This window comes from bacterium (assembly GCA_021159335.1).
Lineage (GTDB): Bacteria > UBP14 > UBA6098 > B30-G16 > B30-G16 > JAGGRZ01.
The window spans coordinates 1-57,671 of the sequence record JAGGRZ010000085.1 but is presented as its reverse complement, the minus strand read 5'-3'; the positions used below and the strand labels follow the sequence as shown (position 1 = coordinate 57,671).

At 45.3% G+C, this 57,671-nt stretch carries 45 protein-coding genes and 2 tRNA genes (1 of these 47 running past the window's edge); 28 read left to right on the top strand and 19 right to left on the bottom strand.

The features are described 5' to 3' along the window. Positions 1-164, bottom strand: the 5' portion of a protein-coding gene (dnaN, locus tag J7J62_05190; GenBank protein ID MCD6124547.1) for a DNA polymerase III subunit beta. Its footprint begins 952 nt before the window's first position; 164 of the gene's 1,116 nt are visible here — the first part of the coding sequence; it begins with the start codon at positions 162-164; the stop codon falls past the left edge of the window. Between the two features lie 188 nt (positions 165-352). Between dnaN and J7J62_05185 the strand changes: the two genes are divergently transcribed. From J7J62_05185 to J7J62_05175, 3 genes are all read left to right on the top strand, one after another. Continuing rightward, a complete protein-coding gene (locus J7J62_05185; protein ID MCD6124546.1) occupies positions 353-1,279 on the top strand; it encodes a T9SS type A sorting domain-containing protein in 927 nt (308 codons plus the stop codon). Between the two features lie 83 nt (positions 1,280-1,362). Further along, positions 1,363-2,298: a hypothetical protein gene (locus tag J7J62_05180; GenBank protein MCD6124545.1), complete on the top strand. Its 936-nt coding sequence runs from the start codon at positions 1,363-1,365 to the stop codon at positions 2,296-2,298. A 120-nt stretch (positions 2,299-2,418) separates the two neighbouring features. Further along, the gene (locus tag J7J62_05175; protein MCD6124544.1) at positions 2,419-3,285 is read left to right on the top strand and encodes a peptidyl-prolyl cis-trans isomerase; all 867 of its coding nucleotides are present in this window, start codon (positions 2,419-2,421) and stop codon (positions 3,283-3,285) included. A 202-nt stretch (positions 3,286-3,487) separates the two neighbouring features. Here J7J62_05175 and J7J62_05170 read toward each other — a convergent pair whose 3' ends face one another. From J7J62_05170 to J7J62_05130, 9 genes are all read right to left on the bottom strand, one after another. Further along, positions 3,488-4,597: an inositol-3-phosphate synthase gene (locus tag J7J62_05170; protein MCD6124543.1), complete on the bottom strand. Its 1,110-nt coding sequence runs from the start codon at positions 4,595-4,597 to the stop codon at positions 3,488-3,490. Between the two features lie 10 nt (positions 4,598-4,607). Further along, the gene (locus tag J7J62_05165; GenBank protein MCD6124542.1) at positions 4,608-5,123 is read right to left on the bottom strand and encodes a CDP-alcohol phosphatidyltransferase family protein; all 516 of its coding nucleotides are present in this window, start codon (positions 5,121-5,123) and stop codon (positions 4,608-4,610) included. 83 nt (positions 5,124-5,206) lie between these two features. Beyond that, positions 5,207-5,668 carry a small multi-drug export protein gene (locus tag J7J62_05160; GenBank protein MCD6124541.1) on the bottom strand — a complete coding sequence of 154 codons (462 nt, stop codon included), beginning with the start codon at positions 5,666-5,668 and terminating at the stop codon, positions 5,207-5,209. A 244-nt stretch (positions 5,669-5,912) separates the two neighbouring features. After that, complete coding sequence (gene hypB / locus J7J62_05155; GenBank protein MCD6124540.1) at positions 5,913-6,620, bottom strand: hydrogenase nickel incorporation protein HypB; 708 nt, start codon at positions 6,618-6,620, stop codon at positions 5,913-5,915. Positions 6,621-6,683: 63 nt separating this feature from the next. After that, entirely contained in the window at positions 6,684-7,094 is a 411-nt protein-coding gene (gene tsaA, locus J7J62_05150; GenBank protein MCD6124539.1) for a tRNA (N6-threonylcarbamoyladenosine(37)-N6)-methyltransferase TrmO, read from the bottom strand. After that, positions 7,091-8,728 (bottom strand): T9SS type A sorting domain-containing protein, encoded by a 1,638-nt coding sequence (locus tag J7J62_05145; protein ID MCD6124538.1) that lies wholly within the window; start codon positions 8,726-8,728, stop codon positions 7,091-7,093. Before J7J62_05145 ends, tsaA begins: the two co-directional genes overlap by 4 nt. Before the next feature lie 19 nt (positions 8,729-8,747). Next, positions 8,748-10,526 carry a TIGR03790 family protein gene (locus tag J7J62_05140; protein ID MCD6124537.1) on the bottom strand — a complete coding sequence of 593 codons (1,779 nt, stop codon included), beginning with the start codon at positions 10,524-10,526 and terminating at the stop codon, positions 8,748-8,750. A gap of 36 nt (positions 10,527-10,562) precedes the next feature. Then, positions 10,563-11,357, bottom strand: a complete 795-nt coding sequence (locus J7J62_05135; protein MCD6124536.1) for a tetratricopeptide repeat protein — start codon at positions 11,355-11,357, stop codon at positions 10,563-10,565. After that, positions 11,329-12,621: a tetratricopeptide repeat protein gene (locus J7J62_05130; GenBank protein ID MCD6124535.1), complete on the bottom strand. Its 1,293-nt coding sequence runs from the start codon at positions 12,619-12,621 to the stop codon at positions 11,329-11,331. The genes J7J62_05135 and J7J62_05130 overlap by 29 nt, the downstream gene beginning before the upstream one ends. 222 nt (positions 12,622-12,843) lie before the next feature. On the opposite strand from J7J62_05130, the gene J7J62_05125 reads away from it, so the two are divergent. After that, a complete protein-coding gene (locus tag J7J62_05125) occupies positions 12,844-15,960 on the top strand; it encodes an efflux RND transporter permease subunit (GenBank protein MCD6124534.1) in 3,117 nt (1,038 codons plus the stop codon). Positions 15,961-15,990: 30 nt separating this feature from the next. Here the strand turns inward: J7J62_05125 and J7J62_05120 are convergent, their stop codons facing one another. The 4 genes from J7J62_05120 to J7J62_05105 form a co-directional block, all read right to left on the bottom strand. Further along, the gene (locus J7J62_05120) at positions 15,991-17,322 is read right to left on the bottom strand and encodes an LptF/LptG family permease (protein MCD6124533.1); all 1,332 of its coding nucleotides are present in this window, start codon (positions 17,320-17,322) and stop codon (positions 15,991-15,993) included. Next, on the bottom strand, positions 17,319-18,428 hold the full coding sequence (locus J7J62_05115) for a DUF362 domain-containing protein (GenBank protein ID MCD6124532.1): 1,110 nt from the start codon (positions 18,426-18,428) through the stop codon (positions 17,319-17,321). Before J7J62_05115 ends, J7J62_05120 begins: the two co-directional genes overlap by 4 nt. Positions 18,429-18,431: 3 nt before the next feature. After that, positions 18,432-20,342: a methionine--tRNA ligase gene (gene metG, locus J7J62_05110; protein MCD6124531.1), complete on the bottom strand. Its 1,911-nt coding sequence runs from the start codon at positions 20,340-20,342 to the stop codon at positions 18,432-18,434. Positions 20,343-20,420: 78 nt separating this feature from the next. After that, positions 20,421-21,146 (bottom strand): class I SAM-dependent methyltransferase, encoded by a 726-nt coding sequence (locus tag J7J62_05105; protein MCD6124530.1) that lies wholly within the window; start codon positions 21,144-21,146, stop codon positions 20,421-20,423. A 102-nt stretch (positions 21,147-21,248) separates the two neighbouring features. Between J7J62_05105 and J7J62_05100 the strand changes: the two genes are divergently transcribed. From J7J62_05100 to J7J62_05010, 19 genes are all read left to right on the top strand, one after another. Next, entirely contained in the window at positions 21,249-22,304 is a 1,056-nt protein-coding gene (locus tag J7J62_05100) for an RnfABCDGE type electron transport complex subunit D (GenBank protein MCD6124529.1), read from the top strand. Beyond that, positions 22,301-22,912 (top strand): RnfABCDGE type electron transport complex subunit G, encoded by a 612-nt coding sequence (locus J7J62_05095; GenBank protein MCD6124528.1) that lies wholly within the window; start codon positions 22,301-22,303, stop codon positions 22,910-22,912. The genes J7J62_05100 and J7J62_05095 overlap by 4 nt, the downstream gene beginning before the upstream one ends. Before the next feature lie 23 nt (positions 22,913-22,935). After that, the gene (locus J7J62_05090) at positions 22,936-23,547 is read left to right on the top strand and encodes an electron transport complex subunit E (protein MCD6124527.1); all 612 of its coding nucleotides are present in this window, start codon (positions 22,936-22,938) and stop codon (positions 23,545-23,547) included. 8 nt (positions 23,548-23,555) lie between these two features. Then, complete coding sequence (locus tag J7J62_05085) at positions 23,556-23,930, top strand: HEPN domain-containing protein (protein MCD6124526.1); 375 nt, start codon at positions 23,556-23,558, stop codon at positions 23,928-23,930. Continuing rightward, the gene (locus J7J62_05080) at positions 23,930-24,580 is read left to right on the top strand and encodes an electron transport complex protein RnfA (GenBank protein MCD6124525.1); all 651 of its coding nucleotides are present in this window, start codon (positions 23,930-23,932) and stop codon (positions 24,578-24,580) included. The genes J7J62_05085 and J7J62_05080 overlap by 1 nt, the downstream gene beginning before the upstream one ends. 59 nt (positions 24,581-24,639) lie before the next feature. Beyond that, positions 24,640-25,581 (top strand): Fe-S cluster domain-containing protein, encoded by a 942-nt coding sequence (locus J7J62_05075; GenBank protein ID MCD6124524.1) that lies wholly within the window; start codon positions 24,640-24,642, stop codon positions 25,579-25,581. A gap of 94 nt (positions 25,582-25,675) precedes the next feature. After that, the gene (locus tag J7J62_05070) at positions 25,676-26,305 is read left to right on the top strand and encodes a dephospho-CoA kinase (GenBank protein MCD6124523.1); all 630 of its coding nucleotides are present in this window, start codon (positions 25,676-25,678) and stop codon (positions 26,303-26,305) included. 140 nt (positions 26,306-26,445) lie between these two features. Next, the gene (amrB, locus tag J7J62_05065; GenBank protein ID MCD6124522.1) at positions 26,446-27,864 is read left to right on the top strand and encodes an AmmeMemoRadiSam system protein B; all 1,419 of its coding nucleotides are present in this window, start codon (positions 26,446-26,448) and stop codon (positions 27,862-27,864) included. Positions 27,865-27,908: 44 nt separating this feature from the next. Further along, the gene (locus tag J7J62_05060; protein ID MCD6124521.1) at positions 27,909-29,051 is read left to right on the top strand and encodes a M23 family metallopeptidase; all 1,143 of its coding nucleotides are present in this window, start codon (positions 27,909-27,911) and stop codon (positions 29,049-29,051) included. An 87-nt stretch (positions 29,052-29,138) separates the two neighbouring features. Beyond that, entirely contained in the window at positions 29,139-32,594 is a 3,456-nt protein-coding gene (locus tag J7J62_05055) for a T9SS type A sorting domain-containing protein (protein ID MCD6124520.1), read from the top strand. Between the two features lie 39 nt (positions 32,595-32,633). Beyond that, a complete protein-coding gene (locus tag J7J62_05050) occupies positions 32,634-37,229 on the top strand; it encodes a hypothetical protein (GenBank protein MCD6124519.1) in 4,596 nt (1,531 codons plus the stop codon). Between the two features lie 33 nt (positions 37,230-37,262). Further along, the gene (locus J7J62_05045; GenBank protein ID MCD6124518.1) at positions 37,263-39,065 is read left to right on the top strand and encodes a PorV/PorQ family protein; all 1,803 of its coding nucleotides are present in this window, start codon (positions 37,263-37,265) and stop codon (positions 39,063-39,065) included. Between the two features lie 116 nt (positions 39,066-39,181). Continuing rightward, on the top strand, positions 39,182-40,519 hold the full coding sequence (locus J7J62_05040; protein ID MCD6124517.1) for a MotA/TolQ/ExbB proton channel family protein: 1,338 nt from the start codon (positions 39,182-39,184) through the stop codon (positions 40,517-40,519). Between the two features lie 14 nt (positions 40,520-40,533). Then, the gene (locus J7J62_05035) at positions 40,534-41,076 is read left to right on the top strand and encodes a biopolymer transporter ExbD (GenBank protein MCD6124516.1); all 543 of its coding nucleotides are present in this window, start codon (positions 40,534-40,536) and stop codon (positions 41,074-41,076) included. A 14-nt stretch (positions 41,077-41,090) separates the two neighbouring features. Further along, entirely contained in the window at positions 41,091-41,654 is a 564-nt protein-coding gene (locus J7J62_05030; GenBank protein ID MCD6124515.1) for a biopolymer transporter ExbD, read from the top strand. Continuing rightward, positions 41,651-42,199: a hypothetical protein gene (locus J7J62_05025; protein MCD6124514.1), complete on the top strand. Its 549-nt coding sequence runs from the start codon at positions 41,651-41,653 to the stop codon at positions 42,197-42,199. The genes J7J62_05030 and J7J62_05025 overlap by 4 nt, the downstream gene beginning before the upstream one ends. 81 nt (positions 42,200-42,280) lie before the next feature. Beyond that, the gene (locus J7J62_05020) at positions 42,281-45,589 is read left to right on the top strand and encodes a hypothetical protein (GenBank protein MCD6124513.1); all 3,309 of its coding nucleotides are present in this window, start codon (positions 42,281-42,283) and stop codon (positions 45,587-45,589) included. A gap of 95 nt (positions 45,590-45,684) precedes the next feature. Then, positions 45,685-46,872 carry an exonuclease SbcCD subunit D gene (locus tag J7J62_05015; protein ID MCD6124512.1) on the top strand — a complete coding sequence of 396 codons (1,188 nt, stop codon included), beginning with the start codon at positions 45,685-45,687 and terminating at the stop codon, positions 46,870-46,872. A gap of 124 nt (positions 46,873-46,996) precedes the next feature. Further along, on the top strand, positions 46,997-48,898 hold the full coding sequence (locus J7J62_05010; GenBank protein ID MCD6124511.1) for a TonB-dependent receptor: 1,902 nt from the start codon (positions 46,997-46,999) through the stop codon (positions 48,896-48,898). Between the two features lie 31 nt (positions 48,899-48,929). Here J7J62_05010 and ispH read toward each other — a convergent pair whose 3' ends face one another. Beyond that, a complete protein-coding gene (gene ispH, locus J7J62_05005) occupies positions 48,930-50,585 on the bottom strand; it encodes a 4-hydroxy-3-methylbut-2-enyl diphosphate reductase (GenBank protein ID MCD6124510.1) in 1,656 nt (551 codons plus the stop codon). Between the two features lie 113 nt (positions 50,586-50,698). Here ispH and lon point away from each other — a divergent pair, with 113 nt between their 5' ends. The 5 genes from lon (at position 50,699) to J7J62_04980 (ending at position 54,143) form a co-directional block, all read left to right on the top strand. Continuing rightward, positions 50,699-53,029: an endopeptidase La gene (gene lon / locus J7J62_05000; protein MCD6124509.1), complete on the top strand. Its 2,331-nt coding sequence runs from the start codon at positions 50,699-50,701 to the stop codon at positions 53,027-53,029. A 44-nt stretch (positions 53,030-53,073) separates the two neighbouring features. Next, positions 53,074-53,274 (top strand): hypothetical protein, encoded by a 201-nt coding sequence (locus tag J7J62_04995; protein MCD6124508.1) that lies wholly within the window; start codon positions 53,074-53,076, stop codon positions 53,272-53,274. 3 nt (positions 53,275-53,277) lie between these two features. Beyond that, positions 53,278-53,928 (top strand): signal peptidase I, encoded by a 651-nt coding sequence (lepB, locus tag J7J62_04990; GenBank protein ID MCD6124507.1) that lies wholly within the window; start codon positions 53,278-53,280, stop codon positions 53,926-53,928. Between the two features lie 60 nt (positions 53,929-53,988). Then, a tRNA-Glu gene (locus J7J62_04985) sits at positions 53,989-54,065 on the top strand. A 3-nt stretch (positions 54,066-54,068) separates the two neighbouring features. Beyond that, a tRNA-Val gene (locus tag J7J62_04980) sits at positions 54,069-54,143 on the top strand. A gap of 74 nt (positions 54,144-54,217) precedes the next feature. Here J7J62_04980 and trpS read toward each other — a convergent pair. From trpS to J7J62_04960, 4 genes are all read right to left on the bottom strand, one after another. Beyond that, complete coding sequence (gene trpS / locus J7J62_04975; GenBank protein MCD6124506.1) at positions 54,218-55,219, bottom strand: tryptophan--tRNA ligase; 1,002 nt, start codon at positions 55,217-55,219, stop codon at positions 54,218-54,220. 25 nt (positions 55,220-55,244) lie between these two features. Further along, positions 55,245-55,544 carry a YbaB/EbfC family nucleoid-associated protein gene (locus tag J7J62_04970; GenBank protein ID MCD6124505.1) on the bottom strand — a complete coding sequence of 100 codons (300 nt, stop codon included), beginning with the start codon at positions 55,542-55,544 and terminating at the stop codon, positions 55,245-55,247. 10 nt (positions 55,545-55,554) lie between these two features. Continuing rightward, on the bottom strand, positions 55,555-57,114 hold the full coding sequence (gene dnaX, locus J7J62_04965) for a DNA polymerase III subunit gamma/tau (GenBank protein ID MCD6124504.1): 1,560 nt from the start codon (positions 57,112-57,114) through the stop codon (positions 55,555-55,557). A gap of 72 nt (positions 57,115-57,186) precedes the next feature. Beyond that, positions 57,187-57,671: T9SS type A sorting domain-containing protein (locus tag J7J62_04960; GenBank protein ID MCD6124503.1), on the bottom strand; the 485-nt coding region annotated here is incomplete at its 5' end.

Genomic DNA, 57,671 nt, shown 5'->3' with positions numbered 1-57,671 from the left:
ATGAAAAGGCTTTGCTCTCTGTCCGTTCCGGTAAGCGTTAGCTTGTCCTCGCCAGTGGAAATAAGTATGTTCGCGAGGACCGGCTGGGTTGACCGTGCAGGGATTATTGAACTGACTGCTGATACCGCGTCCAATAGTTCATTGCGCGATATTAATACCTTCATTTTTTCCTCCTTTTATCATCGGATAAAGTAAATGTTTTAACGCTTTATTTCAAATAAAATCGAAATGGACGAACTTAACAAGAAAAATCAATTGAGCAATAAAGCTTATTTTTACTGCGGATTTGATGTTGACTTTGACTTAGACCTCGATAATTTGAATTTAGAGTTATAAATTCTGGAGGTGGAAAATGAGAAACAAAGCTTGCTTGGTTATAGCTTTCACTTTTTTATGGCTTTCGTTTGCTTTCGCATCACAGCTTGAGTTCAGAGCAACAGATTACTTACCGCTTGGGGTAGGCTACACATGGCACTACCTCGATTCTTCGGCAATTGGTATCGACACAGTAATTCATACTATCGTCGATGACACCACGATTCCGGGTGGGCCAGCATATGTGATTGTCTATACCTATGCGGATACCGCTGAAACATCCTTAATCCAGATTCGTTCCGATGGCATTTATAACATTACATTAGTGGGTGCTACGAAAATTTTACCCGCTACATTTCGCATTGGTGATTCATGGGCGATGTTTTCTCTCGATTCAAGCTGGGACTCAGCGGGATTCACATATCATATCCAAATGGATGTTGAGAGCCATGCTGAAACACTTGAGGATGTTACAGTTCCTGCCGGTTCTTTCAGCGATTGCATAAAGGTTATTTCCGATGGTGAAATTCATCTTCAGGTTCTTTCTGGTGGTGTGCCGTTCCTTGATACTACATTCAGAGGAAACCTTGTAGAGGTATGGTATGCCCGGCACATTGGTGTTGTTCGCTCTATAGGCCACGACATAACTGGTATGTCCCCGGACCAATTTAGAGTACTTCTCTCGCATTCCTTCGCAGAAGTGAGCGAAAGCCCGGCAAAACCGATTAACAATGACCTTATTGTGTCGCCCAATCCTTTTAATTCAGCGTGTTTCATAAGGGTTCCTGAGGGAGCCAAGATCGAGATATTCGATGTTACTGGTAAGCTTATTGAATCGCTAAAGTCCGAAAACGGTTCGGCTGTTTGGCGTCCAAAAGATGGTATTGGCAGCGGGGTTTACATCATAAGTACAGATATAGATGGAAAAGTAAGAGCGTCCGCCAGAGTGATATTCATCAAGTAATATTGTATTTTTGGGAAGCGATCGAGATTTTAGTTTAAAAATTCTTGGTAGAATAACCGTATTTAAATTAAGGGGGTGATTTTATGTTAAAATTTAGGGTTATCGTTATTCTTTTATTTTTTACTTCTTTTATGCTTGCCATAGAAAGCCAAATAATCTTCGATGCAAGGAGTTATTTCCCGCTTGGTGTAGGCTTTTATTGGAACTATATAGATTCATCAGCAGTAGTGATTGATACTACTCATACCAGCATAATTTTCGAGACGGTAGTCTCAGGATACACGACATATGTGGGAATCAAATTTTCCGAAGGTATGACGGATTCATTACTTTTTCAGATTCGTCCAGACGGTATTTATGCTATAAAACCTGAAGAATCATTAGTTCTAAAATTACTTCCAACCACATTTTCAGTAGGGGATAGCTGGTTTGTTTTCACCATGGACACATCATGGGATTCAGCTTCAATGAATTTCACACATGTTTTAAAAGTAATTGGCAGAATAAAAGGGCTAGAGGATGTTAGCGTGCCCGCCGGAATATTCAGAAATTGCGTAAGAGTGCTTGATAGTCAGTATGTTCATTTTACAGCTAGGGCTGGCGGAGTTGTGGTTTATGACACAATGTATACTGATGCGATAATGAATTTTTGGCTTGCGAGGAATGTGGGTTTGGTAAAATCGACTGACTATGACCCATCCACGGGGGATTACGAATATTCATATTTAATATCGTATTCGGTAAGCAGTGTAGAGGAAAATCGAGTTGATTTGCCCCGTTCGAACCAAGTTGTTGGAATTTCTCCGAACCCGTTTAATTCCTCATGCAGGATAAGAGCCCCGGCAGAAAGTATCGTTGGAATTTACGATGTACGGGGAAGGTGCATTGACATGATTAGATTAAAGAATGGGCAGGCTGTCTGGAATCCTGACGGCAAAAATGAAAGCGGGGTATATTTCTTCCGATTTGTTTTCCAAAATGGTCTTATTATCACGAAGAAAGCGGTATATCTGAAATGATTTTTGGGAATGAAGATTAAAGTGAAATTAAGAAATTTGGCTCTAATCTTCTAATTTGGTTTGCATATTAGCCAGCCATTCCTATTTTTGTAAGAATTATAGCTAAAAAAGGAGGTTTTGATGAGGTATTTTATTTTAGCAGCGGTTATTCTCAGCGCATTCGGGGTTTTGTTCGCGCAGGGGACGACCACGCCGAATCTCGATGAGGTTATAGCCGAGGTTAACGGTGAAAAAATAACGGTCGGAGACTTTCTGGCGGAATTCAGACGGCTCTCTGCTGATGCCAAACAAAGAGTTCTTCAGGGACCTGCTGGGCGAACTGAGGTGTTGAATTCGATTATAAGGAAAAAGCTTCTCATAGCTGAGGCTAAAAAGCTCGGTATAGATACGCTTAGTTCGGTTAAGCGCGAGGTGCAAAGATATGCGGAAGATATATACGCTCGCGTGCTTCTTAATCAGGTGGCGCGGCAGGCTGGACAGAAAGTTACCGATGAACAGGCAAAAAAGTTCTACGAGGCTAACGATTCAATCTTCGATGTGACGACTAATTATCACTTTGCGAAGTTAGTTTTTGCGGACAAAGACTTGGCTTATCAGGTTTCAAAGAAACTTAAAGATGGAAGCATAAGCTGGGACGATGCCGTCAAGAAATATCCAGGCGTTGGGGACAATAGGTCCGGTGATGCGGGCTGGATTTACGAGAACAGGTTAAAACCAAAGGTCGTTGAGGCGTTAAAAAAGCTGAAGCCTGGTGAGGTATCGGAGCCGATAGAAATAGGCGGTACATATTACATCTTAAAGCTTATTGAAAAGGAACCACCGAGACATCTTAGTTTTGATGAGGTTAAAGACCGCATAAAGTCATACCTTTCCCAGCGCGCTGGCAGGATGGCTATGGATGCCTATCAGAACAAACTCTGGATGCAGGCGAAAATCTCCATAGATAATAGAGTTCTTCAAAGCGTTCCTCTTGAAAGTCAAAGGTAATGCGTTTCCAATAAAAAACATTTAATAATAAAAAAGCGCGGGATAAACCCGCGCTCCATATCAGGGGGGTGGGACAGGAGGGGAATGTAGAAAATATTAATGCCAAAAAACTTGTCAAGAAAAAAATTAATTCCTTATGACATATTTACTACGATACTACCCTGCGAAAAGATACAATTGGGATTTTCCTTAAAAACGGTGTTCATTGCTTTGTATTCTTTACAATTCTGTGTTTTTTTATGAAATCCTCCACCATTTTGCGGGCTGTTTCGTCGTCATGTTGGACGGGTGGCGATTTCATCAGGTATGCTGATGGTCCCTCAAGGGCGCCGCCGATGCCTGCTAATTTCGCCAGTTTCAGAAGTCTTATTGCGTCAATGACCACGCCGGCGGAGTTCGGCGAATCCTCAACCGACAGCCGGCACTCAAGGGTCATCGGCACATCACCGAAATGCCGTCCCTCTATCCTTATGTATGCCACCTTATTGTCCTTCAGCCACGACACATAGTCCGATGGACCTATATACACATTCTCCTCGGGGATTTGTATCCCTGCGCGCTCAAATTGCGAGGTGACGGCGTAAGTTTTGGAGACTCTCTTTGTTGAGAGCCGCTTGCGCTCAAGCATATTCAGAAAGTCGGTATTCCCGCCCACATTTAACTGATAGGTCCTGTCAACAATCATCCCCCGGGCGATGAATAGATTCACCAGCGTTCTGTGAAGAATTGTCGCTCCCACCTGCGATTTTATGTCATCGCCTATTATAGGGACGTTTTTCTCCTCAAATTTCTGCCGCCACTGCGGGTCTCTGGCGATGAACACCGGGATGGCGTTGACCACCGCCACGCCGGCATCAAGCGCCTGCTGGATATACCACTTTGTCGCCTCCTCCGAGCCTACGGGAAGGTAGTTTATCAGCACATCTGCCCGGGTTTCCTCAAGAACACGCCTCACATCCACCGGGTCGCCGGGAGCGATTTTGACCACATCCTTGAGGTATTCTCCGATTCCGTCGCCCACATAACCCTTCATAACCGGGACGCCGAGGTTCGGCACATCACGGTGGAAGATTGTGGTGTTGTTTGGTGGAGCGAAAATCGCCTCGGAGAGGTCCTTGCCGACCTTTGTGGAGTTCACATCAAAGGCTGCCACAAATTTGATGTCCTTGATTCTTATCCCGCCTAAATTGGGATGCATTAACCCCGGGATGAACTCCTCATCTCCGGCGTTCTGGTAGTAAAACACTCCCTGCACGAGTGAACTTGCGCAGTTCCCAACGCCCACGATTGCCACACGGACCTCTGAATCCATTTGTCACCTCCTATTGGAGAAGTTTTTTTGTTCTCAAAAGCCGTTGAAATAATGTTATCATACATCCTGCAGTAAGGATGTAAAGAAGATAAAAAAATGTTGTTACTGCCCAATTTTTTAGAATCGCTGACAGAAGAAGAGTTAGAGAAAACAAAGCTATTCTGTGTCTTCGCTGGAGAATTCCCACTGCAGGCGATACTCCGACGCCTTCCGCTCGGGCTTTGACATAGCTGACCCATACCGATGCGGAATATGCAATCATTGATAATACCGCTGCTTTTAGGGTATTTTGAGGTGATGTGTGCGAAATAAACAGGAAAATTCCCATAACAAGACTGAACTCCACGATCCTGTCAACAGTAGAGTCAAGAACGGCACCGAATTTTGTTGTGCGCCCAGAGACCCTTGCCAGTGCACCGTCAAAACTATCAAAGATTCCTGAAAATAGCAGAAATACCAATGCAGCGATAAAGTTTCCCCGGTAGATGAGAAAACCTGATATCAACCCGAAAAAAAGTGACAGCATTGTTATTGTTGAGGGCGTGATTCCAATTTTTGACAAAGGTTTTACCGCTGATTCGCATATTTTTGCGTATGTAGAGATAAAATTCATTTCAACCCTATTAGTTTAAGTAGTCCCTTAAACCCGAGAGCAAATATTATACATCCCACCACAGAGCCCACCGCGAGTATCGGATATGATTTTGACTTTTTCATATGAAGCGAATGAGCTAAAAGCGTTCCGGTTTGAACTCCACCTGCCCCGGGGATTACCGTTATCAGAAATACGCCAAACTCACCTGCTCTGCGAAACCACCAATATATTTTTTTCTCGGAAAGCTTTGATTTTCTGTAGTCCAGTTTGTTGTGGAGCCATTTGAGCAATTTTATCTTGTCGGTTGCACCTGTAAAAACCATATTGTAAAAGGGGATCTCCAGAAAGTCAGTGATAATCACAATCAGCGAGATATCCAATGTGTTTATTCCGACCGCGGCGCCGTAGGGGAATGAAGCCTTTTTGCCTAATATCAGATGAATCCCAACCAATGTTATTATGTGCCAAAATTTCATCGCATATATAACTGCTTGTTCACATAATGACTAACCATTCATAAAAGTTTAAATTTTTTAGATGTCAATAAAAAATAATCGTTTTTATTAACACTTATTTGTTCTGGAAAAATTATTGAATTAGCATCATTTCGTGTTCTCCCTGCTACATTTACCCGATTCTTCTTCGAATAATAGATTATTTCAAACTTTATTCATATTTCCTAAAATTCTAAGTAGCGCCAAAACTAAGTATTATCCACAATCAGCGGGGTTTCGTTATCGCCCATGAAAGCCACGATAACCACTCATCTATTCCCTTTCCGTTTTTAGCTGATAGAGTTATCAGCTTAGCTTTAGGGTTCACACGCAGAAGTCTTTCCCTGCATTTATCAAGGTCGAAATCGAGGTGCTCGATAAGGTCTGTTTTGGAAAGAATGACAGCGTCCGAGCCAAAGAAAATTTCCGGATACTTTTCGGGCTTATCATCTCCCTCGGCGGTGGATAGAACCACGACTCGGAAATCCTCCCCAAGAGGGAAGTCGGCGGGACAAATTAAGTTGCCAACATTTTCGACAAAGACAAGATTGTAGCTTTCGTCAAGACAAAGTTCGTGCAAAGCCTTATGAACCATTTCCGCTTCAAGGTGACAGGCGCCGTGAGTGTTTATTTGATAGCAAGGTATCCCAAGTTTCTCTATTCTTTCCTTATCGTTGCTGGTCTCAACATCGCCCTCGATGACTGCAACTTTTATTTCGTTCTTTATCGCGGGAATGGTTTTCTCAAGCAGCGTTGTTTTGCCGGAACCTGGTGACCCAACTATGTTTATCATCGTTATTCCAAATCGGTCAAGCATTTCCCTGTTGTGGGCAGCTATCTCGGCATTTTTGCTTAGTATATCCTTGTTTATCGTGAAACTCGCAACGCTCTCTTTTTCGTGGCTATTATTATGATTTCCGCAATGCTCGCACATGTTTATCCTCCTTCTGTCTATGTTGGAAAATATTTCGCAAACCAGCAAGCGCAACCACTAATTTTAAAACTTTTCATCCAAAGCAGGCTTTATGTCCAGAACCGGCGTTCCGTCGATAAGGTCGACACCGCGAAAGATGACTTTGTTGTCCTTTACTTCTACAAGCTCTACTTTCGAAATAGCGATTGGGTTGGGTCGTCGAGGTGAGCGTGTGGAAAAAACGCCCTGCACAGAAGATTTATTGCGTGGGATAACCTTCAAAGGTTTTTCTTTAACTTCATGGAGATGGCAGACCAAAATTATCATTTTATGTCTCTCGAGCCCTTCGATAGCTTCGATGTAAGGCTTGTAAATTTCCACCCAGGCAGTAAATTCAGAGCCTGCGTAAGGCTGATAGGGTGTTTCATCGGTGGATTTGAATGACGAATGAATTACTCCTATAGGTTTATAACAAATTTCCTCAAATTCCATCATTTCAGCAACACAAGCCGTTTAATCAATGTTTTACCACTGTGTTTTGCTTCGATAAAGTAAATCCCGCTTGGAAGGTCTGGCTGGGGTTGCCATGTAATTTCCTCCCCTGAAAGTTTTGCTACAATGTGTCCGCTGATGTCGAGAATTCTTAGTGAACATCCTGTTGGATTGATTATTTTGCAGCTTCTGTTGAATGGGTTTGGGATTACTTCTATGCTAAAATTATCTGGTCTTTCGCTATTTTCGCTTACCCTAAGTGTTAATGTGTCTGTGGTCACGACATTGGCGCCATCGGAAAAGCGGAAATAAAATGTGCTGCCAGAAGTAAAGCTATCCGTTGCCACGACGAATTGTGCGCTATCCTGATATGAATGATCTGTTGAGCCCATGTCGAATGTATCGGTTCCAACTATGACCTGCCTTATTACCGGAATGTCATCGTTAGGGTCGTAATAGGTGCAGAAAAATGTAGTGCCAGAATCGGTAAGTGAAGCGTAGTAGTTATTTAATGAGGGTGAATCAGATGGTGCTACGGTATAACATCCTGAGCGAAGATACATACCCGCCGATTTTGAGGCGTCGTTAAGAACATAATAGTATGTATCGGGTATTGATGGCAACCAGCAACTTGGGTCGCTGTTGAATATGTAAAATGATGCTATACCGCATCCCAGAACGACGAAGTCGGAGGAGTCGAGGTCACCGAAGGCACTGTCTGAGGTTAGTGAGTCCCAGTTAAAGCTTATGACCAGCGTATCCCCTGAAACGAATGTATCGATATCTCCTATTCGTGTGTATGCTGAAAGATAGTCGCTTGTAGAGGCTCCCGGACCGGGTTTGGTTATTTTGTAAAGCCCGGTGTAGACATGAACGCCCACTCCAAGAAATGTTATATTAACATTGCCTTTAACCGCTGCGTAAAATATGGAGTCAGGGTAAAGTGCGTTGGGGTTGTATATGGGGAAAATGTACATGTGATAGATTGTTATGGATATATTTCTGTATGGCGCCCACGAGGGGCAGCTGTTGGGGTTGGTAACCGTTACTGAGTGGCTATGAGGGAATCCGCCACCCTGTACTGTTATTTTTTCGTAGCACTTCTCCGTTGAGTATCCGACCCAGTAGTTTCTGAGGTTTGTGCATATGTAATAATTCTTTCCGCTGCTGTAAGGGAGCTTAACCGAATCAGCGTCGTTCGCTGGGTCAAGCATTATGTGCACGAGAAGGTTTGGCGGTGGTGGAAAACTGTCCTCAGTATTGCACGGTGTCCAGAAAGTAACGCTGCTATCGTCCCACATTTTGTAATAGTAGAGAACCTGTCCAGATGGTGGATTGGAATCGTAGGTAGCATGATATGTGGAGTCGTATCCAAGCGTTCCGATTACTGCTGCTGTGCATGCAATCCATGTGGAACCTGTATCCACGGAAACATAAACTATAGCGCCGTCGACAGAAAGTGAGGCGGAGTCGTTCAGCGTGTCTTGATAATCAAAGTGAAAGTGCATCCTGACATTAGCGTTGGTCGCTGAGTGATGCTCGTTTAAGAATTCCTTCGGAAGTCTTAGGGAGATGTCTGAGACCTGCCCAAAAACTGCTCCGAGTGCTAACATGAGAATAATAGCTACTTTTCTCATCATTGCTTTTACTTATGCGTTATTTTATGTGCATTATTTTAATTCTTTTTACTGTCTTTCCCTTTTTGGCGGCTACTATATAAACGCCGCTCGAATTGGTTTCTGGATGCCATATAATTTCGTTCCTGCTGAATGTGGCAACAACTCTTCCATCTATTGAATAAATCGATATGGTCGCGCCAATAGGGGCTTTTATGCGAACTGCGGTGTTAAATGGATTGGGATAAGCAATGAGCCTCATGTTTTTTGGAAGTTTTTCATTCGAAGCTATGCCAACAAGCCCATCCCGTCCACATATGAAGGAATCGCCCGCTGTTGTGCTGATGTTGCCCACTGGGTCTTTCATAGTCACGATAAAGTAGTACATGGAATCAGGGATAAGTCCGGTTATCACAATCTCCTGCCTTGTTCGCCACAATGGTGTCCAGTCTGTCGAATCGGTTAATGCTGCAAGAGAGCGACCATAAATTATTTTTGCTTTCATTAATTCGGGTCTGTCCGCACTTGTGGGAATCTCGAGTTTTATTTTGGCAGTGTCGCCTCGGGATGTAAGCGTTATTGCGGGCATGGGCGGTGGTATCGTATCTATAATCGGTGTTTTTGGTTTCATAGGGTTGTAAAGTGGGTCTCCTATGTGGATAGCCCGCCAAAGTAAAGCTGGCTGCGAAAGATAGGATGCCTCCGCGAAATTGAATCCATTAAGCATGTAATACAAGAAGACCTCGGGTCTTGCGTGTCCAGATAGATAGGGTTCCCCGACACAGCCTACTCCGCATGTTAGTCCACGCTTGAACGCATTGGTAAGAAATGAGCGAGCGAGTGAATCGCGCATGTGAGCGCCTGAGTTGGAATTAAGGTCGCAAGCCGCTGAACCCGGTATCCATTCCCAAGCGTCCTGATATTTATTGTAATTATACCAACCCTCATACCATAGCGCATTGGGTGCATATTCTGCCGAAGTGCCGTCCTCGAATACTGCTCCCGATTCCCCTATCTCGGTCTCGTGATATTCCCACATTAATTTGAATCCAGCGTCTACTACAAAAAACTTACCGAACGCCATGGACGAATCAGCCCTCGCGTAACTTCCGTAGCCGAATGGATATCCTCTTATAAGCACGCTATCGGAGTAGTGCGCATATCGCGTGTCTACATAGCCTATACCGTTGTAATAGCCGGAGTCGGGGTAGATGTATTTTTCTCCGTAAAGCGCCATGTCAACGAGACCTTTGGCATATTCGACATCAATCCCATCGAGGCGGGTAACAAGAAAAAGTCTGTTCCCCAGCAAACGCTCATTGCCGGTAAAGTGTCCTCTGTCGCTGCCACGAGTCGGGGAACTCTCGAAGTAGGCAACATTATAATACCAATATGTTGGAAAAACTGTGCCGGCGGAATCGAGCATGCTCGGCAAACATAGCACATTGTCAACCCCTCGCATTGAACGCGGACTTGCTGGCGTGTTCACTCGTTCGGGAATGCCATACGAAAGCAGAATGTAGAAAATGTTCCTCTCTCCTAAGGAATCAATCTTTGCTCTGACAGGCACGACAAGTTGCTCATAAAATTGTCGCCAGTTTGAAAAGTATGTGGAATTGGGCAAAGGAAGACCGATAATATTTGTTGCTGGTACACCTCTTTTGGCGGCATAATATTCTGCTGCTTCTTGGGAGTCGCCTATGCCATCTCCATTTCTGTCCGGGAAAGCTGTGTTGTAGACTATAAGTACTTTCCTTGGGTCATCATCGGCAAGTGTTATGCTTATCAAAATCAACGAAGCAAGAACCCAAAATTTCATTCTCCCTCCTGTTTTTTGAAAGTGAACGATTTTGTTTTACAATTTCCCACCGCTTAGTTGCATTATGGTTTTTTCGACTTTTCTTCTGTCAGGCGCGGCAGGATAAATGTTTATGTATTTGCGCAGCGCTTCAGCGGCTTTGTCGAATTCAGCGCGCTGATAATATGTTGCCGCAAGAGAATACCATGCATTAGCGAATTTTGGGTCAAGTTCTGTTGCTTTAAGAATTTCGTCCGTGGCATCGTGGCTGTGTCCCATAAGGTAGTAAACTGCCCCCAGATTAAGGTGGAACAGTGGGTTTTTCGGGTCAAGTTGAACCGCTTTCTGGAAGTTTTCCGCTGCTGTGGCGTAGTCCATTCGTTTGTAGCTGACCCATCCGAGTCCAAAATAACCCCACGGGCAGTCCTTATCTATGTCGAGGATGCGTTTATAAAGTCTTTCCTGTTCGTCGAGGTCGTCGAGAAGTCGCGCATAAAGGTATATGTATATAGGATTGCCGGGATGGTCTTTCATTAGCTTGTGGTATTCTTTAAGAAGCTCCTTGGTCATTTTATCGTGAGCAAGAATTCGTTGATAAAGAATGTGCGCCTCCACAAATTGTGGGTATTGTTTCATCGCAAGAAGAACTTTGTCCTTTGCTATGGGAAATTGCCCATCGTAGAAGTAATCGAGCGCTTCCCTGTAAAATGGAATAGCCTTCCGCCGCATCTTTTCCTCGCTTGAGGCAAAACAACCTGCCACAAGTACTGAGATTGCGAACATGAAGACAGCAAGGAGCATAGATGTGCGAGTTTTTTTCATGTTATTCACATTTATTTCCCATGAATTCATATGCTTTAATCTCCTCGCGAGTCGGGAGATATTTTTTCAAATAATCCATTTTGCTTTTAGCGAAGCCAGCCCAATTCGGGTCAGCAAGCGCTTTTTTGTAAATCTTGTATGCGGTTAGCAGTTTGCATTTTGCGGCCATATTAAGTTCACCAGATTCGGGAACGAGGTCCATAGCCTGTTGGTAAACGATGTCGCCCTCAACTATGTATATATATCCGAATTTTGGGTCTATTTTTTTGGCTTTCGCAAGGTATCTGCGCGCGAGAGCATAGTTCTTCATGTCTTTGTAAACCGACGCAATGTCGCACATAAGTTTAACGCTTTTTGGGTTTAGTTTTTCGGCTTTTTTGAGTTGCCTAAGCGCATCCTTGTAGTTTTTCTGGAATGCCATAACAAGCCCAAGATATTGGTAGCCGCGGTAGTCGTTTGGATTTTTGTTTATGTATTCGTTCAGTATGTCCAAAGAATTCTTGAGGTCACCGCTTTTTGCAAGATATTGACCGTATTTGAGCAAATATTCCGATTCTTCAGGCATCAACCGATGGAGGTGCTTGTATGCACGCGCTGCTTCTTTGTTAAGCCCACGGGCGACATAAATTTTGGCAAGAATGTCCCATATTTCCACCTGATTGGAATCTATTTCTACGGATTTTCCGAGCCACTTCATCGCAGAATCAAGTCTACCACGGCTGAGATAAATGGTTCCGAGCGCATTCATACTCGCATAGTCACCAGTGTCCAGCTCAACAGCTTTGTGGAAGTTGACGAGTGCGCTATCTATAAGGGCTTCCGATTTATTTTGAAGGGTTTCCTTTTTCGCGGAGTCGGACTCCTGCTCGGCGAGGTCGGCGTATCGCCTTGCGACTTTGTGGAGAACATATCCATAGCCTGAATAAAAGTACGCAGTATTGGGAAACTTCTTTATAGCGCTTGAGTAGAGAACGAAAGCGGAGTCGATCATAGTGGAATCGGGATGCCTAAGATACGAGTCCGCAAGGTATTTGTGTGCAAGTTCGTTGCTCGGGTCCATGGAAAGGACCTTTTTAAAGTTCCTTATTGCATCGTTGTATTGCTTGTTTTTGTAGTATTCCAATCCAAAAGATAGGTATTTTTTGATTTCGAGGGCGATTCTTGCGCTGTCCTCAGCCGTCATCTTTTTTTGTTCGGGCTGCTGGATTGCTGTTTCCTGTGGTGCGCAGGAAATAATTACTAATACAATCCCCAAGAAAGCTGCTCCAAGTGCTATTTTGGCCATTTTATCCATTTTTCCTCCCAAATCATGTTAGTTTCTAATTATAAATAACCCTGATATTGGCTTCAGCAAGGGAAAAATACTTAATAAGAATGTTGTTATTGTCAATCGTTCAACAAAATTTGTGTTTTTAATAAAAATCTCTTGACAACCTTCAAATCCTCGTTAACCTTTACAACTGACCATACGGTCACTAACTAAATAAACGGTCAGATTGATTTGAGAGGAGGAAAAATGTCGCTACCTGAATTTTCGGTAAAAAGACCGGTAACGGTTATAATGCTTATCGGCATTATAGTGGTTTTGGGTGGGTTTTCGCTTTATAATATGGGTCTTGAACTCCTGCCCGATATAAACTTTCCGACCATATCAGTTATCACACGCTGGGAAGGGGCAGCCCCCGAGGATGTTGAGCAAATGATAACCGACCCCCTTGAACAGATAATGGGGACTATAAGAAATGTAAAGTCAGTGAAGTCGATTTCGCGGGAAGGCTACTCAATAATTATGGTTGAATTCGAATGGGGCACGAATCTTGACTTTGCAGCTCAGGACATGAGGGACCAGATTAGCCTTTACAAGCAATATTTACCTTCAGATGCCAAGGACCCGCTGGTTTTCAAGTTCGATGTTTCCATGATACCAGCCGCAGCATTTGTCCTTACGGGCACGGGGGAGCCAGAAAGATTGCGCAAAATAGCCGAAGATGTGGTAAAACAGCGATTGCAAAGGCTTGAGGGTGTTGCTGGTGTGAGTATTTTGGGCGGAAAAGAGAAAGAGGTCAAGATAATTCTTGATAAAGCCAAGATAACAGCGCTCGGAATCAATCCTCAGCAGGTTATAATGGCAGTAGCATTCAATAATATGAATCTTCCTGCAGGGTATTTGGTGAAGCAAAATAAGGAATACCTTCTAAGAACCTACGGTGAATACACATCGCTCGACCAGATAAAAAATGTGGTCGTGGGCATTAGCAAAAATTACAAACCCATAAGGCTGTGCGATGTCGCGAAAATTGAGATAGACTACAAGAGCGAGCGTGTAGAAAATAAGGTCAACGATAAGGACGCGATATGGATAATGATAACCAAGGAGTCGGGAGCGAACACCGTCAAGATGATGGACCGGGTCAACCGTGAGATAAAAAATCTCAAAAATATTCTTCCCGAGGATGTGGACATTGCGATGATGTTCGACATGTCTCGTGTAATAAAAAGAGTAACATCGAGGACTACATCAAATGCTATTGTTGGGGGAATACTGGCGATAATTTTAATATTTATATTCCTTCGCTCTTGGCGTCCGACTCTTGCTATATCGCTCGCTATACCAATTTCCATACTCGCCACATTCATCGCGCTCTACTTTTCGGGCTATACGCTTAATTTGATGACTCTCGGAGGGCTCGCTCTTGGAGTAGGGATGCTTGTGGATAACGCTGTCGTGGTTATCGAAAATATTTATCGTCTTATCGAGGAAGGCAAAGGTAGATTTAAGGCAGCATCTCAGGGTGCAACGCAGGTTAGTATGGCTATAACTGCCTCAACGCTTACCACGATTGCTGTTTTCTTTCCCGTTCTTTTCATAAGAAGCATAGTGGGGAAACTTGCGAAAGGGCTTGCGGTAACCATTATTTTCTCGCTTCTTGCTTCGCTTTTCGTGGCGCTAACTCTTGTTCCTGTTATAGCTGCACAAATATTCAAGCGTGAGCGGCGTGACATAATGGCTGCGGGAAAATGGATGACCAAAGTGAGGGATAGGTATAGAAAGTGGGTAAGCTGGACCGTAAAACACAAATGGGCCACATTCCTTGGGACTTTGGCGATTTTTGTGCTGTCTCTTTCTTTGATTCCGTTTATCGGAGGCGAATTCGTGCCTAAATTCTCGGGTGAATTTGGGCAAGCGCAATTTTACATGCCGCCTGGAACCCCATTAGAGGAAACTAAAAACATTGCTGAACAAATTCTTGAGCCCGTTAAAACAGACCCAGATGTGCTCTTATACGGTTATCTTGTTGGTTCTGCTTCTGCGGGCTCTGACATTAGTGCGATCGGAGAAGAAATGGGTCCGAATGCAGGGAGGCTTTATCTGAGATTCAAAAGGCTCAAGCAAAGGCAGAAGGACCCTGAAGTAATAATGGATAAAATCAGAAAAAGCTTCCCTGTGCTCAAGGGTGCGCGGTTTGTGGAGTCTGAGATGAGCGCTCAGGCATTAGGTGGACAACTCGGTGATATCGAGGTTAAAATTCACGGTCCAGATATGGATAAACTTTTAGAACTCGCCGATAAAGTTGCATCTGAAATGAAGAAAATCGACGGTATAACTGATGTTGACATCTCGATAAAGAAAGGACGCCCTGAGTATCGCATAGTAGTTGATCGTGAGAAAGCAGCACATTACGGGTTTACAGTGTCAGATGTCGCTAATGCGGTAAAAATATATACTGTAGGTAGTCTTGCTGGAAGGTTTAACTACAAAGGTGACCTTATAGACATAACCGTCAGCCTCGATTCTACTCAGAGAGTTGACCTTGGCGGTATTCTTACGCTCCCTGTTATGAACAGGCAGGGTGTTATCGTTCCTTTATCTCAAGTCGCTCACATAGAGGAAACTGTAGGACCGACTAAAATAGAACGTGAAGAAAGGCAGCGCAAAGTAAGTGTAAGTGCTTCTGTGCGTGGCGTTGACCTTAATACCGCCACATCAAGGGTCGAAAAGCTAATGCGCCAGCTTAAGAAATCAGCGATTTGGCCGTCTGAGTATTCATATTCTATAGGCGGAGCTGCGGACCAAATGAGAAAAATGTTTAAGGACATTGGAATAGCGTTAATAGTCGCACTTCTTTTAGTTTACATGGTTATGGCTTCGCAGTTCGAGTCGTTCCTTCATCCATTTGTTATAATGTTCACTCAGCCCATGGCTTTTATCGGTGTTTTGTGGGCATTTTTCATTACTGGACAGAAGTTCTCCATGCCCTCGCTTCTCGGAATAATGATACTTGTGGGGATAGTAGTTAATAACGGTATAGTTCTCGTTGATTTCATAAATCAGTTGAGGCGTAAAGGGATGGACATGTACTCCGCTATTATTGAGGCTGGGACGCTACGCCTGCGACCGATACTTATTACTGCACTAACTACGATTTTCGGGATGCTACCTATGGCTTTGATGCGGACCGAGGGGCACGAGATGCGAGCCCCCATGGCTATAGCGACTATAGGCGGGCTTATAACTGCTACTGCTTTGACATTGCTCGTTTTGCCTGCTACATACGCTATATTTGAGCGAGTGTCCGTAAAAGCGCGTGCGGGTATGAAAAAGATGCTCGGCGTTGAGGACGAGGAAGAATAATGCGGTGGAACACTGAGATGGGACAACTTGTTATTCGCGATGTCTTAGGAGAGTTTTCAATGTTCGTATCGGATTAGGCAGGGTTCCGTAGATTATTTTAAGCATTGATATTACTGCTATGATACCCATAACGATGTTTCCGCTCCACATTGCTATTATGGGGTTTACTATTCCTCTGTCCGCGAGTTCCTCGCCACCTATAAGAAACGCCCAGTATGTTAGGAAGAAGCCGAATGCAAGTCCTACTGCGACGCCAAGACCACCGCGTCGAATTAGTGCGCCGAGTGGTGCACTAACGAGAAAGAAAAATATGCACGCCAGAGCGAGCGCATACTTCTTGTGCACCTCTACCGTAAGTTTGTTTATTCTCCGTTCCGACTGTTTTATTACATATATTTGTCGCCTTATTAATCCTGCTCGTCTTCTTTCGCGGAGCAGTGCTCTCCGCGTTGGTGAGGCGCCTGGTTTGCCTCTATAGGTCCGTGGCACCCAGAGGGAGTCTATTGCCGATGCGGCGATTTGTCTTAATGAGAATAAGGCGGAGTCTATTCTCGCACGATACGAGCGTATCTTTTCCTTTATCATTGCTATGTTTAGTTCCCTGTCGCCCCTGAATGTTCTTGCTTCCTCACCAAGTTTTGTGCCTAACTCGCTTATTACTATGGTCTCCTCGTCGAAATCGATTCTTATGTATCGGCTCGGGTCTTGTGGGTCAAGTTCATGAATTTGTCCGCCGTAAAGTGTGAAACTAATCTCATCCGCTTCAGGATTGTATCTTACCTTGCCCTTTGGTGCAACTATTGTTCTCGATTTTGCGCCGCGTTTCTTCTCGAATATCAAAACATCATAAAGAATTTTTTTCTTATCATCCATGTCGCCGACATAGAGCACTATTCCGGGGAACTCATCTATAAAAACTCTTGGTCGGATAGCGGCAAGCGGCTTCTTTCTGTGGATCTGAACCATCATCTGTTTGGCTTTATAGTTGTATTCAGGGACAACCTTATCGTTGAAGATGACCATTATGGCTGATAGCAGAACCATGATAAGCAATCCCGGCATCATCATTCGGGGGAACGATATTCCACTGCTTCGTGCCGCGACTATCTCCCTATCCTCGCTCATTCTGCCGTATGCCATAAGTGATGCCACGAGGGACGCCATGGGTATAGCAAGCGATAGCATCCATGCGAGATTGTAGAGAAAAAGTTTGCCGACTGCCCAGACTGGAACACCTTTGGCTATAATGAGATTGAGGATATCCAGGAGGAAGTCCATTACCAGCACGAAGAGCACCACTCCCAGCGCTCCTAAAAACGGTGGAAAAAGGTTTTTTATTATGTATCGATCGAGAACTTTCATACGAATCGGGTTAGAAATGTTCTTTTAAGTTTTATAGCCTTGCTTGGGCAAATTTCATGACAGCAAAGGCATCTTATGCATCTTTTATAGTCGAACTTTGGCAGCCCGTTTGAGGAGATGTTTATCGCATTAGCGGGGCAAGAGCTTGCGCATTCCCCGCAACCGGTGCAAAGGCTTTCGTCAACTACAGGATAAATTTGTATGAGACGATTAGCCAGTGTTCCCAGGAATGATGGTATGAGGCGCATTTTCCAGTTGCTTGGTATGGCGAAATCGTGGATTTTTGTTTCCTGGCCGTTGAGCCATGACACTTTGTAAGCGGGAACTAATTTTCGTTTTTTCAGTTCTTTTATTACTGGCGATGGTTTGTCCTGCCCCAGCAGCTTTTCGAGCGCGTCGTCGATGGCTGCGCAGTCGTCCGAGAACCCGACTATGCCAAGTTTGCGCAAATCGCCCGCTGACGGACCATTACCTTCCATAGCGACAATACCGTCCAGTATTACTGCTCGGATTTTGTCTCGAACTCGTTCGTAAATCTCTGCAAGGAGCCACGAGAATTTTCGTGGGGTCGGGTAGTAAAAATGGTAGCGGGTTTTCATAAAACCGGGCACAAGGCCGTAACAGTTTTTTACGGCAAGGGTAAGCAGTGTTAATGAGTGGGTTTTAAGTTTGGGCAAATTTACAATGCCATCAACCTCATCAATAATTTTCGATATATGGATTTTTGCGCCGCCGTCGCTTTTGAATGTTTTTATGCCGAATTTCTCTATCGGCACTACTTTTGCTCCAGCATTAACTGCTGCGTCGTAAATACCTGTTTCCTTCATTGCGAACATTGACTTGGTTCCGGCACCACCCGGCGAATCGGAAACTATAACCTCCAAACCGAGTGTTCGCAGGAATTTTACTGTAGCTGACACAAATTTCGGATTAGTTGTTATACCCATTTCCGCTTTTCGTGGGGCAAGGACATTGGGCTTGAGGAGAATCCTTTCACCTGGTTTGAAATTCCTGTCGATACCGGTAAGGCTGAAGAGTTTTTCTATGACACTAAGGATTTTTTCTTCGTCGTAGTCTTCTACTTTGCCGAAAGCAACATAAGCCATGGTCTATCTTATTTTGCTGCCAGGGGCTATTGGTTTGTCAGTTGTTATAAGGACAACATTTTCACCGTCGTCGGCGGCAAGAAGCATTCCCTGGCTTTCAAAGCCTCGTATGACTGCGGGCTTGAGGTTTGTTAGAACCACTATGTTTTTGCCGACCAATTCTTCCGGCGTGTACCATTTCGCGATTCCGGCTACGAGTTGGCGTTTTTCGTCTCCAAGGTCAACATCAAGCAAAAGGAGCTTCTCAGCATTGGGAGCTTTTCTTGCTGAGACTATTTTCCCGACTTTGAGCTCGATTTTAGCGAAGTCGTTTATCGTTATTTGTTCCTCTTTTTTCGCTTCTTTTTTCTCCGGTACCTCCGTTACCCCGAGTGCCTCGGAAAGTTTGGTAAGGTCAATCTTTGGGAAGAGGGCTTTGGGCTTTGTAATGGTTGTGCCGGGCTTTATTAGAACATCTTTTTTAGCTTCGTTTATGCTTATTTCACCGTCGAATCCGAGCGCATCAAGAAGTGTACGGCATTTTCGGGGCATTACTGGATAAAGAAGTATCCCGGCCTTCGCGAGTACTTGCGTTGATTGGAATAGCACTTCGTTAAGTTTTTCCTGCTCACCGCTTTTAGCTAATTTCCACGGCTGAGTGTCCTCGATGTATCGGTTGGTTGCTCTCATCGCTGCGTTAACTGATTCGAGGGCTGCGTGAATTTTAAGCTTGGTTATTTTCTGGCTCACATCATCTGAAAGATTCGAGATTTTTTCGAGGAACTCGTTTGTCTGCGGTAGAGTTATGCTTCCAGAGTGGGGCAATTTCCCATCACAGTAGGAAACGATCATATTGGTAACCCGGGACAGAATATTCCCCAAGTCATTTGATAGGTCATTGTTAAGTCGCGAAACGAGCCCATCAAGTGTATACGAGGCATCCTGCCCAAGAACCATATCGCGCATCAGGTAGTATCGGAGTTGATCAACACCTATGTGTTCAATTAATGCATACGGGTCGACGGCGTTGCCAAGTGATTTGCCCATTTTTTGCTCTGATACGAGCCACCAGCCGTGTGCGAAAATAGTTTTCGGGAGTTCAAGGTCGAGAGCATGAAGTATTATGGGCCAATATACTGCGTGAGTGGTTAGAATGTCTTTTCCTATAAGATGGATGTCGGCGGGCCACCATTTCTCAAATTTTGCTGGGTCAAAGTACAGACCTACAGCGGAAACATAGTTGAGGAGCGCATCGACCCAGACATATGTAACATAATCGGTATCGAATGGTAACTCAACACCCCACGATAATCTCTTTTTGGGGCGTGATATGCAAAGGTCGTTTAGGGGTTTTCGCAGGAATCCAAGAACCTCGTTTCGCCTGAAATCCGGCTGGACAAATTCTTTGTGGGACTCAATGTATTCGATAAGCCAATTTTGGTACTTGGACATTCTGAAGAAGTAATTTTCCTCCTCAATTTTGACCACATCTCGACCGCATTCGGGACATTTCCCACCTACCAAGTCTTTCTCAGTCCAGAAGCGCTCGTCGTGCACGCAATACCAGCCAACATACTTGTCTTTGTATATGTCGCCTTTATCGTAAATGTATTGCAACGCTTTCTTGACGACTTCCTCGTGCTGGGGGTCAGTAGTTCTTACAAAGTAATCGAATTCTATGTCGAGTCGTTTCCATAGGTCTTTGAACCTTTTTGAATACATGTCGCAGTGTTCTTTGGGGGATATTCCCGATTTCTTGGCAGCCTGCGCAACCTTTTGTCCGTGCTCATCAGTCCCCGTTAGGAAGAAGACATCATCACCCATAAGCTTTCTGTATCGTGCGATAACATCCGCAAGGACTGTGGTGTATGTGTGGCCTATGTGGGGGCGGTCGTTAACATAGTAAATAGGTGTGGTAACATAGAATTTCGCCATCAGCAGACCTCCGTTTTTGCCGCAGTTAATCAATAGATAAGCAATAAAGCTTTTTTTGCAAAAGGAAAATAGGGTGTATTATTGCGAATTTGAATGCATGTTTGGTTTCTCACAAACAAAAAACACGATATTATTTAAAACCGGACCTAACGCTGGCACAGGCGAGAAAACTTTCTTTTTGATTTTGAAAACCTCCGAAAGTATTTTCTCAAATCGCCTGTAATCAAAACATATGTGCGAATATATGAAAGGAAGTCCATCGAAATCCTGAGGCGTTTCCCGTTCACAGGGCAGACCAAGCGCGGTTCTTGTGAATGTTTTTAGTGTAAGATGCCTGAGGTTTCCGAAGACGGCGCGAAATGTGTTTTTAACGACCGCAGAAAGTCCTATCTCAACCGGAACGCTTATGAGAACTTTTCCGTTCTCGGCAAGAAGGTTACTTATCGTGTTTAGTGCTTCGTGGAGTAGTTCATCAGGAAGATGTTCCAGAGTTTCGAGACATGCTATTTTGGTGAATTTCATTCCTCTTAACTCGTCAACATTGGCAAATATTTTGGTTTTGCCAGCCAGATTTTCTGTGGCAAGTTTCCGCATCGATTCCGATGGGTCGAATCCGTAGAGCCGGTCTGGTGGGACAATTTTTCCGGCGAGCTCGAGAAGGTATCCCCCACCACACCCATAATCAAGCAGTGTGTCGTCCGGCTTCAGCTCGAGAAGCTTTATCGCCTGTTTGAAACGCTTTTTGTGAACCCACCTTTTGGGCGCAATGCTTGACCTGAGTGTGTATTCCTGATACGATGCCATACTTTTTTAAAATAAATTATTTTAAATCCACAAAAAAATTCTTGCATCAAAAAAGTGTTAATTTATATTTTTTCCAATTTTTATTAAGGCTGAGGAGGGAAATTGAGCGAGAAGCTGATAGTCTCTTCGTCGCCGCACATAAGATCCGATGTTTCGGTTAAGGTTATAATGTGGAATGTTGTTCTCGCTATGCTTCCTATATTTGCCGCTTCAGTGTATTTTTTCGGTCCCAGAGCCGTTTGGCTTACCTTAAGCGGTATTCTTGGAGCAGTTTTGTTTGAAGCCCTGATCCAGAAACTAAGCGGGAAAAGGGTTTCCATAGATGATGGAAGCGCTGTAATAACTGGAATGCTTCTTGCGTTCAATCTCCCCCCTGGTGTGCCCATCTGGATGCCTTTTGTGGGTGCAGCATTCGGGATAGTTTTCGGGAAAATGATTTTCGGCGGACTGGGAAATAACCCCGTGAACCCTGCATTAGTTGGCAGAACATTTCTTATGGCGAGCTGGCCTGTTCAGATGACTACTGCTTGGGTGGCTCCTAAAGGTGGCGCGATTCCGGGATTCCCAACAAATATAGACGCTATTACCGGTGCGACTCCGCTTAATGTCCTGAAAGTTTTCGTCGGTCAGAAGATTCATTCAACTAACCCCGCTGAAGTCGAACAGGCAAAAGCGGTTCTTGGAAAGCTCTATGGTGTAGTCCCAAACCTTTTCTTCGGCAATGTCGGCGGTGTCCTTGGAGAAACATCGGCATTGCTTATCATTCTTGGCGGGATATATCTTATACTCCGTAAATTCGCCGATTGGAGGATACCGGTCGCATACATAGGCACGGCAGCCCTTTTGGGATGGATTATAGGGAGCCCTGAGGGGCTTTTTAAGATGAATGTTTTGTTCTATATTTTCAGCGGTGGGCTTATGCTTGGAGCTTTCTTCATGGCGACTGACATGGTTACATCGCCGGTAACACCTCGCGGGCGCTGGATCTTCGGCATCGGTGCCGGCATTCTTACGGTAGTAATAAGAAAATGGGGCGGTTATCCTGAGGGTGTATGCTACTCAATTTTGCTTATGAACCTCACGGTTCCGATAATAGACAGGCATACCAGACCGAGAGTTTTCGGCACTGAAAAGGCGAGAGCCGGGAGGAAAAAGTGAAGCAGATTGCCAAATTGGGATTAACATTGATGATTTACACTGCTATAGCAGGGCTACTTCTCGGGTTCATCTATACTAAAACTAAGCCTCGAATAGAGGAGCAGGAAAGACTTGCCCAGAAGGAAGCGCTTATAAGCGTTATGCCAGAAGAAGCTAAGTTTTTTGATGAAATAACGCTGCCCGACAGCACAATAGTTTTCGTCGGTTATAAAGATTCGTCGAAAAGTGAAGCAGTAGGTTTTGCTTCGATAGGGATGAAATACGGTTTTTCGAGCAATGTTAAGGTTATGGTTGGCATACTGCCCGACTTTACCCTTACGGGAATTAGGGTTCTTTCGCAGAATGAAACTCCCGGATTGGGAACACATGTGGTTGACGATTGGTTCCAGAAGCAGTTCGCGGGCAAATCTATCGAACAACTTAAGGTGGATAAGGATGGCGGCGATATAAAATCGATAACTGGCGCGACCATATCTTCAAGGACTGTTACAGGAGCTGTGGAAGCGGTGGTAAAGAAACTTATGGATAATAAAGATGCGCTCCCGTTGCCTTCTGAAGTTGAACATGAGGGTGAAGACACAACAGATACTTCGAGCAAGCAGACTTGAGCTAAAGAACCAAGGAGTAAGCAATGCTTAAGGAATTCACAAAAGGCATAATTAAGGAAAATCCTGTTCTTGTTTTAGCGCTCGGACTTTGTCCTACTCTTGCCGTTAGCACTACGGCCTACAACGGGATAGGTATGGGAATAGCTGTTATATTCGTTTTGACCATGTCGAACCTTATAGTCTCGCTCATAAGGAAGACAGTTCCCAAAAGAATTCGAATACCGATTTTCATAACTGTTATCGCGTCGTTTGTCACGATTGTTAAGCTTGTCATGGCGGGTTACACACCAGGATTGTCCAAGCAGCTTGGCATTTTTGTGCCTTTGATTGTGGTAAACTGCATAATTCTTGGCAGAGCTGAGGCATTCGCAAGCAAAAGAGGTGTTTTGCCTTCTATTCTCGATGGTCTGGGAATGGGAATAGGATTTACTATAGTCTTGTTCCTTATGGGCACTGTGCGTGAAATTATAGGCAGCGGAACTCTCACGATTGGTTTCCCCATGCTTTTTGGGCCGGTAACTATAAATGTTATGGGCGCTGGGTATCCACCGGCGTTGATGCTTATTTTGCCGCCCGGTGGTTTCATGACGCTGGGGGTGTTTTTGTGGCTGAAGCAACTTCTTAGCAAAAGTTGATGGTGGTCATGCTTGAGGAGGCTAAGGAACTTTTGGAGACTGCGGCTTTAATGGTTGAAAAAGGCGAGAAATACGAGGCGGTGAATATGGTTGAGATGGCGGTAAATAAAGCCATAGCTGAACTTGAGAGAGCAGCGGGTCAGGAAAATTTTGGCGAATCGCTACAGCGCAGGCTGGCCAAATTCACCGATAACATCGAGATAATTAACTATGCTAAAGTTATTGAAGATATTTTTGACCCTACCATCTACCCCGTGGGTTTTGATGCCGGCACTGAGGAGCCAAGCGTTTCGTTCGGGCAGGCTTTGATAGCGGTTGAATATGGGAGAAAGATTGTTGATTTTGTGGAGTCGAAGATAAATGATCTGGCCGGAGGAGAATAATGGAAGTCTCGAAGCTCATAATGCTCGCTATAAGTGCTATTTTCATTAACAATTTCGTTTTATCTCGATTTCTCGGACTGTGCCCTTATATGGGGGTTTCTAAAAAAACTGAGACAGCGCTCGGAATGGGATTTGCGGTCATTTTCGTCATGACTATGTCTTCCGCGATAACATGGATAGTCTGGACTTACTTCCTCCTGCCCACAAAGTCGAATGTTTTATATCTTGTTTTCAAAGCTTTGGGCGCCAAGGTTACGCCACAGAATTTTGACCTCTCATACCTTGAGACAATAGCTTTCATAATAGTTATCGCGACATTCGTCCAGCTCATCGAGATGATAATTCAGAAGACATCGCCAACACTTTACGAAGCATTAGGGATATATCTTCCGCTTATAACCACTAATTGCGCAGTTCTGGGTGTAGCTGAGCTTAACACGATGACGATGCATCTTAATTTCATTGAGAGCGTTGTTCATGGTTTCTCAGCTGGAATTGGATTTACGATAGCACTGCTTCTTATGAGTGGTATTCGTGAGCGGCTTGAACTATCTGACATTCCGAAGCCACTTCAAGGATTGCCTATAGCGTTCTTTGTCGCTATGCTTATGTCCATGGCATTTTTGGGATTTTCTGGGTTCAAAATTTGAGCCAAATGTAAAGAGCCAGCTGGAACTGGCTTTCTAAATAATGTGCGGAGGAGATGGAGATGGAATATGTATTCTGGGGTTCAATAATAGAGTTAGCATTTTTTGGGCTTATTTTTGGAATAGGTCTTGCTCTGGCAGCAAAAAAGTTTGCTGTCGAGGTTGACCCACGGGTTGAGAAAGTTCTGGAAATTCTTCCTAATGCGAATTGTGGTGCATGTGGTTACCCTGGCTGTTCAGGATTTGCCAAAGCTGTTGTTGCTGGTGAGGTGCCCGTTACAGGATGTCCAGTTGGAGGGCAGAGTGTTGCGGAAAAGATAGCCGCCATTCTCGGCGTTGAGGTTGGCGAGGTTGAGCCCATGGTTGCCGTTGCCGCTTGTAGCGGCGGTGTAAGGGCTAAGGACAAATACGAATATGATGGGATAGAGGATTGCCGCGCTGCCATGGTTATGGGGGGTGGTCCAAAACTTTGCTCATATGGCTGTATTGGACTTGGAACATGTGTTGAGGCGTGTCCATTTGATGCGCTCTCGATGGGACCTTTGGGGGTGCCTGTAACAGATTTTGATAAGTGCACAGGGTGCGGAATATGTGTCGATGTGTGTCCCACTGGTGTTATGAAGCTTGTTCCTAAAAGCCAGCCAGTTTTTGTTGCCTGCAACTCAAAAGACCCCGGCGTTTTCGTGAGGAAGGCATGCGAAACAGGGTGTATAAGCTGTTTCCTGTGCCAGAAAAATTGTCCAAATCAGGCTATCAAAGTTGTAAACAACCTTGCCGAAATTGACTATGATAAATGTGATGCATGTGGGATATGTATAATGGTGTGTCCAACTAAAGTTATTCTTAATAAATTCCCCGATGTTATGAAGGCTAATAAGGGTTTGCCCGCCGCCGTGCCCACTAACCCTGATGAGACCAAAGCGCTTCTTGATGAGATCAAGAAAAAGCAGGCTGAGGCGAAAAAGACACCAAAAAAGTCTTCTGAAAAGCAAAGCAACAATTAGGTTTTTGGTTAATTTTTGTTTTGCATCAATCGTGCCTTGATTAGCTTTGTTCTATTGCATATATTTGTTTAAATTTAAGCTTAAGGGGGTAGGAATGTATCTTGTGGGAATAACAGGCCCAATAGCCTCTGGCAAGACATCTGTCGCAAAAATGTACAAAGAAATGGGGGCTTATCTCATAGATGCTGACAAGATAGGGCATCAACTTCTTGAGAGGCCTGACATAAAGAAACGGATCATTGAGGAATTCGGAGACGAGATTTTAACCGATAAGGGCAAGATTGACCGCGAAAAACTTGGTGCGATAGTTTTTTCGGACATATCAAGGCTTGAGGCGCTAAATGACATTATTCAAAAGCCATTGGTCGACATAATTAAGGAGCAAATTCTCGAACTTCAGGAGAGCGGTTTTCCCGGGATTGTGGTTATAGATGCAGCTCTGCTTCCCAAGTGGGACATAGTAAAACTTATGGACCTTGTTCTCGTTGTGGATGCGCCACGATGGCAGAGGATGAATAGGCTTGTGAGGCAAAGAGGTCTGCCACAGGATGAAGCTGAGCGACGAATAGAGGTTCATGAGGAGCTTTTTAAGGAGTTTTTCCCAAAACAAACCATTGTGGTCAAAAACAACGGCGATTTTATGGAATTAAGGGTTCAAGCTATGAGAGCTTGGCTTGAAATAAAAGATAGAATGAGGCAAAAAGCCGAAAAAGAAATAAAATAATTAGTTTGTTTAAAATAATTTCAAAATCTTCTTGACATCATGTCAAAAATAGATTTATTAAGGATTTGATTTTAGACTGAAACTTTAAAAAGGAGGGCTACCAAAAATATGCTATAGGGTCGGCATAAACGGAGGTAGCCTTGAAATACTTATTTTCAGTCCTCGTTATTTTAAGTTTATCTTTCGGGGCCGGAAAAGAAAGCGAATATTGTGTTTCTGAAGGGCTTTTCCCCTCTGATCCCAAAGTTTTGTGGGATGAAGTATCCTCTTTTGTAAAAAATTCCCATACACAATTTAGTTTTGACGAACCACTGGGAATTCTGGTTCCAGAGGAAAGTTATGTTTTTTCTGGTATTGTTCTTGGTGCCGCTTTCAGTTCGATAATGCATGCTGATAAAGACCTCATAGTGTTTGTCGTAAGCGCTCCTGAAGGTCACGAGGGGGTCAATATCGTTATGGGAAAGCGGTTTGCTACCCCACTCGGAACTGTGCTCACAGATTCTGTTCTTGCGCATGAAATTTTAAGGAAAACTTTAACTCTTTACCCAACAAAGGAGTGTCCAACAAAGGGTTTTTGGTATTCGCTTCCATTCGTTCAGTATGTGTTTCACTCAAAACCTATTCTCGTGTTTGTCGTCGGGCGAAACAACATTCACAATATGGATTTTATTGCTCGCTCTTGTGCTAAAGCTATCTCGGGCAGAAAGCCATTGGTTATCATAGCGTCCAATCTCGCTGAGTCCTCCGCTGATAAATGCGTTGATGGGCTCGCCAACAAATCTTTAAAAATGCTTCTAAGGCTGAATGTGAGTGGGCTTAAGAAAGCCCATGAGTCGGGTGATGTGGGCCTTTCATCGTATTGGGCAGTTCTTTTTGGGCTTAAACTTCTAAGACAGCTTGGAGCTGATAGCGCAATCCTTTTAAAGAAATTTGCCAATTATGGCTTTCCGGCTCGAAGAGCTGTGTCCATGGCAGCTATGGTATGGGTAAAAAGTCGAGCCCTTCCCGGAAGAAAAGTTCGCCACAAGCAAGTTGATATCTATAGTTTGGGTGATGTGCTTTGGGAATACACAAAAGCTCTTCTTTTGGAGGAGGCGCCCCCAAGATTGCCCGATGAGGTTGCTAATGTAAGGTGTGGGATTTTTGTGACGATAGAAAAGAATAACAGGATGGTAGCGAGAGTGGGGAGTCTGTTCCCTGCAATGCCGGCGGAAGTAATGCTTAGAAACATTGTGAATTCAATAAAGTCCCAGAATAAGCTGGTATCGAATTTTATGAGGGAAGGCGGCGAGATAACGCTTAGGCTGGGGCTTGCGCGAATGGTTGACTGTAAAGTGGAGTCGTCCAGGAATCTCGGGATATATGTTCGCCTTGGCGGCAGAGATGGTATAATAATGCCATGGGAAGAAAACGACCTTCCCGCAAAGGCAAGGCTTGAAAGAGCATGTATCCAGGCTGGATTGCCCGCTAAAAGCTGGGAATCACCCGATGCTGAGGTGTATTTTTTTGAGTTGAAAACATTCGAGAACGAAATTCGACTGAGTAAGGCATCAAGATAAAAATGGGACGGGGAATTAAAAATGTTTTCTGGATGGTGGTTTTAATGCTGGTTGTTACAGCAGAATCAAGCATTGCAATGAGTTGCTTGGCTGCGGGAAGAATTGCTGACAATCAGCCATTATCACTGGCGCTGGTTGAACATGGTGTTCCGATGAAAATAGTCAATCTAATATCTGTAAATCTTAATAAGGTCTTTGACCTGAGGAAACTTCGACCGGGCGATGGCTACGAAGTTCGTTACGGCAGCGATACATCGTTCGAGTATTTTGAGCTAAGACGCTCTCGATGGGAACGATACATAATAAAGCGTGGGAGAGATAGCATACTCGTTCTCAAAGACACGATACCGCTGGTTAAGGTTGTTTGCGCTGCGAGCGGTGTTGTGAAGCATACACTTTGGGAATCCATGATCAAGGCTGGTGTCGAACCGGAAGCAATATTAAGGTTCACCGATGTTTTGGCATACGATTTCGATTTTGTTACTGATACCAGGGATGGTCATAAATTCAAGATATTGTATGAAAAACAATACTTTGGTGATGAGGTAGTCGGGGTGGGGCGTGTTCTTGCTGCAATGTATGAGACCAGAAAGAAAAAGTTTGTGGCAATTTACTATGAGGACCCCGACGGCAGAGCGGGGTATTTTGACCTGGCTGGCAAGTCGATGAAAAAATCCTTGCTTAAGGCGCCGCTTAATTATCGTCGCATAAGTTCTCACTTTTCGACGCATAGATTTCATCCCATACTTAAGCGTTATCTTCCCCATTTGGGTGTTGACTATGTAGCTCCCAAGGGCACCCCTGTGGTGTCCTCGGGCAATGGTGTTGTTGTGTTTGCGGGATGGGCTCGTGGTTTCGGGAATTTCATAAAAATAAAACATGACAATGGAATAGAGACATCATACGGGCATTTATCTCGTTTTGCACGCGGCATAAGGAAAGGAGTAAGGGTTCGTCGAGGTCAGGTTATAGGCTATGTTGGAGCAACTGGACTTGCTACAGGTCCTCATCTTGACTATAGGGTTAAGGTAAAAGGAAAATATGTTAATCCGGAAAAATATGCGTTTCCTGCTGAACCACCTGTTAAGAGAAAGTATATGGCGAATTATAAAAAATATGCAAATTCGGTACTTACTGCTACCGATATTTTCTCAAAAGTAGGCGAACATAAATCGGAGAAATCATGATTTTTCTCTTGAATAACAGAAGTTGTGAGTTAGTTTATAGAAACTTGTATAGAATGGAATTTTGGAAGAATAAAGGGGGATAATCTTATGAGAAGAATCGTGTTAATAACGGTGGTTGCGTTGTGGGGTGTTTTGCTGGCGCAAACACCGCCGCCACTTTGCGCAGCTATATCCGACCCGGGCTATCACATAGCTCCTTACAGCTCGATAGTAATAAAAGTAAGCCCGGCGTGTGCGTCTAATCCAGCGGGGACGAGGTATCAGTTCTGGCGCCATGTGGTGAGTGCGCGCCCGACAATGGAGATGATGACTATATTTATGTCGCAGGACAGTTTCGTTTTCACGGGCGCACAGGATGGAGAGGTGTTTGAATATTATGTTCGTGCTCTTTACGGTTCCGATACCTCTGACTGGTCAGACCCGCTGACGATAGTTCACGACATTAACCCGCCGGCACCCGTTCCGTTTCTCGATGTCGCACATTGCGTTACGGGCGTTGACACTTATGTTCAGATAACCTGGCAACGAACCATTGACTCGGCCTCCTCAATCATGGGCTACGGCATCTACCGCTCGATGAGATATTTCGACTTGTGGCGAATCGATGCTGCTGACCCGTTCCTTGCTTTTATTCCAAACGATGGCTCGGAAATATACTACTATATCGATAATGATGTCATTTATGGTAGAACATATTACTATACCGTGGTTCCCTACGACAGCGCAGGGGTTCCCGTTTTCGTTAGAGGACATCATCCACTTACCGGCAATCCGATAAAGATGGCACGACTTATAGGGCCGGGTTTCTGCGAGACACCGATATGCGCGATCCTCATGCCGCCGCCTCATTGGATTACAAGACCTTCGTTCACGGTTTATACTGACCATACCATGTGCCATCCTCGCCCCGGAATAATGTATCAATATCGTCAGATAGATGAGACGACAGGCGATACCCTAACTTCTGTCTGGACTGTGGCACCCTCATATAACTGGCTCACGAGAGATTGCCATACTTATACTTTCGGCGTGCGGGCAAAGCTTGATACCACTGTTTCCGATTGGTCGTATCAGGTTCCGGCTGTCTGCGATATAGGTGCACCTGGCTGTGTTGACAGCCTTGTTGCAACGCTCAGCGAGGCGGGAATAGATGTTCACTTCTATGTCTCCGATGAACGCGCGCTTGATTGTGGCTCTGGCGTTAAATGTTACAAGCTTTTCCGTTTCACTGATGACGAGTTATCGTCGTTCTTCCCAGTGGATACTGGCGACACCAGGCATCTTTTGTATACTTTCTGCCCTGATAGCTACAAGTTGAATGCCGATTATCGTTATTTCGACTTTGCGAGCGGGCTGGCAGATGATGAAACCTACTACTATCTTGTCGTGGTTATAGACAGCCTTAACCAGTATTCCTATTGCGGCAGGGGAATGGATAGCGTCATAGTTGACAAAATAACGGCTGCTCCCATGCTTATACCTCTTCCGACATGGTCTCCCGGCACAGGTGTTACGCTTAGCATAGTTGACACAAGCCATTGCGATATAGTTGACATTTACATTGATGTTGCCTCATCGCCCGATTTTACTGTGGACTTCACGACCATAGGACCACTTGACATTCACGACCCGTCGCTACACAATCCTGACGACCACATTTGCGAGGACTGGGATACGCTTAAATACTACATTGGTGGTCTGGATGAAGCTCAGTATTATTTCAGGGTTTGGGCAAGGGATGCCATAGGCAACACATCCGTTTATTCTAATGTTGTCAATACACGCTTTGATAACACCCCCCCTGCGCCTACCGCTGTTGATTCGCTCCACAGTTATGCGAAGTGCACCAATGAGCTCGTAATAAAGCTATGGTTCTCACCTTCCACTGACGCCGGTGTTGGTGTGGGACAATATCATATTTATCGTTCGAATAGTCCCGGTGCATTAGGAACCGAAATAGGGACTATAAATCATAATCCATTTATAAGTGTTTATACATTCGTTGACGAGTCTCCCAATCCCGGGCACAATTTCAGGGACAATTACTACACGATATTGGTTTCTGACAATTTCGGTAATACTACTACCTCTGGAGTTCAGCGAGGATTCTCAAGTGAAACGCCACCCTATCCTGTAAGAATCGATTCCGTCCGCACGGAGTATGAGAGCGGCGAGATGTGGCTTATAGTTTACTGGTCCGACACAACTCCTTCGTCATACGGCACAGGTGGCTTGGGCAATATGTATAGACTTCAGCATTCGGCGGACAGCTCGTGGCTTTGCACCGGTGACCCGTTGCTGGTTAAAACTGAACCATTAACATTCGAGCATTATATGAGACTGCCGAGAAGCATAATTATAGGTTCACCAGTCAGGTACTTCCACATAGCGACTATAGACCCGTGGGGCAACGAGAGTGGATACTCAGAGCCGATAGCTTTCTTCGACTCATCTTGGTACACTGATTCCGTGGTTATGCACCTTTATCGTGGCTGGAACATGATCAGCTTGCCGCTTCTGCCGCGTAATACAAATGTTCGCGATATTTTCCCATCGTTAATTCCTGGCAATTGCTACACATTCAATCCGGTAACAAGAACTTATGAGAGCGTGACCAATCTTCGAGTCGGTGTCGGCTACTGGGTTTTGAGCCGGAGCGACCATTATGTTATGCTTAGGGGTTATCATATTCCGGAGTACATAAGAACGCTTGAGGGCGCTGGCTATCACATGATAGGTGGTATATCTGACACAGCTGATTTCGAGGTTACCCCCAACGGTGCCCTTGCAAGAAGGCTTCTTAGCTGGTGGAACCCCACAATAGGTCGTAATGGTGGGTATGAGGATTCCGACATTCTGGTTCCCGGACGCGGATACTTCATACTGCTCGATTCGACGGCTACGATTCATGTTCCCGCTGGTGGTGCCAGAAAGAGCATAATACCTGAGAGCGAGGTCGCCGTGCTTAACTTTGAGGGGCAAAAGCTAAAACTTAACACTGATGGGATTGACCTACCAATGCCGCCGCCCGTCTTTGAGGTGTCATTGCCGCATATCGTTGGTGAGAATGGCGAGATGCTCATGTGGGGAAGTTCGAACGATGGTCACTGGACTATCGAGGTTCCTGAATCGTATAATTTGACCATTGAAAAGCTTCCAAAGGGGCATTGGCAGCTTAGCGGTCCCTTCGGAGAGCAAGAGCTTGCGGAAGGCATGAGCCTTAGCCTTAAGGCGGGGAAGTATGAAGTTTATTACGAGTATGTGCCCGATAAGTTTGTAGCGCGGGCATACCCCAATCCGTTTAATGCTACTGCGATTATTGAGCTCGAGATTCCGCGAAGGGATAACATTAATGTGTGCATACTTGACATTAATGGGCGAGTTATTCGAAATATTTACAGCGGAGAAGTATCTCAGGGCGTTGCTAAATTCGTGTGGGATGGCAAGGACGAAGCAGGAAATGAACTTCCCAGCGGTGTTTACTTCGTGAGAACATTGGGGACTAAGTTCGGTTCGATATCGAGGATTGTCATGGTTCGATAACAATCGCAAAGTTTAGAAATAAAAGAAGGAGATAAAATTATGAAACGGATTGGCTTAATAGGGGTTATAGCAATATTGGCGGTCGGGCTTTACGCTCAGGGTGCGCCGACACTACTTTCTTTGCCGCCATATACTCAGGGCACCACATGTAGAATCCAATGGACGCTACCTCCGGGTGCACATCCCATAGCTTATCATATTCAGGTAGTTTCAGCTGAGGGCACCCCAACATTCCCATCGGGGATAGATCCGACTCACTCGATATTCCCCATACCAGTAAGGCATGCGCCGCACAATAGTTATACTATAGGTCTGGATTCTCTTCCCGGAACTCCCGCCGACGACCCGCTTTCCGACAATGTCAGATATTGTTACAGAGTTCAATATCGCTACGCAGTTTCGGGTACTCTTTACGCTTTTTCGGCATGGTCGAACTATGTTTGCTCGAGGCAGGACAATTCCGCCCCGACTGTAGAACCTGAAACACTCTGGATCTGGACGCACACACCGAGTTTGGAGATAAATTTCCACGCCGAGGACGCCGTCGTAGGTGATGTGGCTCAAATAAAGATTTACTATAGAACTGCGCCAGGTGATACATGGTCTTATTTTGGAGCGGAGTCATTCTCTGGCTCGCCAGTTGATGCTGATATAACCTTCAACTCCGCTGCTGTGGGCGGTGATGGATATTATGAGTTCTATCTCGCCGGCAAGGACAGACTCGGAAACGAGATTTACCCTAATACCGCCTTTGGTCCGCTTCCAGCTCAAACATGGACGAGATTTGACACAGGAATGCCAGAAGCAAGGGTTATACCAACAGGGATTTCCGAGTATTATACTGTGCGCTCTGTCAGAGTATCATTCACGGCAAGCGATAGCTATAGCGGAGTTAGAGATGTTATAATCTACTACTCTCTCGACATGTCCTCGCCTGTAAGATACGACTCGATATTCTACGGTGGTGCTGCTACTGTCACCGATTCTATAGATTTCGTGACAGCTCATGACGGACGCTATGGTCTTTACTTTCAGGCTATAGATTCTGCTGGCAATGTTGAGCCTATAACATCAGAGGAAATCTTTTTCAACATAGATACTCGTTCACCGGAATTTTCACGGGTGATAATTGAGGACACTACTACTGCTCCTCACGCTACGGATGTTCCCGCGGAGACGGGCTATACCAATTCCACCGCAGTTTGGGTTACGCCAGAAGGTGCCGCCGATAATCCACCTCTCGGCGATAGCTACGCGTCGGGGATTGAAAGCGTTTATGTGGCACAAAGCAGCGATTTTGAAGAAAATAAAGCTGTCTTCCCATATTCCGCTGGTGGAAGATATCTTTACAATATGACTCCCGGTGATGGTGTTAGGACCATTTATGTAAAGCTTAAGGATAGGGCTGGCAATTATTCTGCTCCCCAAACGGGAACGATTATCCTTGACACCGACGCCCCAACTCTGCGAGCTGTCTATATACTCGACAGGACCACCGACCTTCCGAGCGACACTACTGACGAGCTTACGGTTAAAATTCATATAGACCCCATGCCTTCGTCCTCGCCGTTTTACAAGGTTTTCCTTACCCAGGACGAATCTATGCTTGCACACATTCCCGCTTCTGGTTGGCAGGATTTCCGCGACACTATGACATTCACATTCACGGGATTTTCAGAGGGTGATTGGATGCACATCTGGGTGGTTCTCAAGGATTCCGCTGGAAACATTTCTAATGTAGGTCACGATTCGATATACTATGACATTAATAATGGTTTCGTTGATATAGTCTCGATGCGTGATATTAACGGTCCAGATTTGACAGGAACATACACCGACAGCAATCTGGTTTATGTGACCATAAGGTATGGTGTTGATGTCGACTCGATAGAAATATGGGACGATGCCGGAAGTCGTTCTATGTATGGTGTTCCAACGCCTTCGAGACCCGATACTACAATCACCATTGAGCATGAGTTCAGCCGTGTTGACGGTGTCAGATGGATTCATGCGCGCGGATGGAACATTTACGATGCTTTCCCCACCGCTACTGATTCGATGAGCATTATATTGGACACTCATGACCCGTATCTTGCGAGGATAAATGTAGAGGACCTCTCGGTAGGCTACGACCCAACCGATACCTCGGAAATAGCCGATAGCGGCTATACCAACGACATCCATGTTAGAGTGGTTTTCGTTGACCCAAGAGACACGAGAACAGGGATTTATCATCGGAAGGCAGTCTGCGACACGATAGTAGTCGAGGAGCCATATATTTCTTCAACTATGGACTTTCATTTGCCTGACCACGATGGAGTTTGGCTTGTTCATGGTTTCGTTCAGGATTCGGCTGGTAACTGGTCTGCGCCCGCAGATTTCCGGGTAACGCTCGACAGGCAGCGTCCAGTTATAAATTCGGTGACGCTAAGGGATGCTACCTCGCACAGCGATGAATATACCGACGATTTAACGATACTCGTTGAAACAAATGCTGTTGATGGTTCAGCGGAACCCGCTTACATTGCATTTTTCGAGGATTCAGCTTTGTGGCCGGATAATCTTGGTGGATTGTGGCAACCGTACGACCATCTTCTCAGCTATACATTCACTAACCCCGAGCAGGGCGTTAAGAAGCTTTATGTAGCCGTTAAAGACCATGCGGGGAACATAAGTGTCATGGCTTCAGACGAGATAGTTTACAGAACAGAAATAAGAGTTGAGATGACGCTTTTTGATGCTGATAGAGGACATGCCTTCACCACATATACCAATTCTCCGACGGTTGGCGTTCTGTTTACCACATATGTTACACCACCTGATGCATATTACCTTTCAATCGATACAGTCCCACCTGAACCAGATGCACCCGGCTGGATACCTTATCCTGGTGATAATGACACTCTTTTCCAGGTTCCTCCCGGAGAGGGTGAGAAGGTTGTTTACGGTTGGGTGAGGTCGGTGGCTTATACGGTTTCGCCCCGTGTGGAAGCCTCTATAATCCTCGATCAAACTTATCCCGACATTCCCCAGGGATTCACCGTTTGGGATACCACGAAGGCTGATAGGTGGCCTAATGTGTTCCGCGCCCATATGGGGTGGGCTAACGAACGGTACATATACGCATCAATACCCGAAGCTAACGATAATCTTTCGGGTGTCGACTCTCTTCATTTCATCGGTCCGTTTGAGGATAGTTTATGGGCACCAAGGCCATTCGTTGTTGTAGCAGGTGGCGGTGGCATAATGGTGCCCTATCCTAATGACAGCGTGCAACTTATAATAAGAGACGGTGTGGAAGGAAGTTTCGATATTGTTGGCGGTGCTATGGATGGTGCTGGTAACTGGCACGACATTGTGGTTCACGGCGGATACGATACTATACCGCCCCAGTTTGAATTCAGACCATTAACCCATACTGATACCACGACATTGCCCCATACTATCCCGATGTCCATAACAGATGAGCCAGATGGTGGTCATCTTTGGAAGGTATGCTTTAGAGTGGTTGAACTCGATACCATAGCTTGCGCAGTAGTTAGGGACGAATGGGGAACATATCCTGACTTCAATGTTGATTTCCCGCTGGCTGATATGCTTGACCCCCACAATCTATATACTGTTGAGGTGGTGGTCGTGGACTCCGCAGGAAACGCGAGCGAGGTGAAGAATTTCTATCCGTGGAGTAAGATTGACTTCAAAGTAGTAGCACCAAACGATACGCTTGACAGCGAATTCACCAACAGCCAGACAGTGCTTACTGTCATAAATTCCTTCGTTACTCCCGATTCCATGCGATTCGCTGAGACTGAACCAGCATTGCTTGCCAGTGCCTGGATACCATTCGAAAGGGTTCACGAGTTCACATTCTCTAACGCTACCAATGAGGTAAAACATGTCTACTGCCAGGTTAAGAAGGGCAAGTATGTCAGCCCGGTTAATGTGGACGCAATAATCCTTGATACGATACCGCCCACAATGGACAGAATCGAAGCGCACGACATCGATAGCGATGACCCCAATTGGTCTGATAGCAAAGAATTAAGGATTATCATATTCAATCCACAGGATACACCACCTGGTGAGGTTTATGCGGTAAGACTTTCTGAGTCCCCTAATTTCGATTACAATGTTCAGGTTATAGAGTTTGACCCAGCTAATCCTGAGGTTATTTATACTGCTGCGGATGAGCCTTACTATCCCGAGGATGTTCCGCTTCCGCCTGAGCATATCGATGCTCTTCTGGCGGGCGCAAGGCTTATCTACGCTCAGGTGCTTGACAAGGCGGAAAACCCGTCACAAAGCAAGACATATCAGATAGTTATAGATTGGTCGCCTCAAGAGGTTATAAACTTCCCCAATCCCTTCGACCCAACGAAGGAGAAAACATACATAAGGATAAAAGCACCGACACCAGGTGTTACCGTTGACATAAAGATTTATGATATGTTCGGTAATCTTGTCTGGAGCGGAACGAAAACGCTTAAGTCCGATTCCCGCGAGGGTGAAATTCAGTGGGATGGAAGGAACGACAACGGAGACATAGTTGCCAATGGTGGCTACATATGCATTGTTGACATAGGTGGTAAGCAAATTAAGCGTAAAATCGCGGTCTGGAAAGGGATAGAGCGATAATAAAACCTTTGAGCATAAAAGGGGGCAATAAATATGAGATCCGCTGGATACCTAATTATCGCATTAGGGCTTATAATAAGCCTTGCGTTAGCCCAGGACGGGGTTTACGGCAAACCCGGTGAATACCTGAGGTTCGGCACATGCGCGCGAGGACTTGCTCTTGGTGGCGCATACTCTACTATTGTAAACAATGCTGATGCGCTGCTTTACAACCCCGCAGGACTGGGTGCTCTCGAAAGATGGGAGCTTGCAGTAACCCATGCACAGCTGTTCCTCGACTCGAGGTATGAAAATGTTTCTTTCGGCTATCCTATCGGGAAAATAGGCAATATAGGGCTATCTCTGACAAGCTTTGGTATATCGAAATTTGAAGGCAGAGACCAGTTCAGCAGACCGACAGGCGAGTTCTCGCTCAACGATATTGCTATAAGCGCCGGTTTCGGAAGATGGTTTTGGGGAAGAAGGTTCAGAATGGGTATTTCGGGAAAGTATCTGAGTTCTTCCATGGGCGATTATTCCGCAAGCGGATTTGGAGGCGTTGATTTCGGCGTGGTTACCAAGGACATAATGCGAAAGTTCCGCGTCGGACTGGCTGTATACAATCTTGGAGCATCTGAAATAGCTGGAGATAAACTCCCAATGGTTATAAGGTTTGGCGTGGGAATAAAGCCGATAAGGCGTATTTTCCTGCTTGCTGATGTGGAGAAAGTCGAGGATGTGATAAGACCTCATTTTGGAGTAGAGGCGAAGATAACCAAGTTCCTGCTGCTTCGCGGTGGCTATAACATGAACGAGGTCACATTCGGGCTGGGACTCGCTCTCGACAGGATGATAAGTTCGATGCGTGGTCTTGGGCGACCTTCACTCGACTATGCTGGCGCTGTTATGAATCCTGTGGGCAATGATTACATGAGGTTCACGCTTACTTTTCACGGTGCCGAGCGTTATAAGCTTTCGGACCTTATGGCTCAAACGGATCCATGTGCGAGACTAACGGAATTTGAGGGATTGCTGGATAAGGACGGTCTTATAGGTGCTAAAGCGAACCTTATTTTTGGTGACTGCTACTTTACTTATGAAAGCAAGAAAGCACCACTCTCCGCAGCGCCTAATTTCAAAGATATTTATCCATTCTTCAAGGAAGCTTACATTGGAAAATTTGGCGCGAACTGGGTGCAGAACATACTCGCTACTGAAGGTTCGAACCTTGTGTTCTCACAGCGAACTCATTATATGTTCGCTGAGGTTTCGATGCATAAACAGATAAACGAGGAGACGAAGAATCTTATACAGGATCTTATTTCCCTTGGTGGCGATAGCGCCCAATATGATGTAAGACTTCAATACGATCTTGCGTACACATATGAGGTTCTGGGATATCTCGATAGCGCTAAGGCGCTCTATACCGAGATAGCTAACATGACAGAGCTTGAGGATCCCGTGCGACCACTCGCCATGTACAGACTTGCTTATCTGACGCGTGAAAGTGACCCAACTGGTGCTATAGGGCTTCTTAAGAAGCTCGTTCAAAAGTTTGGCTTTGGATTTTACGACGAAAATTGGGGCAGGCTATCTTACCCCATGTTCCCGAAAAAATACAAGGACAATTCCATAGCCGATGATGCCTTATTGCTTATGGGCGATATTTATGCTGCTCAGGGTGGAGAGGATAATGCGAAGAACGCTTTAATAGCTTATCTTGACATAATACTGTTTTACCCAGATGCGGACAGAGAGGTGGTTACCGCTGCTGCTCAAAGGGCTGCGAACATCTACGATAAGCTTGGAATGACTAAAGAAGCTGAGAATATGCGGAAACTCGCTGGTTCTCTGTAAATTTTTTCGGAAAATATTGTGTTGACACGAGAAATAGTGGCATTTAAATATCGTTAAATTATATTGACTATTAAGGACAGCAAAATAGAAAACAAAAGTAAAAGGAGGAGGTAGTAATGCACGGGAAACTAACACTGCTGGCTCTTGTGGTTTTAAGCGCTATGGCACTGATGCCAGTGCATGCACAAGAGTACATGGACTCTATTTGGGTTCATATTTCGTCAGCAGATGAGTCAAAGGACGAAGCTGGAAACCTTCAGGTAACACTTGGATGGGAAGTCTATATTAAACGATATAATCCCAGAAGGAAAACCTATTCCGATTGGGAAAAAGTAATGTCCCCATCTGACCTCGGGCTTACATTTCGTGCTGAAGTCTCCACCGATTCTACCTTCACCACAATAGCTGATAAAAAGGAAACAAATGAGCTTTCCGTGATATTCACAGGTCTCAATTTCGGTCAGCACTATTGGTGGCGAGTGGTCTTGGCATCGCCGCCGTATCCGTCGAAATGGGACTTCGCAGAGGGTGTTGTTTTCAAGCATGCCGCTGTCGTTACTAAAAAAAGAGGAATATTTGCCGCCTACTGGAATTTCATCAAAAGAGGTGGTAAAGCATTCATGATTGCTCAGCACGCGCTCCTTTTGTTCGGGATAGTAACATGGATACTTATCTGGCGAAGATTATGGCTGGCTAACATATTCCCACCGAATAAACCGAGCCTTCTTTATAGAATCCTTCCTGTTGATAGAGTAGGTAAAACTGAGGTGGAGAGCGAAAGAGGTAATATATTCCTTCGCGAGGTGGCAAAATACTGGTCGAAAGCTATGGAATCCATGTCTGTAGGACCTGAGGACTTCCCTACTAAGGAGGACTTCCTTAAGGCAGATGAGAAAGTCGAGGAAGAGATTGCTAAGAGGAAATGGCTTGAGATTGGTTTGCCCAATGTTGAGAAAGCCATAGAGATTTGCAAAAATGGTGTGCCGGGCATAAAGCTCCCCAAAAAGCCGCTCGATTATCCGACTGTTAGGGTATTCCTTGCTGCGTTGGAAAACCACAGGGCTAACAGGAACAATTTCTATGCTTCCCAAGAGATGGACCGTGCTGCTGATAATACCATGATTAAGGAAGTCGACCAACTGAAAGGCTGGGAGGTAACAGCACTCTGGGCTGTTGGGTCTATTGAGCCCATGCTCGGACTTTTTGGAACGGTTGTAGGTATAAGACAGGCATTCGGTAAAATCGAGGAAACCGTGAGAACCAATCCTAATGTCCAGCTTAATGTTATCGTGCCGCAGCTTGCAGGTGGTATTTATGTCGCTTTGATAACCACCATTGTAGGTCTTATGTTCGGAATACCTATGATGCTTCTGCACTACTATTATCGTGGTAAAGTCGATTGGATCTTCGGTAAGTGGGAAGAGATTATGACAAACATCCTTAACCAGGCTTGAGGAGGTGGTAGACTATGAAGAGGCGCGAAGAACCACTTCCAAAAGCCGAGTGGACATCACTTGTGGATATTATCTTTCAGTTGCTAATATTCTTCATGGTTACCATGGCGCTGGGAACGATGCTTAAGCAGTCTGCGGCACAGGTAGCGGGTCAGGAGAAAAAGGACTTACCTCAACTCCCTGCGGTTGAAAAGCTCTCATCAGTGGATTGGGAGGTTACTGAGGGATACTTACTTCATATAGATAGATTACAGAAGCCACCTTTCAATGGTGACCTTGCAGCATATATACTCGACCCTGCGGTGCCAACAGTTAAAGAAGCAGAAGCCGAGTCTTCTCATGCGCATGGTCCATTCCCGTTGGAAAAAGCGAAAAGGATACTTCAGCGGAGGATTGAAGATGAGATATTTATGGGGAATCCACCTCCACGGCTTGAGATACGCGCTCATAAGGATACGCCTTTCGGATACATTCTCGATATAATGGAATTCTGCGACCGAGACTCCATCGAAGTAGTAGGGTTCAGATTTTCTCACATCAAGAAAAGACTATTTTAGGGAGGTGATAGCAAATGAAAAGACGAGTAGAACCGCTCCCTGCAACGGAACTTACATCACTTGTGGACATTATATTCCAACTAATGATATTTTTCCTTGTTTCGATATCGATTCTTCCGGCTATAAAGTCGGCGCCGCAGGTTGAAGGGCTTATGAACCTTCCTACGCCTAAAAGAGGCGATGCAGAGGCATCCGTCCTTATTCAGATACACAAAACTCCCACAGGTGGACTCGATTATTATGTCCTTCAGGGCAACGACGAGTCCGCTGAGTTTTACAATTGGTTCAAGGACAAGAGACAAATAGTTAAAATTCCGTCTGCATATGTGGCATTCAGAAATGCTGCACAGCGATATAGAGTTATCTACGATGAGCGAGGGTTGAAAGCTTTTCTGCTCGATATAAGGGATAACGACCCTGCAGTCATAATAAGAGCTCCAGGAAATATACCATACAGTGATGTTGTAAGGATAACTGGGTTCATGCACTCGATAGGCATAGCGAAGATAGCCTGGGTCAGAGGCACGCTTTCGGACCTTAAGGTGGAGATCAAAAAGTCACGGAGGGGACGGGTATGAAAACAAAAACACTTAAAATAGCGCTTTTGCTGGCATTGCTTAGCCTGCTTGTTCTCGGATGCGGCGGCGGTGGCGGAGAATCTTACATAAACATCCCCGAGGGTCCCAAAATAATATTTCGCGGTGGTCTGGGAAAGATAACCATAAGATATACACCACCTCCACCACCAATATTCAGAATAGCTAACGCAACAGATTACATAGAATTCAACTACATAAAGGAAAACTACGGTATTCCTGATAAGCCCATAATAGTGGAATACACCGTTGAGGTTTCAGTTATTTCGCCGACCATAATCCAGAGGACGAGTTTACCTCAGTTTAACGATTACATCGTAAGGGTGATACAAGGGTGGACTTATACGCGATTCGGCAAAGGTGCGATGAGGATCAAGGTTGATGTGGCGAAAAAGAGGATAGAGGTGGACCCGGGAAGGATAGTTCTTGTTGAGGCTGAGGCGGGGAAAGAGGTTCCGAGGCTTGGGAATGTGCGTGAAATGGTTCGTCAGGTCGGATTCACCGTGGTTAAGGGAACGCTTTTCTGATTGTGGACTAAGAAAAACCAGGTATGAAGCGTTTTAACTTGGGAAGCGACACTATTTAGAATAAAATCGGGAGGTAAGTATATGCGTAAATTCTTACTAATAACAATGCCACTTTTGGCGTTATGCCTTGCCTCGGCGCAGACTATAGACCTTGCTACTGCCACGCATGCGCTGGATAAAGGCGTTAAAAGCTATCTTGCGGGCGATATGGACAAAGCCAAGCCACTTTTCGAGGAAGCTATAAAGGATTTCGAGCAATTGCTGGGCGGCGTTCTATCACCCTCTGATGAGGCTTACTCCAAATACTTTCTTGCTACAGCGCGATATTATGCTGCTAAAATAGGTAAAGATAGAGACCTTATAGAAAAAGCAGCGGAGACATTCCGTGATGCTGCGCTTGCATTCAAGAACCTTGGCATAATAGGTGAAGAGTATGTTCGCTCGGTTTACATGCGTTCGCTCTGTTCGTTTAGGTTATTCCAGCTTGCAGCTACTGAAAGAGCACAGTCAAGGGAGCTGGACAATGCTATCGGAAATCTCATGGCATTTCTCGATGACGAGAATGTTCAGAAGAACAAAGCCGACTTCCAGGACCTTATCGACAATGCGACATATTTGCTTGGATACTGCCAGTATCAGCTTGGTTACATTAATTCATTTTATCCCGGAAAATACGGCACCGCAAAGAAATTCCTGAAGGATGCAGTGGAGACCTTCAAGAAGGCTAAGATGTCCTCGAACGAGCAGCTTGCGCTTTCGGCAGCTTATATGGAAGCTACCTGCCATTATGTTATAGCAAGGCTTTATCTTAGAGTTCCTGAGGACAAGTGGGAAAAGTATAAACTCGCAAAGGGGACGCGATTTTCTGCCGCTGAGGAAGAACTCGGGCTTTCTATGAAGATTCTCGAGAAGATGGTGGCATCTGCGGGAACATACAAGGACCTTCAGCTTATGGGGAAAGTGGGTAAGCTTATTGACATGATAACACTTGGTTCGGTGGGAGACAAAAAGCAACTCGACGATGCACTGGAAAAGCTTACTGACCTTCGTTCGGCGCCGGGTTGGGGTGATGAAGTTTTGAACAGAATAGCTGATGGTGCATTGCTTAACTACCTTATTTACAATGGTCCACTACGCAGTGCCGCAAGCAACCTCTCAAGGGTAGCAAGCAAAAACTTTGAGGCTTATTACTGGGCTGGATGGCTTCACTTTATCAACAGCGAATACGATAAAGCTAATGCAAAATTCTCCACATTCTTGAGCAAGAGCGGTGCCATAAGAACGACGAAAATGAGGGAGCTTCGCGCTGACGCCAAGTTCAGGCAGGCTGAGTGTTTGTTCTGGATGGGTGTGAAAAGAAGCGATATAAACCTTCTTGGGCAGGCGGACAACATATACAAAGCGCTTGAGAACCCAAAGGGTGAGTACTACAGGTATCTTACCGAAGATGCAAGGGATATTGTTGCGATAAGGCGATTCTTGATAAACATCGAATCGAGCCTTGGTAAGGAAAGGAATGTAAGCGTTTTCGATGCAGCCATGGCTCTTGCTGGGCTTCAGTTGCCCAAGGATGCGGAAAAGTACATCGATGCCGGAAAATACTTTCTGCAGAAGGGCATAGAGACTGCCGCTCTTGAGCGTGAGACTGCTCTACGATTTGCTATTCACGCGTTTGACAAGGTGCTCAGTGCTGGAGTCTCGTCTGCGCTGAAAAATAGGGCAAGATTTCTTAAAGGTGTTGCTCTCGTTAAACTTGCCACAGTTCAGGAGAAGGATAAAGCCCCCGCAACTATAGAAGAGGCGAGAGGCGTTCTTGAGGGTTGCACATCGCCTTTCAGGGACGAGGCGAAGTATGTTATAGGTATAGGCTACTTCAATATAAACAAGTATGACCTTGCTTTGTCGCTTCTTTCGCCGCTTAAAGCCAGAGGACACTATAGAGCTGCGTTCACATATGCGATAATAAAAGAGGAGCAGAATCGTTGTGCTGATGCAGCAAGAGCATTAGGTTCAATTCTTAAGACCATACGCAACAAAACTGACTATTGGTATCAGAAAGCTGACCTTGAACTTTCCAAGCTACCGTGTCGTGCGCAGGCATCGGCGGCTTCGGCACTTCCAAGGTATAAGGAAGCTCCTATGACATACGAAAGGCTTGTGGACGAGGAGGCGGAGCGAGCAAGAAAAAAGCATGAATGCTTGTACATCTGGCACAAGGATTCAAGATATAAGGAAATACCTGACATTGACAAGCTTATCCCGGACCGTCCGCCGGAAACTCATGTTACGATTGAGCTCGCTATCGAGCCTAAGGGTGGCGAGGAAACTATCATATTCGACGGCAAGCCAGACGCAGCGAAGCCAGTAAGCGGTAAGCCATCACTTTACAAGATAACCACCAATAGAGGAACGCATGAGGTCGTGGTTAAGAAGAAAGGTTTCTACAAATGGGACGGCAAGATAAAGATAACTCGCTCCGAGAGGATAACTATAACGCTTAAGAAAGCGGTTAAGTATACACCTACGGGCGAGGTTTCGGGAACGAGATACGCCATAGCGGTTTCCTCGAATGGTTCTGAAACATTCGTTGCGAACGCGAAAGACCACAAGATAATATGGTTATCCAAGGATGGGAGCAAAAAAGGCGAGTTCAGGTACAGCGACCTTACCATTGGTGGTGTTGGTGGACTGGCACTCGATGGAAGGAAACTTATAATAACTGACCCCAAAAGGAACCAGATTATAAGGCTTATACCCGGGAAATCTGAGGTTATAAAAGAGGAACCGGAGGAATCCACCACCGCTGAAGGTGAGGAAGCAGCTGAAGAGGTTAAACCAGTTAAGGCTGCAAAACTTAAGTTCGATGTTATAGCATATAGCGGGGAAAGATACGGTAGCAGCCCGCTTTGGATGCCTGCTGGTGTGGCTGTTTCTGAGGGCGTTTATTACATTGCGGATGCTGGGAATCACAGGATAGTGGTTTTCGAGGGCAAGTCGTTCAAAAAAGAGTTCGGTCGGGATGAGCTTGTTCATCCGCTTTCGGTCGCTGTGAACGGCGACGAAATTCTCGTGGCTGACATAGGGAAAGGTAAAATAGTTCGTTTCTCCATTGGTGGCGAATATCTTGGTGATGTCGAGCTTCCCGACCAGAAACAGCCTGCGTATGTTTATGTCGCGCCCGATGGCTTTGTGTTCGTGGCTGACTACGCGACCAATACTCTTATTAAATACACCCCGAAACTTGAGCCGCTTTCTATAGCCGCAACAGGAGCGCCAGCGCCAAAAGCTGTTTCTCAGATCGGCGAGGGCCCAGCATCGGTGGTTTATCTTGCTAACCTGAAAGGTTTGACGGTTCTTAAAGGAAGCTGGGACAACAATTACAAGCCGTGATGAACAGCACGAAGCAATAAAAATCTTTATTGTGTAGAGTGTAGGGGCTCGTAAGTGAGCCCCTTTTTATTCTGAATCGAGCGTCAAACGATATTTTGAGCACGAGAGAAATAAAAATAGTTCATTCCTCAGACTGGCACCTCGGATTCTATCCAGGCGCAAGGGATAAGAGCGGAGTACCTGTAAGAACCCTTTTCGTATTGAAAGCAGCCGAATCGCTCGTTGACTTTGTCCGCAAAAATGAGGTCGATGTCGTGCTTTTAAGCGGGGACATTCTTAACCGCGGCAATCCATCACCTACCATTCAGAATGCGCTTGCGGGCGTATTGAAATCGTTGGTAGACAGCGGAGCTAAGGTCGTCTATTTGATCGGTAATCACGAAATACCTGGCTGGGGTGACCATCCGGTTAAAATATACGACACGCTCGGTGTTCCGGGAATAATTGTTGCGGATAAGTTTGGCATTTTTTCGCTTGAGGTAAAAGGTTTGCCCCTTGACATTGCTGCGATTCCCTATAGCGCTATTATCAAGAGTGATTTTTCTTCCTTACTTGAGGAAGCTTGCTCGTCGGTTGAGCCGAAACATCCTTCAATACTTATGGCGCACATTTTTGTTCTGGGTGCCAGACTTTCAGGCAGCGACCTTAACCTTCTTCCTGACGAGCCTCACGCTTTTCCCGATGTATTTCGAGACACGCCTTTTTCCTACATCGCCTTGGGACATCTCCACAGGCATCAGAAGCTCATATCCAACCCGCCGACTGTTTATGCTGGAAGCCTTAGCAGGGTTAGTTTCAGCGAAGCCAATGAAACAAAAGGTTTTGTGTTCGTTAGGTTGACCGAAGAGAATTCTTTTTGGCGTGCAAGATGGAATTTCGTCGAGCTCGAATCGCCAAGTTTTATCACCGTAAGTGTAAATATTGCTGATACTGCCAACCCGACCGAATACATTTTGGAGAGGCTTGGACAAATGAGACTTAAGGACGCTATCGTAAGGATAGCGATAACGAGGGCTGCCTCCGACCCGAAGCCAGATATTCCATTTATAAAGCGCACAGTGCTTAAAAGAGGAGCTTTGGAATGTAAGGTAAGCGTGAACACAAAGTATTCTGGTTTAACTGCGGAGAAATCTCTAAGTAAAGCACCGAGAAAGGCAATGGGAACATTGGATATTATATCTGAATACATCTCATCTGTGCGCAAGGAGCACCTTGCTAAAAAAGAGGATATTTTGAAATGTGCCAAAGAGATTATTGATGAATTGAGAGGCTCGCGAAATTAGTAACACAATATATTGTGTTTTTATAATTATTTAACCACTACATATTGTTTTTTCACTTGACAAGACCCTATTCCCCACCGATATTTCAATTGTCCGAAAAGACCAAACAGGAGGAGGTAAGAAAATGAAGTCGTTCGTTCTGTTAGCGATTCTTTCTGTTGTTTTTGCTCAGGATGACTCACTTAAAGTTTATCGTGCGGTTGCGGATACGATTTGGGCGAAGAAATTTGTCAAAAGTGAATTGCTTGAGTTTTCGTCCGATGGTGTGGCGATAAATCGTGACGAGATTTCGTCGCGTCATCCAGTTGAATTTGTGGACTTACTTAGCGCGGTTGGTGGTGTCTATTGCAGACGCCAAAGACCTATTTTTGGAGCTTCTGCGACTCCAATGATAAACGGTGGAAGCTCCAACCATCAGCGCATACTTGTTGACGGTTTGCCTGTTCAGTTCCCTCAGCTTGGGCTGTTTGATGCTGGATGGCTGTCTATGAGCGCTATTTCCCGTGCCGAGGTCATTCCGGGCGCGTGGTCAGCTGTTTACGGCACTGGTGGAATGGCTGGTGCTATGAATTTTGTTATCGAAATGGACCGATTTGATACGACAGTAACTGACATCGAGTATATGCAGGGAAATTACGCTCTGGAGTGTATTAAGCTGCGCATGGAGCATAATCTTTTTCGCGGGTTATCGATGCTTATCGCAGGTGATAGGGTTGAGAATTCGGGTTATCTCGAAGGGGAGAAGAATAGGGTGGAGAATGTGTCATCAAAATTTTTAATTGGGGCATCGGAAAACTTTAAGATAGAGCTTTTTGGTCATTCGCATAGAGGATGGCTCGATTATTACTCTTATGGGACATTGGGTCACCAAAGGGATGAGGTCGCTTTGGCAGATGTAAGAATTAACACGAGATTTGGCGAAAATCTGCTCACAGCAGCCGTTCGACTTGAAAAATACAAACAAAAATATTTCACGAGTTACAGCTCATCCGAGCATAAGGCTAATGCGTTGACATTTGATCTGAGGGCAGCAAGAGAGTTTGGAGCGATAAGCACAAAAGTTTTCGTTCAGCCACGACTGTTGAAATTAAGAAGCACAGACAGCGGAGACCACGATGGACTAAGCGAACTTGGAGCGGGAATTCAATCAACTGTAAGGTCTAACTGGGCAAAAGTGCTTTTATCTGTTCGTTACGATAAGGGCATAAACGGCAAGGGCGGGTTCAGTTTTGGCGGTGGACTAAGAAAGGATTTATCGAAGGGCGTATACGCTGTGGCTAATTTCGGCAGAGGCTTAAGATTTCCCACCCCGAACGATTTGTGGTGGATGGAATCCTATTTTCCGTATTCAGTTCCAGTAATTGATTCTTCCGGCGATACTGTCGGTTGGCAGACAGTGATGATTTACGGCACACGAGGAAATGAGGAACTCAAGAAGGAGAACTCGACCAACGCCTCCGTTGGCATTGGATTTAATAAGAGTCGGGTTAAGGGTTCAGTTACAGCCTTTGCAACTTTTTATAAGGACCTGATTCAGTGGACCTCTACATACATTCCCGTCTCTGATGGTCCTGATTCGTCGATATGGCAGCCAGAAAATATTGCCACCGCTTCGATTGCGGGTTTGAAGATAATGACTTCCATGAAAGCTTTTGACTGGCTTTCTGCTGGGTTAAACGCTGCTTACTTGTTGGCCAAAGACAGCACGGGCAAGAGACTTCCTGAACGACCTGATATGTTTGTTACTTTGCCGATTAAGCTTAATCTTTCATTGCCTAAGGATGTAGGGTTCAGCATTATTCTGACGCCGAAATATATAGGGAGTTTCGAGACGACAGTTTGCGGGACAACTAAGGTTATTCGACCTGGTTTTTTGGCTGATGTCGTAGTATCAGCCACTTACAGCCTGTTCGAAATATTCGTGGCATGGAAAAATCTTACTGATACAAGGTGGGATACATTTGACGGAAGAAAGTCAATGGGAAGGGTTTTCTACGGCGGGATAAGATGGCGTTTTTATGACTGATCAATGAACAGGGCTAAGATTCGCGCATAAGTTAGGCGAGAATACCAATGGATATTGCGATTATTATGCCATCGAGAAGTGTTTCTATGTATGTGCTTTTCCATAGCACCTTTTTGTAGATGAGAACCGAAATAGCAGAGAGCATTATGTATCCTAGAACGAGCCACAATTGACGCGGACCTAATGCCAGAGTTGAAATCATCGCCAAAAGAAATATGGAGAAATTGAGTCTTAGAGTGGCATGTTCCCCAAGTTTTGCGGTTATCGATTTTCGTTGAAGGATGCGGTCTGATTCAAGGTCTTTAAGGCCAAGTGCTATTGCACGGAGCAAAGCAATGCCCAGTATTGGCACAAGCGCTTTGGGATTGTAATCGCCCCCGATGGCCCAGGTGAAAAAAATCCAGACACTTATAAGAAGGGAGTCCTTAACAGCCGTGGGCAGTAATCTTTCGATATTTGCTGACCATCTATAGATAGCCATCAGGACGAATACGCAGAGCACGAGATATTTTAGCCTTACAGCCGAAAGGAGTGTTAGCACCACTCCAACTATTAATGCTACATGCGAGGCATAGAGAAGTATTGTTCGGTTTTTTCTAACGAATTGGACTTTACTTGGGTCCATAAGGGCTAATCCCTGCCATTCCCGGAATTCGTAGAAGTTCTGCGCGGTAAAGACTGCTGCCGAGGTTATCAGCGCCCGAAAAACGCCTTCGGGGACGGAAAATATGCTGCTTATGGCGAGACTAAAAAGGAAGCTTGAGAATGCCATGTAAAGATTGCTTCTTAATACCGTGTAGGCAATATTTTTGACCCAGTGCCATTTCCATGGTGGAGCAAATTTTCTGTTTATAGCTTCGAGTCTGTCGACCACATTGTCTATAATCCAGTGTGGAGTTGATGCACCTGCGACGACAGCAACACAGTCTATGCCAGTGAAATCCTCTGGCTTTAATTCGGCTGCGGTTTCGACCCAGAATGTGGGTTTTCCTGTCTCGCTTGCTAATTTATACAACCGCTTGGTGTTAGCACTGTTTTTTCCACCAACAACTACGAACGCATCACAGTCCTCGCTCAGCTTTTCAACCTCGTCCTGACGAAATGATGTTTCCGAACAAAGAGTATTTCTAACTATTACATTCTTATACTTTTCTTTTATTTTTGCGACTATTCGGTCGAATGTTCTGTAGTCCATCGTCGTCTGAGCCACGACAAGTACCCTATTCCAGTCTGGTAATTTATCTATCTCATCGGGTGAGTTCACGGCTACAACATCGCCAACTGCCTCGCCCATTATGCCTATTACTTCTGCATGGTCTGGGTCACCGATAACTATAGTGGCATATCCCTGCGAGGAGAATTTTTTCACTATCTTGTGAACTAATGCTACTTTTGGGCATGTCGCATCGAATATTTCGGCTCCTCTGGAGATAAGCTTTTCTATGTCCTGTGGGCGTGCTCCGTGCGATCTTATGACCACTATAGAATTTGGCTCTGCGTCGTCGGGCGAGCGCAAAACTCCTATCCCTTTTTCCTCGAGCATCGCTATGGTTTGTGGGTTGTGTATGAGCGGACCGAGCGTAAAAATCTTTTTACCGCGGTGTTCGTCCGCTATGCGTAGCACGAGCTCTACTGCCCGTTTAACGCCAATGCAAAAACCAGTGCTTTTAGCCAATTTTACTCGCACATTCTCTATTATAGACAATTTGCTTTTCTGCGCAAATCGCTTATTTAACAATAACGATGTATTGTGTTGACTTTTATGACCATTTTGCTATTATTGCTTGAGCAAAGCGAGTTATGCGTAGGGTTAGAAACATAGGTTCAGCATTGCCTGTTGTCCCGCTTCGGGGAATGGTTGTTTTCCCTAACACGGTGACATCGATATTGGTAGGTAGAAGGCGCTCCGTTGAGGCTGTTGAGTATGTGTCTATGGGTAAAAGAACGCTTTTCCTCGTTGCCCAGAAGGAACCAGCGATAGAGGAGCCTACCGCAGCCGACCTTTTTAGGGTGGGAACTGTTGTAAAGATAATTCAGATAATGGGGCTTCCTGACGGTACCATGAAGCTTCTTGTGGAGGGATTATACAGAGCGAAGGTAATGCGATTCAATTCACATAGAAACTTTATGACTGCTATAGTTTACCCTTTCACCTATAAGTATGACCGCAACGACGCCAGGGTTGAAGCGCTTATGCGTCAGATTCGGGAGCTATATCAGGAGTACCTTTCACTCACCGATATGCCCGAGGAAATGGTTAAGACCCTCAACATTGAGAAGCCGATGGAGATGGCGGATGTTATAGCAGCTCAGATAAGCACTGACTTCAGAAAGAAACAAGAAATACTCGAGGCTGAAACACTTAAAACGCTTCTTGAGAAGCTTCTTGAGATGCTGGTAAGGGAGATAGATGTACTTAGGCTTAAACGGGAGATAAACCTTAAAGTAAGGGACATGATAGATAGTAGCCAGCGCGAATTCTACCTAAGACAGCAACTTGAGGCCATAAAGCGAGAGCTTGGCGAGGAATACGGTGCCAGTGAGGGCGAAATAGACGAACTAATGCAACGAGCTAATTCTGGAGATTATCCCGAAAAAGTCAGGGAAGTTCTACTAAAGGAGATAAAGAAGCTTTCCAGAATACCGCCAACATCCCCCGAAGCTGGAGTGATAAGAAGTTATATAGATTGGCTTTTCGAACTGCCATGGAATAAGACATCGCAAGATTCTAAGGACCTTAAAGAATCGGAGCGGATTCTCAATGAGGACCATTATGGGCTTGAGAAAATAAAACAGCGCATAACAGAGCATATAGCGGTAATGATGCTTTCGGATTCTCCCCGTGGACCTATTTTATGCTTCGTTGGTCCTCCTGGTGTTGGCAAGACATCGGTGGCGCAATCCGTTGCTCGTGCGCTGGGAAGAAAGTTTGTTCGCGCATCGCTTGGAGGACTGCATGACGAGGCTGAAATAAGAGGACATAGAAGAACATACATTGGTGCTATGCCTGGCAAAATAATTCAGGGTATAAGGCGGGCTGGCACTAAAAATCCTGTTTTTCTCCTCGACGAGATTGATAAGATCGGACATGACTACCGTGGCGACCCGGCAGCAGCGCTTATGGAGGTCCTCGACCCGGAGCAGAATAAGACATTTATGGACAACTACATTGAGATACCATTCGACCTGTCGCAGGTTATGTTCATAACCACAGCGAATACACTTCAGGGCATACCAGAGCCCCTTCTTGATAGGATGGAGATACTAAGGTTGCCCGGTTACCTCGAAACGGAGAAAGTGATAATAGCTCGTGACTTCCTGCTGCCGAAAGCGATAAAAAGAAATGGACTTGTGAATTATAAAATTGAATTTACCGAAGCGGCATTAAAGCGAATAATCCGCAATTACACTCGTGAAGCGGGTGTAAGGGAACTCGAACGCAAAATAGACGAAATCCTGCGCAAAATAGCTGTGAAAATCGCTGGCAACAAAACAAGGAAAAAGAAGTTCACGATAGATGAAAGCGATGTGGATGACTATCTTGGTGTTCCGCCGTATGTTGAGTCTCCTATTCCTGAGAGGTTAGTTCCTGGTGAGGCTTTGGGGCTTGCCTGGACTTCTTTTGGCGGCGAATTACTCCGCGTTGAGGCTTTGCTTTTACCGGGCAAGGGAACTGCTAAGTTTACGGGCATGCTCGGTGATGTGCTTAAGGAATCGGTCGAGGCTGCGTTGTCGTTGGTTCGCTCGAGGGCTGATGTGCTTGGGTTCAACCCTGAAAAGGTGCTTAAGAGTGACATACATATCCACTTTCCTGAGGGTGCAGTTCCCAAGGATGGTCCGTCGGCAGGGGTTGCTATCTTCTCAGCGGTAGCATCGCTTCTTGCGGGGAGGCCACTGCCAAACGATATAGCGATGACTGGGGAGATAACTCTTACGGGTAGAGTTCTTAAAATAGGTGGTCTTCCTGAAAAGCTGCTTGCGGCAAGAAGATATGGAATTAAAAGAGTCGTTATACCAAAGCTTAACGAGAACGACCTTAAAGAGGTTAAGCCAGAAATTCTTTCGGGGCTTGAGATTATACCAGTCTCTACGGTTGATGAGGTTTTGGAACTTGTGTCGTTGCGTAAGTAGGTTCAGCTTTAAAAATTGTTGCGTATTTTTGCTTAATTAATAAAATGAAGGTCTACATCGGGGACAAGCTCGTTATGGAAAGGAGTAAGGGCACGACGGTTAAAAGGATTATGGAGATACTCGGGCTTCTTGAAGAGGAGTATTTACCGATTGACTGCACTGATGGTTTACCCAAAACTCCTGACTATCGCGTCCCTGATGATGGAGCGATAAAATTTTTACCAACTATTGAGATGTTGAGGTGAAAAATGGACAGGAGAAAGCAGGCGAAAAAATATTATAAACCCAAATCGTGGGAAACTCTTATATTGGCGCTTCTTATAGCGTTAATATTGAGGGCTACGGTTATCGAGGCGTTTAACATTCCGTCGGGTTCAATGGAAGATACGCTTCTTATCGGGGATTTTCTGCTCGGGGAGAAAATTACATATAGGTTCAGGATGCCCCGTCGAGGAGAAGTTATAATTTTCAAGCATCCGGAGCCGCGTTTCAGGGGCAAGGACCTTATCAAGCGCTGCGTCGCAGTTGCTGGAGATACAGTTCAGATAATAAATAAGGTCTTGTATGTGAACGGTAAACCGGTTCCAGATCCACCACTTGCCAAGCACGATTCGACTTTCATCCCGCGGCGGGACAATTTTGGTCCTTATGTAGTCCCGCCTAACTGTGTGTTTGCTATGGGTGATAATCGCGATAATTCATACGATTCGCGGTTCTGGGGTCCCGTTCCCAGAAAGAACCTTAAGGCAAGACCTTTATTCCTTTACTTTTCCGTTGACCCTGGTCCGGGACGGCACAACTTCAGAACGACACTCGATGCCTATAAAATGTTTTTCAAAGCGGTTTTTCACATACCTCCCAGGATAAGATTTAAGCGGATAGGGATGATAATACGATAAGTTTGTTGCGATGATTTTTGTTGACAAAATAAGCTTCACTCATAAGATTTTTCAGCGAACGACCCCATCGTCCAGCCAGGTTAGGACACAGGCCTTTCAAGCCTGTAACACGGGTTCAAATCCCGTTGGGGTCGCCATATGGGCGGATAGCTCAGCTTGGTGAGAGCGCCTGCCTTACAAGCAGGAGGTCGGAGGTTCGAATCCTCTTCCGCCCATTTATAAAAATTTTAACAAAGCATTGGTGTTGGGGCTTTTCTTATATTTCCACCAGACTTGGATTTAGGTGTGGTTAAAAGATTCCATCCCACATTTTCATAGCTTTCCTTACGATTCTCATGGTTTCCTCGGCTTTTTGGCGGGCTTTTTCGGCGCCTTCGTTGAGTATCCTTCTTATTTGTTCCCTGTCAGCGAGGAGTTCTTCGCGACGGGCGCGCAGCGGTTTTATAGTTTCAATTATTCTTTCAGCGAGAAGCTTCTTACACTTTACGCACCCCCAATCCCTATCTCCAGATTCACATTGTGACTTTATCCTTTCGGTTTCCTCAGGGGCGTAGATTTTTAACAGGGCGAATACAGGGCATGTGTCAGGATGGCCGGGGTCACCCCGGTAGATTTTTGTAGGGTCGGTATAATAGCTCATTACTTTTTTGCGGATTGTATCGTCGGATTCGCCCATGCAAATGTAGTTGTTGTAGGATTTGCTCATTTTTCTGTTATCAGTACCGGGAACATAGGGGAGTTTCGACATTAGCGGCTGCGGCTCGGGGAATACTGGCTCGTAAAGGTAATTGAATCGGCGCACTATTTCTCGTGCGAGCTCGAGATGGGGGAGCTGGTCCTTTCCGACCGGCACGAGTTCGGCGCGGTAGATTATTATGTCCGCTGTTTGAAGGAGTGGGTAGCCGAGAAATCCGTAGGTGTCGAGTCCAAGAGTTTTGGATTTTTCCTTGTAAGATGGCACTCGCTCAAGCCATGGTATGGGCACGAACATTGACAAGAGGAGATGAAGTTCAGCATGTTGCTTGACCTGTGATTGGACGAATATAATTGATTTTTTCGGGTCGAGCCCTGATGCAAGGTAGTCGGCGGCTACCTGAAATATCTGTTCCGTAAGCTGGCTTGTGTCCTCATACTGTGCCGTAAGCGCATGCCAATCAACTATCGTGAAGTATGTTTCGTATTCACCTGAATTCTGAAGTTCGACCCAGTTTTTAAGCACCTCATAGTTTCCGAGATGGAGCATTCCCGTTGGTTGCATTCCGGAGAGGAGCACTTTTTTTTCGTGTGTCATGGGTGCCTCTCTTTCTGCTTTTTTACTAAAATTCGAGGTTTATTCCCAGGTCGCCTATACTTTCAGCTATAGTTTCCTTCATTTGCTCTTCGAGGTTTCTATTTGCAGCTGCGACGGCTGCTATTATTAGGTCCTGGAGCATTTCCACATCCTTAGGGTCAACTACCTGTGGGTCTATAGTAATTCTTACCAGTTCCTTCTTACCATTTACCACTGCTTTCACCATGCCACCGCCAGCAGAACCCTCAGCAGTTATACCCTCGAGTCGCTCTTTGAGTTTCTGCACCATGCCCAAGAATGTATCTTTTCCAGCCTGCTCGTCCATGATGATTTTTTTATTCTTTAATTTCAGCGTCAAAAAGAGTTAATATGTCCACTACCTTTTTAGGCAAGTCATTTTTTGGGGTTGCCACTTTTTTTACCGCACCTTCCCTGACGAGTTCTATTTGGACCTCGAAGCCAAGCACCTCGTTGGCTATTTTTCGCAGGAAGTCCATCGTGTCAGCGTTAACTACCATCTCCTCGCGTATTGTCTCAAGTGTGCTGGGGAATTCGAAGAAAAGTGTTCTTTGCTGCAGGGATATTTTCGTTTTTCTTAGCAGTGCTGCGAGTGTTTTTCGGTGGAGCGCTACAGTTTCAACTATTCTTTCAGGAATATTGTTGGGTTTTTCCTTTGTGACTTCAGCCGGCTTTTCTGGTGGTTTATGAGGTTTTGGTGTGGCTTTTTCCACTTTTGCTTCGGTGGTTGTTTTCTCTGGGGATGCGGCAGCGGCTTTTTCCTCGTAGCTTTCGATCAGCTTTTTTATCTCAACGACCTCGTCTATCATTGCGAGGTACACGAGGGTTTGCTCGAGTATGAACCGGGGAATGTCAGTTCTGTTCATTCGTGAGAATGTGTCGGTAATTATTCTCAGGAATCTCAGAAGGTCGTATGATGAGAATTTTTTCGCTATTTGTTGATATAATTCGCGGTTTGGAATGTCTTTGGGCAGTGCGCCAGATTTTGCGAGAAGTGCATTTCTGAAGTGTTCCACGAGGCCTTTAGCTATTTGTAGAGTGTCGAAGCCTGCCTCAAGAAGGGCTGAAAGTTCGTTAATCATTACTGACGGATTTTTGCTTCCTATCGCGCCGGCGATTTTGCTGAACGATTTAGCGGGCATTATTCCGAGAAGATATGCTGCATCATCCTGAGTTATTTTGCCTTCGGGGGCAAAAGCCATTAGCTGGTCGAGCATCGATAAGGCATCGCGAACGGAGCCATCAGCGCGCATAGTTATAAGTTCGGCGGCTTCTTTCGACAGTGAGTACCCCTCAGCATCGGCTATTTTTTTGATGTGTTCCGCTATGAGAGCTGCAGGGACACGCTTGAAATCGAGTTGTTGACATCGTGATTTTATGGTGGGCAGAACTTTGTGAGGTTCGGTGGTGGCGAATATGAACACCACATTGGAGGGCGGTTCCTCGAGAGTTTTGAGCAGCGTGTTGAACGCTTCAGTGGTGAGCATGTGTACCTCATCGATTATTATGACTTTATACCGCCCATTCGGCGCGTAAACTATGTGGTTTCTCAGTTCGCGGGCATCCTCGACGCTTCTGTTGGATGCTCCGTCTATTTCCAGCACATCCGGGGACCTTCCCTCGTTTATTTCTATGCAGGATGGGCATTTGTTGCAGGGTGTTGGTGTTGGTTTATCGTAGCTTTCGCAATTGAGTGCCTTAGCGAATATTCTCGCGGTGGTTGTTTTCCCCACGCCTCGCGGTCCGGTAAAAAGGTATGCGTGGCCGATGCGTCCCTGCTCGATGGCGCGCCTTAGCATGTTCGTTATGTGGTCCTGTCCTATAACCTCATCAAAGGTTTTAGGTCGCCACTTTCGTGCCAGAACGAGATAACTCATCGCACACCTCCAACTGGAAATTAAGCTATATCGGGATGGTTTGCAACAGGAAATAGGTAGGGCACAACCATTTCACCTCACCAGCACCACTCTTCTCACCACCGCCTCGCCACCGACACTAACCCTGAGCAAATAAACCCCCGACGGCACGCTAACTTCGGGGCGCCAGACCAGCTCATGCCAGCCAGCGGTAAGCTTGGATTTGTGTATATGATCAATAAGCTTTCCCGAAATGTCGTATATATCGATTTTGGCATCGCCGGCATTGGGCATGCGAAGTTTTATTCTCACCTCAGCGTTGAAAGGATTTGGGTAGCAGGTGAGGGAGAGAGTGCGGGGTTTGGGGGGCTCATATACTGCGGTTGTCGCGCCGTTGAAGCTGAAGCAAAGGGGTAAAGAATCGGGTAAAGTACCTATAGTGTCAGAAATGCTATCAATGCAAACCCAATAGCCTTTCGCTGAATCCCAAGGTATCGATGGAGAGAATATTAGCAGTGAAGCCGGCGGGAAATAGATCAATTCAGGTGCCGATATATCAAATGTATCAGCATTAATTG

Excerpts from the sequence above, each read along its gene's own strand:
- J7J62_05130 (MCD6124535.1), bottom strand. The coding sequence starts at position 12,621 with ATGGATAAAATGGCCAAAATAGCACTTGGAGCAGCTTTCTTGGGGATT.
- J7J62_05045 (MCD6124518.1), top strand. The coding sequence starts at position 37,263 with ATGAGATCCGCTGGATACCTAATTATCGCATTAGGGCTTATAATAAGC.
- metG (MCD6124531.1), bottom strand. The coding sequence starts at position 20,342 with ATGGCGAAATTCTATGTTACCACACCTATTTACTATGTTAACGACCGC.
- J7J62_05040 (MCD6124517.1), top strand. The coding sequence starts at position 39,182 with ATGCACGGGAAACTAACACTGCTGGCTCTTGTGGTTTTAAGCGCTATG.
- J7J62_05170 (MCD6124543.1), bottom strand. The coding sequence starts at position 4,597 with ATGGATTCAGAGGTCCGTGTGGCAATCGTGGGCGTTGGGAACTGCGCA.
- J7J62_05160 (MCD6124541.1), bottom strand. The coding sequence starts at position 5,668 with ATGAAATTTTGGCACATAATAACATTGGTTGGGATTCATCTGATATTA.
- J7J62_05050 (MCD6124519.1), top strand. The coding sequence starts at position 32,634 with ATGAAACGGATTGGCTTAATAGGGGTTATAGCAATATTGGCGGTCGGG.
- J7J62_05030 (MCD6124515.1), top strand. The coding sequence starts at position 41,091 with ATGAAAAGACGAGTAGAACCGCTCCCTGCAACGGAACTTACATCACTT.
- J7J62_05125 (MCD6124534.1), top strand. The coding sequence starts at position 12,844 with ATGTCGCTACCTGAATTTTCGGTAAAAAGACCGGTAACGGTTATAATG.
- lepB (MCD6124507.1), top strand. The coding sequence starts at position 53,278 with ATGGACAGGAGAAAGCAGGCGAAAAAATATTATAAACCCAAATCGTGG.
- J7J62_05020 (MCD6124513.1), top strand. The coding sequence starts at position 42,281 with ATGCGTAAATTCTTACTAATAACAATGCCACTTTTGGCGTTATGCCTT.
- J7J62_05145 (MCD6124538.1), bottom strand. The coding sequence starts at position 8,728 with ATGAGAAAAGTAGCTATTATTCTCATGTTAGCACTCGGAGCAGTTTTT.
- J7J62_05180 (MCD6124545.1), top strand. The coding sequence starts at position 1,363 with ATGTTAAAATTTAGGGTTATCGTTATTCTTTTATTTTTTACTTCTTTT.
- J7J62_05035 (MCD6124516.1), top strand. The coding sequence starts at position 40,534 with ATGAAGAGGCGCGAAGAACCACTTCCAAAAGCCGAGTGGACATCACTT.
- J7J62_05140 (MCD6124537.1), bottom strand. The coding sequence starts at position 10,526 with ATGAAATTTTGGGTTCTTGCTTCGTTGATTTTGATAAGCATAACACTT.
- hypB (MCD6124540.1), bottom strand. The coding sequence starts at position 6,620 with ATGTGCGAGCATTGCGGAAATCATAATAATAGCCACGAAAAAGAGAGC.
- J7J62_05010 (MCD6124511.1), top strand. The coding sequence starts at position 46,997 with ATGAAGTCGTTCGTTCTGTTAGCGATTCTTTCTGTTGTTTTTGCTCAG.
- J7J62_05115 (MCD6124532.1), bottom strand. The coding sequence starts at position 18,428 with ATGGCTTATGTTGCTTTCGGCAAAGTAGAAGACTACGACGAAGAAAAA.
- J7J62_05120 (MCD6124533.1), bottom strand. The coding sequence starts at position 17,322 with ATGAAAGTTCTCGATCGATACATAATAAAAAACCTTTTTCCACCGTTT.
- J7J62_05055 (MCD6124520.1), top strand. The coding sequence starts at position 29,139 with ATGAGAAGAATCGTGTTAATAACGGTGGTTGCGTTGTGGGGTGTTTTG.
- J7J62_05025 (MCD6124514.1), top strand. The coding sequence starts at position 41,651 with ATGAAAACAAAAACACTTAAAATAGCGCTTTTGCTGGCATTGCTTAGC.
- J7J62_05070 (MCD6124523.1), top strand. The coding sequence starts at position 25,676 with ATGTATCTTGTGGGAATAACAGGCCCAATAGCCTCTGGCAAGACATCT.
- J7J62_04970 (MCD6124505.1), bottom strand. The coding sequence starts at position 55,544 with ATGGACGAGCAGGCTGGAAAAGATACATTCTTGGGCATGGTGCAGAAA.
- dnaX (MCD6124504.1), bottom strand. The coding sequence starts at position 57,114 with ATGAGTTATCTCGTTCTGGCACGAAAGTGGCGACCTAAAACCTTTGAT.
- J7J62_05085 (MCD6124526.1), top strand. The coding sequence starts at position 23,556 with ATGCTTGAGGAGGCTAAGGAACTTTTGGAGACTGCGGCTTTAATGGTT.
- J7J62_05080 (MCD6124525.1), top strand. The coding sequence starts at position 23,930 with ATGGAAGTCTCGAAGCTCATAATGCTCGCTATAAGTGCTATTTTCATT.
- J7J62_05105 (MCD6124530.1), bottom strand. The coding sequence starts at position 21,146 with ATGGCATCGTATCAGGAATACACACTCAGGTCAAGCATTGCGCCCAAA.
- lon (MCD6124509.1), top strand. The coding sequence starts at position 50,699 with ATGCGTAGGGTTAGAAACATAGGTTCAGCATTGCCTGTTGTCCCGCTT.
- tsaA (MCD6124539.1), bottom strand. The coding sequence starts at position 7,094 with ATGATGGAATTTGAGGAAATTTGTTATAAACCTATAGGAGTAATTCAT.
- trpS (MCD6124506.1), bottom strand. The coding sequence starts at position 55,219 with ATGACACACGAAAAAAAAGTGCTCCTCTCCGGAATGCAACCAACGGGA.
- J7J62_05060 (MCD6124521.1), top strand. The coding sequence starts at position 27,909 with ATGCTGGTTGTTACAGCAGAATCAAGCATTGCAATGAGTTGCTTGGCT.
- J7J62_05165 (MCD6124542.1), bottom strand. The coding sequence starts at position 5,123 with ATGCTGTCACTTTTTTTCGGGTTGATATCAGGTTTTCTCATCTACCGG.
- J7J62_05185 (MCD6124546.1), top strand. The coding sequence starts at position 353 with ATGAGAAACAAAGCTTGCTTGGTTATAGCTTTCACTTTTTTATGGCTT.
- J7J62_05075 (MCD6124524.1), top strand. The coding sequence starts at position 24,640 with ATGGAATATGTATTCTGGGGTTCAATAATAGAGTTAGCATTTTTTGGG.
- J7J62_05090 (MCD6124527.1), top strand. The coding sequence starts at position 22,936 with ATGCTTAAGGAATTCACAAAAGGCATAATTAAGGAAAATCCTGTTCTT.
- J7J62_05135 (MCD6124536.1), bottom strand. The coding sequence starts at position 11,357 with ATGAATTCATGGGAAATAAATGTGAATAACATGAAAAAAACTCGCACA.
- J7J62_04995 (MCD6124508.1), top strand. The coding sequence starts at position 53,074 with ATGAAGGTCTACATCGGGGACAAGCTCGTTATGGAAAGGAGTAAGGGC.
- J7J62_05175 (MCD6124544.1), top strand. The coding sequence starts at position 2,419 with ATGAGGTATTTTATTTTAGCAGCGGTTATTCTCAGCGCATTCGGGGTT.